This window comes from Pseudoalteromonas apostichopi (genome assembly GCF_030297135.1).
Classification (GTDB): Bacteria; Pseudomonadota; Gammaproteobacteria; order Enterobacterales; family Alteromonadaceae; genus Pseudoalteromonas; species Pseudoalteromonas apostichopi.
On record NZ_AP028065.1, the window covers coordinates 403700 to 461370 of the forward strand.

The window sequence follows — 57671 nt, forward strand, 5'->3', positions numbered from 1 at the left end:
TTTGCCTTATATCGTATAGCATACAAAGATACTAAACCACTTATCGCATCTGTGGCTCTTTTAGCAGGCTTATATACGATTGCAAACAGCAATCAGCTTCACTACCAAGACAAAACTATTAAAACTGTACTGGTGCAGGGTAATATTAAACAGCATCTTCGCTTTGAGCCGTCTGAGTTTTGGACGACGATGAGCAAATACCAAGATATGACTCGCCTACATTGGAATGCAGATTTAATTGTCTGGCCAGAGGCAGCAGTCCCCGAGCTTGAAGCATTATCAACCGAGTATTTAACAGGCCTCAATAGTGCTGCAACGTTTAATAACACTGCACTTATTACCGGCATCGTCGATTACCAATACGACACGCGTAACATTTTTAATACTTTGATTGTGCTGGGTAAAAAAGAACAAGAAGACAGTGAGGGTGATTATCAGTATTTAGGTAAAAACCGCTACCAAAAGCATCAGTTATTACCCATTGGTGAGTTTGTGCCGTTTCAAGATTTTCTGCGCCCAATCGCACCACTGTTTGACTTGCCGATGTCATCTTTCACCCGTGGTGATGAAGTGCAAAACAATTTACGCGCAAATGGTTTAAACATTTTACCTGCTATATGCTATGAAATTGCTTTTTCTGAGTTGGTTCGTGGTAATTATCGCAGCGATTCTGATATCTTATTTACGGTTAGTAATGATGCGTGGTTTGGAGACTCTCATGGCCCACATCAGCATATGCAAATAGCGCGTATGCGCGCCCTAGAATTACAGCGCCCGTTAATTCGAGTTACTAACAATGGTATTAGCGCCGTTTACGACCCTATCGCTAAATCACAATTAGCTATGCCGCAATTTAAAGCGGATGTACTCGAAGCCAATATTACTTTAATTAAAGGCGATAGTATTTACAGCCAATATGGTAATTGGCCAGTGTGGATTGTAGTGATATTACTCAGTACTGTTGGTGTACTTGTAAGAGTTAAGAAATAATAATTTTAAGTTTTAACGACAGTTAAAAGAGTGGCAACTCCACTCTTTTAACTTATAATCCTAGCATTGATAAGTATATATCTTGTTATTTGCCATCGTTTTAGTTCCCACAACTCGGCAGCTAACTCCTCCGTCTAGTGAACTGGTGTATCTTTCAAACTTAGCTTGCTCATTACTTTCGCTCTCATTTTTATCTTCGCTCTTAGCAGTTGCGAATATAAAATCATGACCACTAATTTCGTCGTGGTTCAAAGGAATTGAGTTTTTAAATCCATCTCGCCCACCTAAAATATTAAATGACTTAATTACTGGATTTAGTGTTACGCTAATAAAACCATTTTGGCTTTTAGCCAAATCATCACTATAAAAGTTTATACGAACATATAGCTTTAACTTATTAATATTCGGAAATTTAATTGTTCCCTTAGTTGGTAATAATATTTTTGTTAAAGCTGATGTCTCACCCGCAAAATAAAAGTCATAAACATCATTTCTAAAATAACTGGCAAGCAAAAAGTCATAGGGACTTCCCTTGACTTCAATCTCCTTTCCAAACGGGGAATTATCATTTGCATTGGTATTAGTTTGCTTAGGGGTTGATATATTACGTTGAGTACTTTGCCCATTTTTGAGCATACTCTTTTCAGAAGCGCGCGTTATTACACGTACTAACTCTTTGCGGTATTCATAGAGGAGGTCTAAATCAAAAAGTTCATCATTACTAAGCTCAGACAAAGAAACATTAACTACTGGCTCACCATAACGATCTTCAATGTAGTGAGTATCGTATTTTAATGCTGTTTCATTAATCATATCGACTACAATGACAGCTTTAGTATCAGAGTTAACGCTTAGCCTTGCAATCTTGTCTGTTTGATTTTGAGAGCAATTATTGCAGATTTCAACTTCTGCCAGACCAAAAGCAGACAAAGATATTCCCGAAAAAATAATAAATAATAATATTTGTTTGTACATTCAAAAAATCCTTTTATTAATGCAACTTTAAAATAACCAAATAAAAGAAATAACCTCATTTTCAGAAGGTTTTCTAAGGGCTATAGGAGTTCATTTTAAAAAATGAGATTAGGCTTTACTACTTCAACAAAAACGAAAGACCTAAAAAGGGTACTGCAGAATTTGTACAGCGATTGAGCAATTTTGTCAACGCAAGATTAGCTAGTTATTACCCTGCAACGTGCATGTTCGAAAGAGCAAATTACTTTAAAAGTCTCAGCTACTTTACATTCAATAATGTTTGCGTTGAGGTTAATCTGTTCAACTACTTTAGCAGGCAATTAAAAAGGCTTCATTATGAAGCCTTTTTTGTGTTTTATACTCATTCGCTTAACTAGGTGAACAAGTACTATTGCAGATTAAATTTAAGATTCTATCTTTATCAACTCTACGTCAAATATCAGCAATGAACCTGCTGGAATACTGCCTACGCGTTTACGGCCGTACGCAAGCTGCGGCGGGATATAAAAGGTAAACTTATCCCCTTCACTCATGAGTTGTAAGCCTTCAGTCCAGCCAGCAATCACTTGATTTAAGCCAAAGCTGATTGGCGAATTTCTTACCACTGAGCTGTCAAAAACACTGCCATCCATAAGCGTACCATGATAATGAACCTTTACTTTACTGGTTGCATTTGGCTTTGTGTCATTCCCTGAACTTTGCTCAATTTTGTATTGCAACCCAGATGCTGTTTCATGAACATCGTCGGCTTTACTATTGTTCGCTAAAAAGTCCGCTGCTAGTTTTTCATTTTCAAGGGCTTGTAGCTTCGCCTTTTTACTATTTTTAAAAATTAAAAAGCAAAAAATACCAATGATCAGTAAAAGTATTAAATTAATCATTCTGCGTCCTTCTCATCATCATTATCGCCATTAACGATATCAGCAATATTGGCAAGCCTTGCTAATGCTAGGGCATTTATTGAGCCATCAGGATAACCTTGTGGTGTCATTTCGCCTGCGTCTTTATCCATTAATAAACTCAGTGCTTGATCAACTGTTTCAACGGCATAAATGTTAAAGCGTCCTTTTTCTACCGCATCGAGCACTTCGTCATCAAGCACTAAATTGACTTGATTTGATTTAGGAATAATCACCCCTTGCTCACCAGTTAAGCCACGCATTTTACAAAGCTTAAAGAAGCCTTCTATTTTCTCGTTGACGCCACCGATTGATTGCACGTCTCCATGCTGGTTAATTGAGCCTGTAAGCGCGATAGATTGGCTAATAGGTAAATTAGTAATTGCCGATATTAGCGCGCAAAGCTCTGCTAATGAGGCGCTATCACCATCAATGTAACCATAGCTTTGCTCGATTGCGATATTGGCACTGAGCGTTAGGCTAAATTGCTGAGCATATTTATTACCTAAGTAACCGGTTAATAGCATCACCCCTTTTGAGTGAATTGCTTTACCCAGCTCGGCTTCACGTTCAACGTCAATAACGCCATCTGCACCTGCGTACACAGTGGCGGTAATACGTGCAGGGGTACCAAATGAAGTATCACCAATGTGCAGCACGGTTAAGCCATTCACTTTGCCCACGGCGTGACCTTCAGTAGCAATTAAAATTTGCCCCTCTTTGATATCACTCAACATGGTTTCTGAAATTTGCCCGGTGCGATATTGCTTACCTACAATAGCTTCATCGATGTGATGAGCATCAATCACAGTTTGCCCATCTTGCTTGGCATAAAAACTGGCTTCTGCCACTAATTCTAATACATCAGCAAAACGAGCTGAGAGCTTGTTATGATGTTCAGCTTGACGATAACTAAATTTTAATAACCTCGCCATCGCTGCTTCATTTACTGTGCAATTAAGTGTCTGCTGACAATATTCAGTGACCTTGGTAATGAACTGATATTGCAGTTTGTCACTGCTTGGCAAATAGTAATCAAAATCAGCGAGTACACGAAATAACTCAGCAAACTCTTCGTCATATTCACCTATTGTGTAATAGAGCTCCCGTGAGCCTAGCAGCACTATTTTTACATCAAGGGGAATAAGCTGCGGACGTAATGTAAAGCTACTCCCCACAGAGCTGTCTTGATAAGGTAAGTCGTTTTTGATTTGATGCGTTTTTAAAGATAACTTAAGGCCATCCCACACTTGTGGGTTAGACATAACTTTCTCTGCATCCATAATCAAATAACCACCATTAGCACGGTGCAATGCACCTGGTTGTATTGAACGGTAACTGGTGATTAAAGAGCCTTGCGAAGTCGCATATTCAATTTTTCCGAAGATATTACCAAACGTTGGATTTGGCTCATACACCACAGGCGCTGCATCATCTTCTTTGTATTCTACTAAGATATTTGGCGCAAAGAAGTCTGTGAGCATCCCTTTACGGTCAAAGTCTTCTTTATTTTCGTCGTTTTCATCGTCGTCGAGCCACTCAAGCACTGCATCAATGATTTCTTCACGAATGTCTTTTAAGTAACGTAACACACCAATATGCGTGGCATATTTGTGTTCAAGGGCTTTAATTAGTGGTTTAGTGGCAAGCTCTGCAGTTGATTTTTTAAGGTTACGCAGTTTCTCAGATGACTCACGCTTCCAGCGTGGCAGCTCAATCAGAGCTTCGATTAATGCATCTTCAAGTTTTTCAATGACCTCATAAAACTCAATACGCAATGGCTCTTCAAGGGCTGCAAATTCACTGTCACTCAGTTGTTTACCGTTAACCAAAGGCGCAAAGCCAACGACGCCATTTTCTTCAATCAGAGCCACACTTTGCTCAAGAGCAGCAATTTCGACTGATGTAATTGCCGCATCGTAAGTATCGGTAAACTCACGGTCGATTGATTTTTTCTTACGTTGATAACCAGGATTATCAAAAGCAGCGGGGAATGTATCGAGTACTTCATCAATGAAAGAATCAATATCGTCTGCTAACTGTTTTGATTGACCAGCTTGCATAAATAACGCAATAGGCTCGCGGTGGTCTTCATAGTTATTAACGTACAACCACTCATTAGGCGTTGGGCGGTCTTTTGAATGGGCTGTGAGCTTGTCTTTTACTAAGGTGTAACGTCCGTGCGCCGCTTCACCCATTACATAAACATTATATCCAGGTAATTCCATCCCCAATGAAAAGTCGAGGGCACTTTGTGCACGTTGCTGGCCAATAAATGGTAAGGCTTCTGGATATGGGTTTTGCATGCAAGTGGCAACATGGCTTGCAGCAATCTCAGGTGCTAACGCAGAAACAGGTAGAGGGATTAGTTTTTTTGTCATTCTAACTTCTTATTTCCCAGTTTTGACTGGGCATTATAGGTAACGCCCAGCACAAGCCTGCGTCACTGATTAAGGTTGTAATGCCTTACGGCGAAAATAAATACCGCCACATTCAGTACAAGGAGTAATTTGCGTAGCATGGTAAACATCGTAACTATGCTGACAATTTTTACATACTAATGTGCCCATGGCTATCCATTCTCCTTCTTGATACACACCATTGTGTTTAAAATCTTGGTTTAATGCTTGCCATTCAAGCTGGGTTTTATCTTCGATATGCGACAATTCGTACCAAAGAGACTCTTTGAGCTCTAGCCAAGCGAGTGAGTCATAATGACTGTCGTTTTCTTTGATATGGTCAATATCGCGCTTTAAATAGTCACGATACTGATATAGCTTTTCTTGACCTAAATCTTTAAGTGCCTGCTCTGACTCAACAAATTTCTCCATTGCATCTTTTAGCTCATTCTCTTTTACGTCTTTAAGCCAAGCACTCAAATCACTAAGCCAAGATTTATAATCTGCCATCGTTTACTCCTTCAAAAGTGATGAAAAATCAATCGTTATACTAGTTGAGTATAGGTTAACCTGTCCTGAAAATATATTTCATTGGAAAATTAATAAAAGCGCCTATTTGCCGCTGTGATTAGCATGTATTTTGGGTTATCCTTATCGACAATTTTTTATTAATTTGCAAGAAGTCTGGAATCGTAGATGCAAGAGCAATATAACCCGCAAGACATAGAGTCAAAAGTACAAGCCTACTGGGAAGAAAACCAAGTATTTAAAGTCACTGAAGATGAGAGCAAAGAAAAGTATTACTGCCTATCGATGTTCCCATACCCAAGCGGCCGACTCCACATGGGTCACGTTCGTAACTACACCATTGGTGACGTAGTATCTCGCTTCCAACGCTTGCAAGGCAAAAACGTAATGCAACCAATGGGTTGGGATGCGTTTGGTCTTCCTGCTGAAAACGCGGCAATCAAAAACAACACCGCACCTGCTAAGTGGACTTACGAAAACATCGATTACATGCGCGATCAGTTAAAGCAACTTGGCTTTGGTTATGATTGGGATCGTGAAATCGCAACATGTCATCCAGAATATTATAAGTGGGAACAGTGGTTCTTCACTAAGCTTTACGAAAAAGGCTTAGTATACAAAAAGATGTCAACAGTAAACTGGGATCCAGTTGACCAAACAGTACTAGCGAACGAGCAAGTAATTGATGGTCGTGGTTGGCGTTCAGGTGCCATTGTTGAGCAAAAAGAAATTCCACAATGGTTTATCAAAATCACTGATTACGCACAAGAATTATTAGATGATTTAGACAAACTAGATCACTGGCCTGAGCAAGTTAAAACCATGCAACGCAACTGGATTGGTCGTTCTGAAGGCTTAGAAATCGAATTCAAGCGTGCTGATAACGACGATACATTCAGTGTTTATACAACTCGCCCTGATACCTTCATGGGTGTGACGTATGTTGCTGTTGCAGCAGGTCACCCAATTGCACAAGAAGCAGCTAAAAACAGCGATGCTGTGGCAATGTTTGTTGATGAGTGTAAAAACACGAAAATCGCAGAAGCAGACATGGCAACCATGGACAAAAAAGGCATTGCTACTGGCTTTTATGCGATTCACCCATTAACAGGTAAGCAAGTACCAATTTGGGTTGCTAACTTTGTATTAATGGATTACGGCTCAGGCGCTGTAATGGCTGTTCCTGCACATGACCAACGTGACTACGAGTTTGCATCAGCTTATGGCCTTGAGATTGCCCAAGTTATCGCACCAGCTGCAGGTTCTGAAGAAACGGTTGATTTAGACAACCAAGCTTACACAGAAAAAGGCGTGTTAGTTAACTCAGGTGAGTTCGATGGTCTTGAGTTTGAAGCAGCGTTTAATGCGGTTGCAGATAAACTAGAAGCACTTGGTGTCGGTGAGCGTAAAGTTAACTTCCGTTTACGTGACTGGGGTGTTAGCCGTCAGCGTTACTGGGGTTCTCCAATCCCAATGCTTAGCGACGAAAATGGTGATGAGCTTGCAGCAACTGAAGACATGTTACCAGTTCGCTTACCTGAAGACGTAGTAATGAATGGTGTTACTTCGCCAATCAAAGCTGACCCTGAGTGGGCTAAAACAACTGTAAATGGCGCACCTGCATTCCACGAAACTGATACCTTCGATACCTTTATGGAGTCATCATGGTATTACGCACGTTACTGTAGCCCTCGTTTTGACGAAGGTATGATTGAGCCAGGTGCCGCAAATTACTGGTTACCAGTAAACCAATACATTGGTGGTATTGAGCATGCGATCTTGCACTTACTTTACTCGCGCTTCTTCCACAAACTATTACGTGACTTCGGTTTAGTTAACTCAGATGAGCCATTTGAGCGCTTACTATGTCAAGGCATGGTATTAGCAGATACTTTCTATCGTAAAGATGAGAAAGGCGGTGATATTTGGATTTCCCCAACAGACGTACAAACTGAAACAGACGACAAAGGTCGTGTTGTTAAGGCTTGGCACAAAGAAGATGGCGAGCCAGTATTCTCTGCAGGCATGAGCAAAATGTCGAAATCGAAAAACAACGGTATCGACCCACAACAAGTTATTGCCGAGTACGGTGCAGATACAGTTCGTTTATTCATGATGTTTACAGCACCACCAGAGCAAACTCTTGAATGGTCTGATTCAGGTGTTGAAGGTGCAATGCGTTTCTTAAAACGTATTTGGAAATACGCTGTTGATGTAGAAACAGTAGGCTACCAAGCGCTTGATAAGTCAGCATTAAACAACGACCAAAAAGTACTACGTCGTGAGCTTCATAAAGCAATTGCAAAAGTAACTGATGACGTTGAACGTCGTCAAACATTCAACACCGCGATTGCAGCAATCATGGAAATCTCTAACAAATTATTAAAAGCACCACTTGCAGATAAGCAAGATGTAGCTATTGCTAACGAAGCTCTTGAAGCATTGCTTATCATGCTTGCGCCTATCACGCCGCATATGTGTCACCAGTTATGGCAAGACCTTGGCAAAGAAGGCGACATCTTAGATGCAGCATGGCCAAAGGTTGATGAATCAGCGCTTGTTGAAGATGAGAAGCTAATCATTGTACAGGTTAACGGTAAGCTACGTGCTAAGTTAACAGTGCCTGCAGATGCAACGAAAGAGCAAGTTGAAACGCTAGCATTTGCTGAAGAAAACGTGACTAAGTTCACTGATGGCGTAACCATCCGTAAAGTGATTTACGTACCTGGCAAACTACTTAACGTGGTTGCTAATTAAGATGGCAGCGCTTCAAGCACTGAAAAACGGACTAGCCCTTGCGCTAGTCTGTTTACTACTAACAAGTTGTGGCTTTCACTTAAAGAAAGCCTCTAATTTGCCTGAAGACTTGAAAGTGATCACCCTTGCTGGTGATGATGAAAAATCAGCGCTATTCGAATTAGTTGAGAAAGAGCTTATTGCTAGTCAAGTAAAGCTAAACGAAAGTGACAGCCTATACCCTGAGTTAATCATCCACAAAGACCGTCTAGAGCGTCAAATATTGTCATTATTTGATAATGGTCAGGTTGCTGAATATGAACTTGCCTATAGTGTAAGCTATACCCTAAAGCGACCAGGTCAAAAAGCCATAAATCAAAGCTTTGAGCTGTATCGTAACTACCAAGACGACCCTGACAATGCTCTTGCAAAGGCAAAAGAACTTGATTTACTATTAAACGAAATTCGTAAACAAGCGAGTCGCCGTATCGTTCGTGAGTTATCAAAACTCTAATGCGTTGTTATGCAAACCAACTTCCGAGCCAGTTAAAAAAAGGCCTAGCGCCTTTTTACATGGTCTTTGGTGAAGAGCCTTTTCAAATTGAACAGTGTGTCATGCAAATTCGCCAAGCTGCTAAACAGCAAGGCTTTGACGAGGTCATTAAATTTACCTTAATGCCAGGTTTTGATTGGCAAGAAATTGTTGCTCAATACCAGAGTATGTCGCTGTTTAGTGCTCGTACCTTAATTGAGTTTGATTTAAACGAGCAAAAACCAGGTACTCAAGGCAGCCAAATCTTTAAACAACTTGTTGAGCTTGCTAATCCCGATACTATTTTGGTTTTAAAAGGTGCCAAAGCCAGCCAAGATATTCAACGCAGTGCTTGGTTTAAGGCCTTAGATAAACAAGGCTTATTCGTTCCTTGTTATCCCCTCACAGGTAATCACCTAAGTCGTTGGTTGGATGAGCAATGTTACCGTTTAAACTTGAACCTTCATAACAATGCTAAACAAAGCTTGATTGATGCCTCAGAAGGTAATTTACTTGCCTGTCATCAAGAGCTAGAAAAACTGTCTTTACTCTACGGCAGTGAGCTAATTGACCAACAAGCCGTAATGCAAGGACTGCTTAACCAGTCTAAGTTTGATATTTTTGACTTAAGTGATGCTCTATTAAATGGCCAAGCCAAGCAAGCCGTTAAAGTAATGACTAAACTTGCCGCTGATAATACCGAAGCAATGAGTATTTTTTGGGCTATTAACAAAGAAGCTGCAAATTTACTGGCGATGCAACATGGGCGCTTAAATGGTGCCAACATGGCTGATTTATACAAGCAATTTAATATTTGGAAAAATCAACAAGCGATTGTTCAACAAGCCTTAAACCGCTTAAATATTAAAGTACTCGAACAAATTACAGTTCAGTTAGCTCAGTTTGATGCAGCTTATAAACAAGGGAACCTCGTAGCTCCCTACCAAGCATTAATGCACATATGCTTAATGTTTTGCCAACCAGTGGCAATACCTTTACCTTGCCACCCAGTCTTCGACTAAGAGTGACAATTCATGATTGCTATTTTCGGTGGCACCTTTGACCCGATTCACTTAGGTCATATTAATATGGCCCAGCAATGCGTTCAGCAGTGTCAACTTGATACCCTTTACTTCATGCCTTGCGCTATTCCCGCTCACAAAGCTAAGCCAGGAATAAGTGATGAGCATCGAATTAACATGCTGAAACTCGCGATTGAAAACAACCCACATTTTGCTATTGATTATCGAGAGTTAAATAGAGAAGGTGCATCTTATTCGCTACTGAGCTTAAAAGAGCTTCGTGCAGAAAATCCGTCTTCACCGATTATGTTTTTAATCGGCATGGACTCATTCAATAGCCTAGACAAGTGGTTTAAATGGCAAGAAATTGTCGAACTATGCCATATCGTTGTTTATCAACGTCCGAGTCAACACTGTCAAGTAAGTGGTGAGTTAGCGGTTTATAAAGAAAATGCTTTTACTGAGCAGCTCAGCCAACTGCAACAAACCCATGCAGGTAAGTTATTCTTTTTAGATGGCTTACAAGTTAATGCTGCCTCAAGCGAAATCAGAAAAAAGCTGCATTTAAATGATAATATAGCGGAACTTTTACCTACCACGGTAAGTCAATACATTGCGCAGCATCATCTTTACCAAACAGATGAATAAATACTGTCTGCGTGATAAAATAACAAATTAAGATTATTTATTTTTGAGATAACACTTTGGATTCTAAACAACTACTCGCATTTGCCCTTGATAAAGTCGACGATATGAAAGCCCGTGATGTGGTGCAACTTGATGTTCGTGGTAAGTCTGATATTACTGATTATTTATTAGTATGCTCAGGAAACTCTAAACGCCACGTACAATCTATTGCGGATCACGTTGCTAAAGAAGCACGCCATGCTGGAGAAGAGCCTCTCGGTTACGAAGGCCAAAACGAAGGCGAATGGGTGCTGGTTGATCTAGGTGATGTGGTTGTGCACGTAATGCAAGACCAAACTCGCGACTTCTATGATCTAGAAAAACTTTGGGGCTAACCCTTAGCAAGGACATAGGTAACCATTTTGAAAATACAATTGATTGCTGTTGGCACCAAAATGCCAGCATGGGTTGAAACCGGATTCACAGAATACCAACGTCGCTTTCCGCGTGATATGCCGCTTGAGCTTATTGAAATCCCCGCTGGTAAACGTGGTAAAAATGCTGATATCAAACGTATTTTACAACTTGAAGGTGAAAAGACCCTTGCAGCTATTCCTAAAGGTAACCGTATTGTTACTCTTGAAGTAACGGGTAAACCCATGGATACCCACCAGTTGGCGAAAAGCATGGAAAAATGGCAGCTTGATGGTCGTGATGTCAGCTTGTTGATTGGTGGACCCGAAGGTTTAGCACCAGAGTGTATCGCAGCCTCTGAGCAAAAGTGGTCATTATCAAACCTTACACTACCGCACCCATTGGTGCGCATTATTGTTGCAGAAAGCCTATACCGAGGCTGGAGCTTGAATAACAACCACCCTTATCATCGCGAGTAGTAAAACCAATGCGAAAACACAGACCCACGATTAGAGACCACTCGGCTGAGGCAAACTTATTTGCTCGCCGTGCCTTTGTGGGCTTTGTGTTTGTTACATTGTTAATTGGTGTGTTGCTATCTAACCTGTACAACATCCAAGTTATTGATCATCAAGATTATCAAACACGTTCGAACGATAACCGAATCAAGGTCATTCCTATTGCTCCTAACCGAGGGCTCATTTACGACAGAAATGGCGTATTATTGGCTGAGAACAAACCTGTTTACAATCTTGAAGTGATCCCTGAAGAAGTTGACGATCTTGATAAAGCTCTAACAGAAGTAAAACAGATCATCGAAATTAGTGAGCAACAAAAGGCCGACTTTTTAGATGATATTAAGCACAATCGCCGTTTCAAAAGCCAAGTATTAAAGGCCCGTCTAGACGAGACTGAGGTAGCAAAGTTCTCTGTTAATCAGCATAAATTCCCTGGTTTTAGCATCGAAGCTCGGTTAGCTCGTTTTTACCCCTATGGTGATACCCTCACCCATGCCTTAGGTTATGTTGCCAAACTCAACAAAAAAGAACTCATTAAGCTTGAAGCAGAAGATCAAGCTACTAATTACCGTGCAACTCACGACATTGGGAAGCTTGGTATTGAGAAATATTATGAAGAGCTCCTGCATGGCATGGTGGGTTCACAGCGTGTTGAAGTGAATAACCGTGGCCGAGTTATTCGTACATTGAGCCTTACTCCACCTGAACCAGGTCATGATTTAGTACTCACCCTGGATATTGGCCTGCAACAAATAGCCCAGCATGCTCTAAAAGATATGCGTGGTGCCGTTGTCGTACTTGATGCAAAAGATGGCGGCGTATTAGCTCTGTATTCAAACCCCAGTTATGATCCGAACTTATTTGTACATGGGATCAGTAGTACCGACTACAAAAAGCTGCTCAACCCGGACCGGCCACTTATAAACCGAACTACACAGGGTCGTTACGCACCAGCATCGACAGTAAAACCTCTCATGGCTATTTTAGCGCTTGAGGAAGGCCTCGTTACCGAGCAAACACAAATGTGGGATCCGGGCTTTTTTCAGATTCCAAATGTCGATCACAAATGGCGTGACTGGAGGCGTTGGGGTCATGGTCATGTTGATGTTTACAAAGCCATTGAAGAGTCTTGCGATACCTACTTTTACGACGTTGCGTATCGTTTAGGCATTACTAAAATCAGTGATTTTATGTATCAATTTGGATTTGGTGAGTTATCTGGTATTGATATCCATGAAGAAACTTCTGCAATAATGCCATCTAAAGAGTGGAAAGAAGGTCGCTTTAGAGAGTCTTGGTGGCGTGGCGATACAATTTCAGTGGGGATCGGGCAAGGTTACTGGACTGCCACACCAATGCAAATTGCTAACGCAACCAATATATTGGTAAACCGTGGACTCGATCATCCACCACATCTTGTGCAAGTAGCCAAAAAAGAAAATGAAGTAACGCAAATAAACAATGACGAAAAGCCCCCAGTGGAACTAAAAAATCCTCATCATTGGCAAATTGCTCTCGATGCTATGCATAATACAGTGCACAAAGTCACTGGTACTGCACATAAAGCATTTAGAGGGGCAAGTTACGATCCTGCTGGCAAAACAGGTACTGCGCAGGTGGTAAGTATCGCACAAGGTGAACGTTACGACGCTAAGTCGCTAAAAGAGCGTCAACGAGATAACGCTATCTATGTTGGTTTTGCACCTTATAACGACCCGCAGATTGTTGTCTCTGTAGTTGTAGAAAACACTGGGGGTGGTAGTACGGTTGGAGCTCCTATTGCTCGTCAATTAATGGATTACTACTTCTCAGCTAACCCAATTCAAATTACCCAAAGTGACGCGCCATGATCCCATTAAATAAAAAGCGCTCAATTTGGCAGCGTCTACACCTCGATTTACCGCTACTTGTAGCCCTTTTGGCTATGATGGTTGCAAGTTTAGCGATTGTATACAGCGCCAGTGGCCAAGACTCTGCAATGATGATACGCCATGCAACGCGTATGTTTGGCGCTATTCTCGGTATGTTCATTCTCGCTCAGTTTTCGCCTAATACTTTAAAAAGCATGGTAATTCCGCTTTACTGTGTGGGGCTACTAATGCTGGTAGGAGTGTTATTATTTGGGGTTAGCTCAAAAGGAGCGCAGCGCTGGCTTGACCTAGGTGTAACCCGTTTCCAACCATCAGAATTAATGAAAATTGCTGTGCCTATGATGGTTGCTTGGTATATTGGTCGCAATCATCTTCCCCCTCGTCCACTGCATTTAATTATTGGTTTTGCCATAGTGATGGTGCCAACCATTTTAATTAAAGAACAACCCGATCTCGGTACCTCTATTTTGATAGCTAGTTCAGGTATATTTGTATTGTTTTTATCTGGGCTTAGTTGGCGCTTAATTGGCTTTTTATCAGCCTCAGTGGCATTAGCAGCTTGGCCATTTTGGCATTATGTTATGCTTGATTATCAAAAGCAGCGAGTACTTACCTTTTTGGACCCAGAAAGTGATCCTCTTGGCTCTGGGTATCACATTATTCAATCGAAAATTGCTATAGGCTCCGGAGGAATTGAAGGTAAAGGCTGGTTACAAGGAACTCAATCGCAATTAGAGTTTTTACCCGAACGTCACACCGATTTTATCTTTTCTGTTCTAAGCGAAGAGTTTGGCCTTTTTGGGGTTTGTTTATTGCTGTGTATGTACTTGTTTATTATTGGTCGTGGCTTGTATATTGCGGTAAACGCGCAAGATGCTTTTGGTAAACTTCTTGCCGGTGCATTAACCCTTACCTTCTTTGTTTATGTATTTGTAAATATTGGTATGGTATCTGGGTTACTGCCTGTTGTAGGCGTTCCGTTACCTCTGATAAGTTATGGTGGCACCTCAATGGTGACCTTAATGGCTGGGTTTGGCATTATTATGTCGATCGCCACCGATAAAAGGATGCTTTTAAAATAATGACACAGCGAGTCAATTTCTTATTAATAGCGTTATTCTCAATGCTGCTAGCAGCATGTAGTTCTTCGCAGCAAGGTCGCTATGCTATGGAGCATGATGCTGCGCCGCTTCGTAAACCGACCGAACTTGAAATGCAAGATGCGATAGTTACCCCTGTTGTTAAAAGTGCCAGCGCCAGTCGCCCTTACGAAGTTCGTGGTAAACGCTACACGCCAATGCTTGATGAAACAGGCTATGCAGAAGAAGGCATCGCTTCATGGTATGGCCGAAAATTTCATAATTATCACACCTCAAACGGTGAAGTCTACGATATGTTTGCAATGACAGCAGCTCATAAAACACTCCCTCTACCAAGCTTTGCCAGAGTAACAAATTTAGATAACGGTAAATCAGTGATTGTTCGTGTTAATGACCGAGGACCGTTTCATGAAGATCGGATTATCGATTTATCTTATTCTGCGGCCTATAAATTGGGTTATTACCGACAAGGTACAGCCCGTGTTAAGGTTGAGGCTGTTACCCTTGCAAATTCTGCCCCTCGTTTAAGCTACATTCAGGTTGCAGCGGGAAGTACTCTTGCTAATGTTGAGGCGCTCGCGTTTCAACTTCGTCAGCAATATCATGTGCCAACAAACATTGTTGAAAAAGATGGAATCTATCGATTACGTCTTGGTCCAATAAAAGATGCCGCAGAAGCACAGGCTGTTTTAGAAAAGCTAAAACAAAACCAATTTCAGAACGCGTTCTTGCTTTACAGTGAGTAAGACCTTTAGAATAGGTCAACGCAACATGTTTAACTTTAACCATTAATGAGTACGATGAAATCTATAAAATATAAAATCTTAAGTGGCGTTTGTGGCCTTGTTTGCACTGCTAGCGTATTTTCTGCAACAGCCCAAATTATCCCTGCCCCACCTCAAGTTAATGCGAAAGGTTATTTCTTGGTTGATTTCACCACAGGTAAAGTAATTGCCGAAGGCGAAGCTGATACAAAGCTAGCACCTGCTAGTTTAACCAAAATGATGACCAGTTATGTTATTGGTACTGAAATCAAAGCAGGTAATATTGCTCCAACCGATATGGTTACAGTGAGTGAAAAAGCTTGGGCAAAGAATTTTCCTGAGTCATCAAAAATGTTTATTGAAGTAGGTAAGCAGATCAGTGTTGATGACCTTAATCACGGTATCATTATTCAATCTGGTAACGATGCCTGTGTAGCTATGGCAGAACACATTGCTGGTAGTGAAAGTGCATTTGCTGATTTAATGAATGCGCATGCTGAAAAACTTGGCATGACTAACAGCCACTTTGTAAATAGCCACGGTTTAGATACTAACGAACACTTCACAACACCACGCGATATGGCAACATTAGGTGCAGCTCTTATTCGTGATGTACCAGATGAATACGAAGTATACGCTAAAAAATCATTTACCTTTAATGGTATCAAGCAGTACAACCGCAACTCACTGTTGTGGGATGAAAGCATGAATGTTGACGGTATTAAAACTGGCCATACGTCTGAAGCTGGCTATAGCTTAGTCACTTCAGCAACTAAAGACGACATGCGTTTAATCGCGGTGGTTATGGGCACTGAAAGCGAGCGTGCACGAAAAGTTGAAAGCAAAAAGTTACTTAACTATGGTTTCCGCTTTTTCGAAACAATTACCCCATACAAAGCAGGCGATAGCTTTGCAGAACAACGTATTTGGATGGGTAACAAAGAAAACGTATCGCTAGGTATCTTAGAAGACACGCCAATTACTATCCCGCGTGGTCAGCGTAAAAACTTAAAAGCAAACTTCGAGCTTGATAAAACGTTAGAAGCACCACTGGCTAAAGGAACTAAAGTAGGCACGCTTTTCTTACAGCTTGAAGGTGAAGAAATTGCTCAATACCCACTAGTTACACTAGAAGAAGTGGAAGAAGGTAGCTTCTTTAGCAAGATCTACGATTACCTGCGTTTACAAATTCAGTAATCTGCTAGTAAAGTTTATAAACGCCTTGCACCGCAAGGCGTTTTTTTTTGTCTGAAAAATGATAGAATGCGCCCCATATAAGTCGCGCTGGGTCGAGTGCGTCGTAATCTAAGTTTGCTTAACGCCAAGAAATGGCAGAGAACACCTCTATTAAGCATACTCACTGTTTGAGGAGTCACCGTCGTGGTTCAACCTGTAAAAAATACTAAGTTTGACGAGTATTTAGATTTTCCTTGCCCATTCACATTTAAAATCATGGGTTTAGCTAATGTAAATCTAACAGATCAGATCCTAGAAAAGCTGCAACCAATTGCACCTGGCGATTATGCGCCAAAGGTAAAACCAAGCAGCAAAGGTAATTACGAATCTGTAACGCTTGTAGCTACCGTTACAAGTAAAGAGCATATTGAAGAAATTTATAACGTGATCAGCAACATCGATGACGTACGTCACATGCTATAGACCGATTACGGAGTAAATCGTGAGCGAAAGAGAATTAATCGTTCGTCAATTAGGTCGTCAGCGTTACATGCCAATTTGGCAAAAAATGCAATCTTTTACCGACACCCGTGATGAGCACACAGCCGATGAAATTTGGCTCGTTGAGCACGAGCCTGTATTTACTCAAGGCCAAGCTGGTAAAGCTGAGCATTTATTAAATACCGGTGATATCGAAGTGATCCAAGTGGACCGTGGTGGCCAAGTTACATACCACGGACCAGGCCAGCAAATGATGTATGTGCTGTTCAACTTACGTCGTTTAAAAATAGGTGTAAGAGAGCTAGTTACATGGCTTGAAGAGTGTATTATTGACACGCTAAAAGAATATGACATTGATGCCTACGCCAAAGCAGATGCACCTGGTGTCTACGTAAACGATAGTAAAATCGCCTCATTAGGCCTTCGTGTTCGCCGCGGTTGCTCTTTCCACGGTTTAGCACTTAATGTAAACATGGATCTAGCGCCATTTTTGCGTATAAATCCATGTGGCTATGCTGGCATGAACATGGTGCAAACAACCGACCTTAACGGTCCGCAAAACCTCGAGCAAGCAGGTGCAGGGCTTGTAAAACACATGATTAAAAAGCTTAATGCTACTGTGGTTAAGCATACTGAAGGGTTTGAAAACGAATGAATAAACCAGTCAAAATGGAACCAGGCGTAAAACTGCGTGATGCAGAAAAAATGGCGCTGATACCAGTTAAAGTTTTACCGACTGAAAAAAACGAAATGTTACGTAAGCCAGAGTGGCTGAAAATTCGCTTACCTAAATCAACCGAACGTATTGATGGTATTAAACAAGCGATGCGTAAACATGGTTTGCACTCAGTTTGTGAAGAGGCATCATGCCCTAACCTATCTGAATGTTTCAACCATGGTACAGCTACCTTTATGATTTTAGGTGCTATTTGTACTCGTCGTTGTCCATTCTGTGATGTTGCACACGGCCGTCCATTAAAGCCAGATGCAGCAGAGCCTGAAAAGCTAGCGCTGACCATTAAAGACATGAAGCTAAGCTATGTTGTTATTACCTCGGTAGACCGTGATGATTTACGTGATGGTGGTGCACAGCACTTTGCTGACTGTATACGTGAAATTCGTAAGCACAACCCAGAAATCACCATTGAAATTTTAGTGCCAGATTTTCGTGGTCGTATGGACAGAGCCCTTGATATCTTAATCGAGACGCCGCCAGATGTATTTAACCACAACCTAGAAACTGCACCGCGTTTATACAAATTAGCGCGTCCTGGTGCTGATTATAAGTGGTCACTTGAGCTTCTACGTCGTTTTAAAGAAGCGCACCCTAATGTGAAAACTAAATCAGGTTTGATGGTAGGTTTAGGTGAAGAGATTAGCGAAATCGAAGAAGTGTTACGTGACTTACGCGAGCATAACGTTGATATGCTAACAGTAGGCCAATACTTACAACCTTCTAAGCACCACTTACCTGTTAAACGCTATGTGCCGCCAGCAGAGTTTGATGCATTAAAAGACTATGCAGACGAAATTGGCTTTACTCATGCGGCCTGTGGTCCATTTGTTCGCTCAAGCTACCATGCTGACCAACAAGCAGCTGGTAAAGAAGTGAAGTAAGACTTCTTATAAATATAAAAAGCCCGCATCAAGCGGGCTTTTTTTATGAAACAGACAATCAGCGCCCATATCGCGCTAAGAACAATTTCACGGTTTCACTAATCACTTTACTATCAGAGTCGCCAGCTTGACGTTCAAAGCCATACAGCAATGGATAAAAAATTAAGGACTTTAATTGATATACAAATTGTTTTGCAGCGAACTCAACATCATCAATATTTAAAGCCTGCGCTTGGTTTCCAGCTTCTAAAAACGACACGAGATCTTGCATGCAGCCCATGTTGTTACTAGCTAATGATTTAGCTAAATCAGGCTGTTTTAACATTTGCATGAAGGCTACTTTCGCCACTTTTAAAAACTCTTCAGAGGTTAGTAGCGCTACTTCTTGCTCGGCAATACAGGTTAACTGCTCTGCTATTGGCAAAGAAGCATCAAACACAACAGCTTGCTCTTGGCGTACTTTTTCAAACATAAACACAAGAATAGCCTGGAACAACACATCTTTATTTTCGAAGTGGTTATATACCGTACGCTTAGAGGCGCCCGCCAAGCTTGCAACCTGATCCATACTTGTATGCTCAACACCCTGCTGAAAAAATAATGTCTCTGCTGCATTCAAAATATCTAATCGCTTTCTTTGTGATAGTTTCATGTGCCCCTCCAATCAAGTTACTAGTGTACCGTAAAAACAAAAAATGCACTAGACAGTTTACTTTTACAACAAGCCACAAAAAACTACACAGGACATTTACTTATAATAAAAATTGAGATTTCAAAAATGGTTAGCAATCGCCACTCTATCTTGATATAACCCAATTAACCCCTCAACAAAAAGCATACCAAGCGCAAGTATCATTCAGTACCCAGTCGTTGCCGAGGTTTTAGAACTCAAGATACCAAGATTAATAACACTTAATAGTTCACTTGATAGAGTAATACCAATTCGCTCAATTAAGTGGTCTATTTTGAGGCAATAAACCCTCGTTGATAACAAGGCAAAAATTTCGTTATTTAGTTGTGATCGACAATTGCTCCTGCATGCTACCTTCTGCATCCATGCCGTCGTAAATAAGAAATTTTAACGCAGGTAGCGACAGGTTTAATCCCTCAAAATGATTAAGTATTATTGCGGACTGGCATAAAAGTGCATTATTACCCTTTCATCCTGAATAATTAGTTATTTGCAGACTCTTTCTGGACAGCCCCCCTTCTCGTCCCATATAGTGAAACCTTGTGCAATCAACCAGAAAAACTATGACAACTCACCTTAAATATGCAAGCTTGGCACTTGCAGTTGGTTTATTCGGCTGCTCTGAGCAACCAATATCTAGCGCTAATAAGCCAAGTGCTGAAAACCATGAAGCCGTTAACATTGCCAATGTGCGCTCACATATTAAAACACTTGCCTCTGATGAATTCTTAGGCCGTGGCCCTTTGACTGAAGGAGAAACGCTGACCATTAACTATTTAGCTGACGAGTATAAAAAACTCGGCTTAACAGGTAGTTATAATGGCGAGTTTTTACAGCCAGTTACTATGGCAAAACTCACCCCAGATCAAAACATGACCCTAAAAGTGGGTGATTTAAGCTTTAATGCTGGCAGTGATTTTACCGCCCGCACTCAGCAAATTAACCCTGAGATTAATATTGATGGTTCTGATGTAGTGTTTGTTGGCTATGGCATTAATGCACCAGAATATAACTGGGATGATTTTGCTGATATTGATGTCAAAGGCAAAACCATTATCGTACTTGTTAATGATCCAGGTTTTGCGACCCAAGACGAAGCACTTTTCACAGGTAATGCCATGACCTACTACGGCCGTTGGACTTACAAATATGAAGAAGGTGCACGACAAGGCGCAAAAGCGGTATTCATCGTTCACGAAACAGCTCCTGCGGCATACCCTTGGAGCGTAGTTGAAAGCTCGAACACTGGCAGTAAATATACCTTAATCGACCAAGAGAAAAATGTTTCCGACATTCCTGTTATGGGTTGGATTGATGAGCAAGCTGCAAATGAAATCTTTGCTCAAGCCGGCCTTGATTATCAAACTGAAAAAGCCAATGCATTAAAAGCAGATTTTAAACCCGTAGATTTAAACGCTAAGGCAGAGCTGACACTGCAAAGTGATATCTCTCAAGCTCAGTCGCATAACGTTGTTGCAACCCTAAAAGGCAGCGAAACTCCTGATGAGTACATTGTAATTGGCGCACACTGGGACCACTTTGGTACGAAGCAAACTGATGACGGCGTAAAAATCTATAATGGTGCTGTAGATAATGCATCAGGTAGTGCAGCAACAGTGGAAATAGCCCGAATTCTTACCGAAATGCATAAGCACAAGCCATTCAAGCGCTCTATTATCTTTGCCAACTTTACGGCTGAAGAAACGGGGCTTATTGGTTCTCAGCAATTTGCGACTGGCGAAATTGTACCAACCAAACAAATGGTCGCGTTGCTTAATATTGATGGTATGAACGTGCTAGACGGCGTTGACTACATATTACAATACGGTAAAGGCATGTCTGAGATGGAAGACTACCTTGCAGATGCAGCTAAAGCACAAGGTCGTCATGTAAAAATGGACCCTCGTCCTCAAAATGGTTTGTTCTTCCGCTCTGATCACTTCTCTCTAGCTAAACAAGGCGTTCCAAGCTTACTATTTATGAGCCTAGGCGATACAGATCCTGATTATATTGCTCATAAATATCATAAAGAAGCTGACGACTATTCAGCCGAGTGGTCTATGGGTGGTGTTGAGCAAGATATTGAACTGATCGTTGATATTGCAGCCAAGCTTGCTAATAACGGTGATTGGCCAAAATGGAAAGCCGAGTCTGACTTCAAAGCTCGCCGCTTACAAGACAAGCAATAGCCTTCGCTTAGATATAAAAAACCGAGCTATTAGCTCGGTTTTTTATTGATTAATATTACTCACTTATCTTAGCTTTTAATGACTGTGCTTCTTCTTGCACTTCATCAGGGCCATTCGCTATCACATCTTCAATAGCTTGCAGTGCTGCATCAAAGTCGTCTATTTCGATATATGCCCTTGCTAGGTCCAGTTTAGCTGAGTAACCACCACTTTCGGCATCAACATCAGTTGGATTATCACCTGCAAGTAAGTCATTAAAATCACTCAATCCTACATCCATATCAACCTCGTCATAAGGTTCATGGTCTAGAGCTTCATCATCACTTTGTTCAAGTAATGAATCAATATCTACAAACTCATCAGCTGTAGCTTGTTGCGCTTGTTCATCTTGATCCTCTAAGGCCGCTACTTCAGGTTCAACTGTCTGTTGACTTTCACCCTGTAAGTCTTCATTTAATAGGGCATTAAAATCAACATCAAATTCACTGGCATCAGCAATATCAGCTTCATCTGGCTCTGCTAATTCATTTAACAGCGCATCAAAGTCTGTTTGAGTGAGATCAGCCATAAAATCATCATCGATTTCATCATCTGACAGCTCACTTAAATCAGCCTCGTCAGCTAAATTAGACTCGATATCAGCTAATGTTTGCTCAGCTTCTGCAGCATCATCAAGTTCAATATCGTCTAATTCGAATTCAGGGAAATCCTCTAATTCGTCTTGGCTTTCAGCAACCTCATCATCAATTGGCTCTTCGCTAGTTAACTCTGTTGTGCCTTCGTTTTCTGATTGTTCCGGCAAGTCGCCCTCAGAATCAAGAACATCATCTTCTGTGAATTCATTATCAAGCAAGATGTCATCATCAAAATCATCGTCTAACTGACCAAGCTCATTACCCGTTGCTAATGAGTTAGCAAGGTCTTGCTCTGCCTGACTTAACTGTAATGGCTCATCTTCGTCTAACTGATTAGAAGTGTCTTCATCAGATTCATCTAATTCAAAACCTGCTTCATCTAGCTCAAGTTCTGGATACTCTTCCAACTCTTGGCTAGGAGTCACCGTATCTTGCTGTAATGGCTCTTCATCGGCAGTTAAATCAAATTCATCGGTTAGGTCTTCATCTGCAAGTGGATCATCGCCTAAATCAATTTCAACTTCTTCAATGTCTTGCTCTGGTTCATCTATTGACCAATCTGGTGCTTCGACATAATCATCTTCTTCACCAATTTCATTTAATAACTCATCAACGCTTTTCAGTGATGAATCATCAAATTCATCTAGACTATCATCTTCATCTAATAGCCCATCGCTATCTTCATTAAACTCTTGATTTAACGCCTCATCAATATCAACTTCGTCACTATCATCCGCGCCATCAACCAACTCAGAGGCAATCGATTCAACATTCATGTCATCAACAGCTTGATCTGCATCGGCTAAATCTTCTAGCGACTCTTGTAGATTCTCATCATGCTCTGCACTGTCACTCTGTTCATGGCTTAAATCTGAGATCTGCGCTTCGGTGTCTTGCTTCAGCTCATTTGTTTGCTGAATAAGCTCTTCTAGCTCATCATCAACGTCAGAGTCCTGCTCATCACTGCTCTCTTCATCAAGCAAAGAGTCGATATCTGCTACATCTAGTTCATCATCTTGCGCAGCATTGTCATCAATATCTGAATCACTATCATCTATTAACTCAGGTTCTTCTGACTCTGCATCAACTTCATCGAGTAATGAGTCGATGTCATCAGTATCAAACTCATCGCTTAAATCATCTGTAATAGGCTCTTCGGTAGGCTCTTCAGCGGATTCTTGTTCTGGCTCTTGTACTTCATCTAATAATGAATCAATGTCGTCAACATCAAGAGCATCATCAAGCTCGTTTTCATCGATTAAATCGTCTGCACTAGGTTCTTCGATTAGCTCTTCAACAAGCTCTGCTTCAGGTTCTTGCTCTTCTTGTGCCTCATCTAATAATGAATCAATGTCGTCAACATCAAGAGCATCATCAAGCTCGTTTTCATCGATTAAATCGTCTGCACTAGGTTCTTCGGTTAGCTCTTCAACAAGCTCTGCTTCAGGTTCTTGCTCTTCTTGTGGCTCTAGATCGTCTTGTGCTTCATCTAATAACGCGTCAATATCGTCAACATCAAGAGCATCATCAAGAGCATCATCAAGCTCATTTTCATCGATTAAATCGTCTGCACTAGGTTCTTCGATTAGCTCTTCAACAAGCTCTGCTTCAGGTTCTTGCTCTTCTTGTGGCTCTAGATCGTCTTGTGCTTCATCTAATAACGAGTCAATATCGTCAACATCAAGAGCATCATCAAGCTCGTTTTCATCGATTAAATCGTCTGCACTAGGTTCTTCGCTTAGCTCTTCAACAAGCTCTGCTTCAGGTTCTTGCTCTTCTTGTGGCTCTAGATCGTCTTGTGCTTCATCTAATAACGCGTCAATGTCATCAACATCCAGTGCATCATCATGGTCATCGTTTTCTACTGCATCATTCGCTTCAGCTGTTGGCTCTTCTGTTTGCGCTTCATCAATTAAGCTGTCGATATCAAGATCATCTTCATCAATGAGTTCATCTGCACTTGCCTCTTCGACAGGCGCTTGTTCTTCATGAACTTCATCTAATAGCGAGTCAATGTCATCAACATCCAGCGCATCATCAAGGTCATCGTTTTCTGATGCATCATTCGCTTCAGCTGTTGGATCTTCTGTTTGCGCTTCATCAATTAAGCTGTCGATATCAAGATCATCTTCATCAATGAGTTCATCTGCACCTGCCTCTTCGACAGGCGCTTGTTCTTCATGAACTTCATCTAATAGCGAGTCAATGTCATCAACATCCAGTGCATCATCAAGATCATCGTTTTCTAATGCATCATTCGCTTCAGCTGTTGGTTCTTCTGTTTGCGCTTCATCAATTAAGCTGTCGATATCAAGATCATCTTCATCAATGAGTTCATCGGCACTTGTCTCTTCGACAGGAGCTTGTTCCTCTTGAACTTCATCTAATAGCGAGTCAATGTCATCAACATCCAGCGCATCATCAAGATCGTCGTTTTCTATTGCATCATTCGCTTCGGCTGCTGGCTCTTCTGTTTGCGCTTCATCAATTAGGCTGTCGATATCAAAATCATCTTCATCAATAAGTTCTGCTTCAACGTTAGTTGTTGAAGCATCATTATTTTCATCGAGTAAATCATCAATATCGTCTAGGTTTACTTCTTGATTAGAATCTGTGTTATTTTGCTCATCAATTAAGCTATCAATGTCAAAATCATCTTCAGCGTCATCTTCTGCGAGCTCTTCACTAAGCGCTGCCATTTCATCATTCGCGTTATCTAACGAGTCATCTTCATCAGTATCAAATAAGTCGTCAATATCGTCAGCACTTAAAATATCACCAGATGAATCAGCTTGAGGCTGCCCACTATCAAGGTCAATTTCATCACCCAAACTGTCGTCATCGGTTTGATCGAAATCTTGCTGCAAAAATGCATCTAAATCATCATCGTCAGCATTACTTGAAGATTCATCATTAAACTCGATGTCATCACTTAATAGCCCTTCTAGCTCATCTTGATTTAGAACACTGTCGTCTTCATCAAAGCTATCATCAATGCTGTCGTCAAAAATGATGTCATCATCTGGCAACATGTCTTGGTCTAAGTCATCATCTAAACGAACACTCAAGTCGTCATTTTCTTCAACCGGATCTGGAACTAGTGGATCATTTTCTACTATCGACTCTAACTCATCATCAGGATTATAACTTGGACTTTGTGGTAAAAATTCATCGTCGTCACTGGCATCAGTGTCATCACTAGAGTTGTTACGTTTTTTCAAAAACATCACAACGGCAGCAATGACTAGCAATGCAGGAATAAACATTAATGCACCGAGAACAAATGGGTTACTCAGTAAATCCGAAAAGTTGAACCCACTGTCCTCTTCAATCTTTTTTGCTTTTTGCTGCTCTATGATTTCATTTTGTTTAGTGATCAGTTCTTTCAGCTGCTTTTGAATTTCACTGTCTTGGCCAAGTTGATCTCGAACGGTTTCAAGCTCTTTAGAGATACCTGTAAGTTGTTTTTTGAGCTTATTGTTCTCTGCTAAGATTTCTTCAACATTTTCAACCGACGATTTAAACTGCTTTTGTAACTCGACAAGCTGCGTGCCCTGTTCTGTTTTAATGGTGTTGATTTCTTGCTTAAGCTCTTGCTTTGCTTCGTCTACATCAACTTTACGGGCTTGGGTGACTTTCTTTTGTGATTCATTGATTTCAGCGGTAGTCAAAGTACCGTTTTTCTTCTTTTCCCATAGTTCATCATCTTGTTCAGAACGCGCTTTTGCTAGCGTCGGATTGACCGCACGCATTTCAGCAATAGTTGGGATTTTTAGATATGCGCCATCACGCATATGATTAAGGTTTTGGTCTAAAAATGATGATGGGTTTTTGTCATACAAAGCTTGCATGACCTGATAAATACTTACAGAGTTGTCAGGGCGAATTTTAGCGGCAATGCGCCATAATGTATCGGTCGGCTTAATTGGACCAATAGAGCGCCCCTGCGCACCGTAATCGACACCTTTAGGGCCTTTAAGTGTGGTGCCTTCATCAGAGTATGTCGGTGTTACCACCAATGCAGACGCTAATATGAAGAGTGTTGCTAAACCGCGCATGCTGATCCTTTATGTTTTAAATGTTAACACAGCAACCTTAGTTGCTTAAACATCAAGTAATTCTTGCAGAATTGATTCTTAATTATGTTTTCTTGCAAGCTCTATTCCAGCTGCAAACTATAACTTAGTTGCCTTGCAATATCTATTGCAACACCTTGATAGTAAATAGCTTAAATAATAGCGGCTGAGAGGCTTTTTTATTGTTATCGTTAAGTTTATACGCTTTTACAACGTATGCGGCAATAATTTGGCAGTGAATTCACAAAAAAAGCGGCAAATTGCCGCTTTTTCTCAAATTTAGCTCAGCCTAAATCATCAGTTTACAAGTAATTTGCGATTAGCTCTTCAGCAATCTGCACACTATTTGTTGCTGCACCTTTACGCGTGTTATCACTAACAACCCACATATTTAAACCATGAGGATGCGAAATATCAGCACGTAAACGACCCACGTAAACCGTGTCATTACCACTGGCGTCTGACACCGCTGTTGGAAAATCGGCTAAGTCTTCAATAAACTCTACACCTGGTGCATCGTTTAATAGCTGCTTAACATGTTCGATATCTACCGGCATACGCGTTTCAATATTAATCGCTTCACTGTGACCAAAGAACACGGGTACACGAACACAAGTAGGGTTAACCACAACACTGTTATCACCTAAGATTTTTTGTGTTTCGTTGACCATTTTCATTTCTTCGCGGGTATAACCGTTATCTTCAAAACTGTCGATTTGTGGGATCACGTTAAAGGCGATTTGTTTAGGGAAAACGGCATTATCCATTGGGCGTGCATTCATTAAGTTCGCTGTTTGTTTAGCTAGTTCATCAACCGCTTCTTTGCCCGCACCTGATACTGCTTGATAAGTTGATACGTTAATGCGGTCAATACCATAAGCGTCATAAATAGGCTTTAACGCCACCAACATTTGAATAGTTGAGCAGTTAGGGTTTGCAATGATGTTGCGGTTTCTGAAATCAGCTAAGCTTGATGCATTCACTTCAGGAATAATTAATGGTACGTCAAAGTCATTACGAAAGTGTGATGTATTATCAATCACCACACAGCCTGCGTCTGCCGCAATGGGTGCGTATTTTTCAGAGACACTACCGCCTGCTGAAAATAAACCAATGTGAGCTTGGCTAAAATCAAACTCTTCAACATCGATTACTTCAAGGCTTTCACCGCGAAATTGAATTTCTTCACCGGCACTACGGCTACTTGCGAGTAAAAATAATTGGTCTACCGGAAACTTACGATCTTCCAAAGTTTCGATAATTTGACGACCCACTAAACCTGTGGCACCTAATACGGCTACATTAAATTTTTGCGACATGTGTTTTCCTCTTTTGAATAAAGCAAATGACTTTATTCGTTAATTCTAAATCCCAGTGCAGCTAATGCGCCTTCACATGCACTGTTAGCAGCCACCGACAAAGTACTAAACTCTCGTCGTGGCGGGTAATTCTTACGCAAACTATCAAAGCCTTCGCTTGCTAATTTACTTCGTAAAATGCCATCGTCACGACGCACATCATAAATTAAGTGCACCAAGCGGCCGATATCGTCTTGGTTAAAGGTTTCACCTAATGTGACAGAATGACTAATTGGCTCTGGTAAAAAGTCGTCCAGAGATTTAAGTGCTGCGATACCTTCAAGCTCACATACTTTCTGATACAGCATTTGTGTACCGCGGGCCTTACCTTCGAGTGTATGCCCTGCAATATGCACGCTGGCATAACGCACATAATCAAGCAGAGGAGTCAGTATATTGGGTTCGTTTTCCCAAACATCAAGCACGCAATCTAATTTTGCGCCTTGTTTAAACAGTGCAAGCAATGCTTTGTTATCAATCACATCACCACGGCTTGCATTGATAATAGTCATTCCAGGCTTAAGTGCCTTTAAGCGCGTTTCGTCTAGCATGTGCAAGGTTTTATGTGGCCCTTGCTTAACCAGCGGCACATGAAAAGTTACGATATCAGCTTGAGCTAATAATGCGTCTAACTCAATATGCTCTGCCAACTCACCGGCTTCATGTTTTGGTGGATCGCATAGCAGCACATTCATACCAAGCAGGCTTAGCTTATCACGTAAACAGCTGCCTATGCTGCCAACGCCAACTATACCTATAGTTTTACCTTGTAATGAGCTGGAATTTTCTTGGCTCAAAGAATATAAACTGCTAATAACATATTCAGCGACTGCAACTGCATTACAACCTGGTGCGCTACTAAATGCTATATTTCGCTCAGCGAGTAGTTCAATATCAATGTGATCAACACCTATAGTTGCTGTGCCCACAAATTTTAATTTACCTGCTTGAGTTAATAAGCTTTTATCTACATTCGTAACAGAGCGAGTTAACAAAATATCGACCCCGACAAGCTGCTCTGGCTGTAGACTACGACCATCAAATCGCTCAACATCACCAAAATCGGCAAAGTACTGCTCAACCAATGGCATATTTTGATCTGCAAGAATTTTCATTTGTGTGTCCGAAAGGCAGAAAGTGGCGCTATTGTAGCGAATTTATCAGTATTCGGATAGGTAACAACTAAGACGATTTTGGGGTTATTTATGTGAAAAAGCCGAGCAATTGCTCGGCTTTAAGCAAATACTGGAGAGGTTTAACCTTTATATTTGCTCATTACTAGTGTGGCGTTAGTGCCACCGAAACCAAAGCTGTTAGACATTACATTGTTAAGTTCAACGTCTTTACGCTCAGTTACGATATTTAGACCTGCAGCTTGCTCATCTAGTTCATCAATGTTGATAGATGGAGCAACAAAGTTATGCTCAAGCATTAATAACGAGAAGATTGCTTCGTGAACACCTGCTGCACCTAAAGCGTGACCTGTCATCGCTTTGGTTGCACTGATCATTGGTGAATTACCACCAAATACTTCTTGAATAGCACCAAGCTCTTTAACGTCGCCAACAGGTGTTGAAGTACCGTGGGTATTTAAGTAATCAATACCGCCTTCAAGACCTTGCATTGCTTGTTTCATACAACGAACTGCGCCTTCACCTGATGGAGCTACCATATCGTAGCCGTCAGATGTTGCACCGTAGCCTGTGATTTCTGCGTAAATATGCGCGCCACGAGCAAGTGCATGCTCAAGTTCTTCAACAACAACGATACCGCCACCGCCAGAGATAACAAAACCGTCACGGTTTGCATCGTATGTACGTGATGCTTTCTCTGGTGTTTCATTGTACTTAGTAGACAATGCACCCATTGCATCGAATTCCATAGCGAGTGTCCAGTGAAGCTCTTCACCACCACCTGCAAAAATTACGTCTTGCTTACCTAGTTGAATTTGCTCAACCGCATGACCAATACAGTGTGCTGATGTCGCACACGCAGAACTTATTGAATAGTTAACACCTTTAATTTTGAATGGTGTTGCAAGACACGCTGAAGTCGTACTCGCCATAGTACGCGGTACCATGTATGGACCAACACGTTTTACGCCTTTTTCACGTAAAATATCAGCCGCTTCAACTTGCCATTTAGATGAACCACCACCTGAACCCACTAATAAACCAGTGCGCTCGTTTGAAACTTGCTCTTCACTAAGGCCTGCATCTGCAATTGCTTGAGACATTGAAATATAAGCGTATGCAGCAGCATCGCCCATAAAACGCATTGCTTTACGATCAACAAACTCTTTAACATCAATATCGATTTTGCCAGATACATTACTACGTAGGTTGTAGTCAGCAAATTCTTGGTTGAACGCAATACCACTACGGCCTTGTTTTAATGATTCTAATACTTCTTCTTTGTTGTTACCGATGCTTGAAACAACACCGATGCCCGTAATAACGGCTCTTCTCATGGGTAATTACCTTAGCTCTATACTAAATTGTGTTCTATTTTACGCTGAAATTACTTTCGAAGTGGTCAGCTTTCTAGCGTACACATGTACTCTGAATGTCTAGCTTATAAATAACGCCAGACTATTTCAAAGAAAACACGTAAAATAATGAAAAAAGTTTGTAGTTAATTAGTTAAACCATGATCAAAAACGCACATATTCATTTTAATCACCTTGGTACCCCTGTCGCCGATCAGTTTGACGATGTTTATTTCTCTAATGACGATGGCTTAGCCGAATCACATTATGTGTTCTATCAACAAAACCATATCCCGCAACGATTACAAAATCATGACCGTAACCACTTTACGATTGCTGAAACAGGCTTTGGTACGGGGCTTAACTTTTTAAATACTTGGCAACACTTTGCTGCTTACCTTGATAGGCAGCATGCAGAGCTAGAAGTTCAAAATCAACACGACCTTAGTGGTAAAAAAGCTGACAAAAAAAGTGTTAACCGCCTGCACTTTATCTCTTTTGAAAAGTTTCCTATTAAGCGTGATGATCTCGCCCAAGCACTCAAAGCCTGGCCTAATTTAAATGAATATAGTGAGCAACTGATTGCTCAATACCCTATTAATCTGGCAGGTTGTCATCGCCTTGAATTTGCAGGCGGCAAACTAATACTCGATCTTTATTTTGGTGACGTGCAAGACAGTATTGATACCATGAGCTACCCAAGCGAAGGGGTTGTTGATGCGTGGTATTTAGATGGCTTTGCACCAAGTAAAAACCCAGATATGTGGCAGCAAAGCTTATTCAACAAGATGCGAGCTATCTCAAGAGCAAACGCCACACTCGCCACTTTCACGGCCGCAGGCTTTGTAAGAAGAGGACTCATCGAAGCGGGCTTTAGCATGAGTAAAGCAAAAGGCTATGGCAAAAAGCGCGAAATGCTGATTGGCGAGCTCACCGAACCTAATGAGCAACAATCAGGGCCTGCGTATTTTGCTCATCAGCAAAGTGAACTGAGTAATGTAGCTGTTATCGGCGGCGGTATTGCCAGTAGCAGTGTACTGTATTCACTGGCAAAAAGAGGCCTAAAAGCCACGCTTTTTTGCCAAGATGAAGCGCTTGCCATGGGCGCTTCACATAATGTGCAAGGAGCTGTTTATCCGCATCTACAAGCGAAGAATTCACCGCACAGTGAAATGTTTGCCCATAGCTTTTTATATGCGATGCGTCTTTACCAGCAATTACTTGATGATGGTTTTGACTACCCTCACCAGTGGTGTGGTGTATTGCAACATGCAGTTAAACAAGGTCTAGCAGATAAACATCAAAACCTTGCCGATAAAGCGCTTTGGCCAGCTGAATTAATGCGTAATGTAAGCGCTGAAGAAGGTGACGAAATTGCCGGCGTGGATACGGGTTATTCAGGTGTATTCTTTGCAAAAGGCGGCTGGGTAAATCCACCAGCTCTGGTTAAAGCACTATTTAATGCCGCAAATTCTTTAAGTGCGACTACCAATAATAAAATGGACAGTCACTTTAATTGCCATATTGAAAAGTTAGAAAAAACCGCTGATGGCTGGTTATTACACTCTAAAGAGCAAACATTCGGACCATTTAGCGATGTAATTAACTGTGCTGGTGAACACAGCGATCAGTTCAGTCAAACTCGCGCTCTGCCCGTTGTGGGTGTGCGCGGCCAAGTCTCGCATGTGCAAGCAAGCGAGCAGTCAAAACGCCTAAAGACCGTGCTTTGCCATAAGGGCTATTTTACCCCTGAATATCAGGGTCATCATTGTATGGGCGCGACCTTTGAAAAAAACTCAAAAAGCCGTGAAGTTAAAGAGCAAGACAACCACACCAATCGCGAACAACTATTAAGTTTTTACACAGACAGCGAGTTTGCAACGACCTTAGGTGAGATAACAGCGGCAAAAGCAGCAGTAAGATGCACCTTCATCGACCATCTACCCATGGCTGGTGAGTGGGCTGAACAAAGTGATTATGTAAGCGCGTTTGCTAATCTTCGCTTAGGTAAGCGATATCAGTACCAAACTTTAACGAAACCTCTGCAAGGCTTGCATGTACTCACTGGCTTTGGTGCAAGAGGCCTGTGCAGTGCCCCTTTATGTGCAGAGCATTTAATTGCTTGTTTAAGCAATGAACCAAGACCATTTAGCGAACGCGTGAGTCAAGCTATTCACCCCGCCCGCTTTATTGTACGCGACCTAATTCGTAATAAAATTTAAAGGGGCTAAAAAGCCCCTTTAAATTAATTACCTAATCGCTCAACTAGCTCTACGCGCCGGTTTAGCTGACGACCCAAATCATTTTTATTATTGGCAGCTGGCGCATAAGGGCCTACACCATAACCAATTAAACGCGACTCTTTAATGCCGTATTGACTCACGAGCGCTTTAACAACCGCTTTAGCTCGCTTAGATGACAACCCTAAATTATATTCTGGGCTCCCTTTATCATCAGTATGACCAACAACGTACAAATTTAAACTGTTATTTTTATTTAAAACATCCGCAATCACTTTTAATGACTCTGCTGACTCTGGCTTAATGTCTGATTTATCATGATCAAAGTAAATACCATAAATGGCTGCTTTACCTTTTTGTTCTAGCTGCTTTAACACCTGGTCCGGATTGGTTTTAACTAAATCTCCTTGTAAAGGCTCTGTTCGAATTATAACAAGCTGCACTCGCGTAGTGCCTTGGTAATTACCCACAAAAAATGCAACATAGGTTGTTTGATTTTCTGTGGTGCTTTTCATTAACTGATAGCGCGGCTGACGATAATAGTTATAAACTTGTTTTACCGACAAGTGATCACCAAGTGCTTGTATTGCCTTACGGTCGTCACCACATGCTTGACGTTCGCAACTAAATACCGTTTCAAAGCCTTCTTTTGTTAAGGCAGACACATAGTTATGAAAAACCTTAAGGGTTGATACTTTTCTAATTTCATAAGTAATACGAGTGATATCGCCTGTCACATCTTCAGCAGGTAGCGCTTTGTTTTTACGTTTAAATATTCCTGTTGGTAGTGAAAATTCTTCGTAATCAATTTGCTCGTAGTCTTCAATAAAACTACCAGGATAACGGCTAAGTAATGGATGATCGCTTGAGCCTCTAATATCGTCTTTAGGTGCTTTGGTAACGGGGTTTGATTGCTGTTTTGCAAAAGCAGCTGTATTGGCTTTTATCAGACCTGTTTCAAGCTTTTTAATCGCAATTGAGCTACTCATAACACGCGTTTTACTGTTGTACTGGCCAACAAATAACGACACAGCAAACTCAGGCTTTTCACCTTTAGTGGCAAGTAGATAATATGGCTTACGATGATAATTATAGAGCTGAAAGTAACCGACTTCCACTGCAAAATCACTGCTGTCACCGCAAGCGTCTAGCTGACAAGAATAAACAATATTAAAACCATCGGTGAGTAAAGCGTGTTTATAGTTTTCAAATACTTTGAGAGTGGCAACATTGTTTATTTCGTACAATGTGTGGTTTACATCGCCAATAAAGTCTTTGTAACTAAATCGCTCTGATGACTTTTTACTGCCATCAAACTGACTCAGTAATTGTGTCTGTTCGCCACTGAGTTTAACCGACTTTTCAACGTTACTATTTGGATAAGGTGATAGCCATTGATTAGCAGATACCGCATTGCAAAATGCTAATGTTACCACCACCAAAAGATTAAAATATATTTTCACTTTAAGTCCTTTTAATTGATTTTGTACCCAATTAAATACTATGCCAAATAATACTTTTTTATTCAAAGTTTGCTTGTACCCCTTTAAAAATAAATTCACACCCCAAGGTCTTTACTTACAAAGCAATTAGAAGGAGTTTGATATGAAGACCTTAATCATTGGTGCAACGGGTCAAATAGGTAAAATGACCACCGAAAAAATGCTGGCAAGTGGTCATGACGTGGTGGCTTTGGTTCGAGATAAAAGCAAGCTGAGCACGCTTGAAAGTAGTCATTTAACGATTGTCGAGCAAGACCTCGAAAACGATTTTAGTCGCGCCTTCGAAGGCGTTGAACAAGTTATTTTTAGTGCTGGCTCTGGTGGGTCAACGGGTGCAGATAAAACCTTACTGATTGATTTATGGGCTGCAGTAAAAGCGATTAATTATGCGGTCGATGCCAAAGTTAAGCACTTTATTATAGTCAGTTCAATTGGCGCTGACGCCCCAGATAATATCGAAAGCAGTATAAAACCGTATTTAGTTGCAAAACACATGGCTGATCAACATTTGATCAATAGCGAATTAAACTACAGCATAGTCAGACCCGGCACACTGAAAAATGATGCAGCAACGGGATTATTGACAACTACGCGACCTGCAACCCGCCAAGATGCGGTGATCAACCGTGAAGATGTAGCAGATACCCTGCTATACCTTGCTGAACATACACCGAAAAAACCACAAGTGTTTGAATTATTTAATGGTGATAAGTCAATCGACAGTCTACTGAACGATTGATACCAATTTGCTTAATTAAGTGGTCTATTTTGAGGCAAGAAAACCTTGTTGATAGCAAGGCAAAAATTTCGTTATTTAGTTGTTTAAATCAGAAATTTTTAACGCAGATAGCGACAGGTTTAATCCCTCAAAATGATTAAGTATTATTGCGGATTGGTATGAATACGTATGCATAAGAAATAAGATTGAGAAAGCGCGTAAAGCACTTTAGTTTATTGTTTACATAATAATAACAAAGGTGCTTTATGCGTCATTTTGCTTTTCTTTTTTGCTTTGCTTTTACATCGGCTTGTTATGCCGCACCGGTAAAAGTACAGAGCTACAGTGGCGATACCTCCCTTCCCCACAAATTATTGATCAGCGCCATTGAACGGGCTGGCTTAGATTATGTTCACCCTTACGAAACCAATAAAGATATCTCTAACGCGCGTATCCTAAACGATGTAAAAAACAACCAGCTTGATGTGATGTGGAGCATGACATCAACTCAGTTAGAGCAAGATTATCAGGCCGTTTATATTCCTTTGTTTCGTGGCTTACTTGGCATGCGAGTAGCAATTGTAAAAGCTCAAAACCGCGAGCTGTTTAGCTCGGTAAATAGCTTGCAAGATTTAAAACGCTTCACCGCTGGGCAAGGTAAAACTTGGCCAGATACTAAAATATTAAAAGCGAACCAATTGCCCGTTGTTACCACATTAAAATACCCTAACTTATTCCCTATGCTTGAAGGCGAGCGTTTTGATTACTTCCCACGTGGTGTGAATGAGCCTTGGGATGAAATTGCCAACCACTCAGAACTTAACCTTACGGTTGAACCAAACTTGGTAATTAAATACACCGCCCCTCTTTACTTTTTCGTCAACAAAAACAATCACACACTACACAAGCAATTAAATGATGCCCTAAAAGAGATGATTGAAGATGGCACATTTAACGCGATGTTTTTGGCAGACAGCCAAGTACAAATGGTTTTATCAAAAGCCAACTTAAGCTCGCGTCGCGTTATTGAGCTAGATAACCCAACGTTATCGTCGAACACACCCAATAAAAATAGCCCTTTGTGGTTTAACCCATTTCAATGAGCGCACAATGAAATCATTAAAATATAAAATGACCTTGGCACTGTCTTTGTGCCTTTTACTTAGCGTGATCTTCGTGATCAGCGCAAACTACCTACTTGCAAAATCGAATCAAACACAACAATGGCAAGAAGACATCACTGCCCTTAATGAGCAAATGCAGGTTATTTTAGCTGAACCGGTATTCTCTTATGACGAGCCGTTAATCAATCAGATTATTAAAGCCTTTTCGCAAAACAAACATGTACATAGCATTTCTGTGACAGATCATCGTAATAAGCCACTTGCCGCTATCACTAAGCAAAGCAATAACGCATCAGTTAGCAAAACTATTGATTTACACTATTTAGATAATTTAATTGGCCATATAAAAATTGGTTACTCACAACAAGCACTGCATAGCACCATTGCTGAGTCGACACGCACCATGTTTATTACCTTACTGGTCTCTTTTATCGCCTTGGGTGCGGTGATTATTTATATCGTGCGACTGTTAGTGATAAAACCTATCGATAGCGTAAACAGCCTTGTTGATGAAATTGTCAAAGGTGAAGGCGACCTTACAAAACGCATTAGCTATCAATCTAGTGATGAAATTGGCTATTTAGTTGATGGTTTCAATCGATTTATAGCGCAGGTGCAAGAAATCATCACTGAGTTAGGCAGCACAGCCAGCGAGCTTGAAATGATTGCCAGCACAGTAAACGAAGCCTCAGTGCGCTCTAAAAACGAAGCCGAGCTTGAATATAACCGCACAGATTCTGCAACCAATGCGCTTAGTCAGTTAAGTGAGGCAACCAAAGAAATTGCGCAAGGGGCTAATCAAACCGCGCAGCAAACAACCGACGTTCATCGCTTATGCCAACAAGGCGAACAAAACATGAATGCCAATGGCAACATGGTTGACGAATTAGCTGCACAGCTCGACCATACATCAAACGTAGTTAAACAGCTAAACGCCAGCAGTAATGAAATTAGCCAAGTGCTCGATGTTATAAAAAGTATTGCTGAGCAAACCAATTTACTGGCTCTAAATGCTGCTATTGAAGCGGCTCGTGCTGGTGAATCTGGTCGTGGTTTTGCCGTGGTGGCCGATGAAGTAAGAGCGCTTGCTAGTAAAACCTATGATTCAACGTCTGAGATTGAGTCGATTATTATATCGCTACACAATAATACCTCTGACTGCGTAACAGCAACAGAGCAAAGTAAGTCACTCAGCGATAAAGTGAGTCAAGCGAATCAAAAAAGCCAAGCGGTATTTAAAGATATTGCTAAACAAATCAATACCATTAATCAAATGAACGAGAGCGTTGCAGCAAGTTCTGAAGAGCAAACCAGTGTTACCGCTGATATCTTAAATACTATGCAGCTTATTAACCAAGGCGCTAAGAGCCTATCGCAAGAAGCTCAGCACCTTGATAACACCATAGGCCAACTCAATGAATTAGAACATGGCATCGTTGCTAAACTGGGTTTGTTTAAATATTAAAAGCCATGATCCCCTGCCACGCGAGTTGCAGGGAAAGCACTGTTAACACTAAACGAAAAATCTTTTTAAATTTGTCTGACGAAATGCGGTGCAATAACTTAAGGCCAAGCCAAGTGCCTAATGCACCGCTCATTATCATGAGCATAACCAAAGGCAACCACTGCCAAAATGCAAACCCCACAGCCCCATATAAAATCGCTTTTAAGGTATGTTGCACTGTCATACAGCTTGAAAATGTGGCGGTAAATTTAAGCTTATTATAATTATTTACATATAAGCAGCTGCCAACCAAAGGCCCACTTGCTCCTACAAACATCGAGATAAACGTGGTCCAAAGCCCTGCAAGAACGCGCCATAACTTTGAGGTTTCTCTGAGCTTTGGCGTCACACCCCACAGTAAATAAAGCACAAAGGCAGCGACCACTATTTTCATTAATTCAAGCGGTATTGATGTGACAATCGTTGAGGCAACCAACGCCCCGATGACTCCCCCTAAAGAGAAGTACACAAACATCGACGTATCAATATGTTTAAACGTGAATAAAAAGCGATTTGCGTTCGAGCCTAATTGCACTAAACCATGCACAGGAATAACCAAACTCATAGGTAGTATTGATGCCATGATCACCAGCAGCATTAACCCACCACCTGCACCAAAAGCCGCTGAAATCATTGAAGTAAAGCCCGCAACTACAATGAGCATTATTGTGCTGATCGGACTTAATAAATCTCCACCCAAAAACTGCCAACTGATCAAATCCATTGTTCTGCTTTAAATAATGTGTTTAACCTAAAGCTACCATGACTAATCACTATTAGCGACAAATTGGAAAACCCTTTCGACTAAAAGACCATATCAACCAAAAGAGAAGTGCCCCTAAATTCACGACTGGTCAGACTTGTTGTTTATTTTGTCAAGGCGATGGTATATAACTATGCCCACGACACAATAAAATAAAGGCGTAGCATGACACTGATGAATGTAAGTACACAAGGATCTGTTGCTATTTTAACGATGACAACAGCTGAAAATCGCCACAACCCTGCTTTTGCAGAGGCTTTTTTAACTAGCCTTGACGAAATCGAAAGTAACCCTGAGCACAAAGCACTAGTGATCACTTCAAGCAGCGAAAAATCATGGAGTTTGGGCATAGATACTGATTGGCTTATGCCCGCATTAAAAACACAAAAATTTGCAGAAGTAAGTGGCTTTATGTATTCAATGGATGCTGTATTTAAACGCTTATTACTCTTCCCAATGCCAGTTATTGCAGCGATCAATGGCCACGCTTTTGGTAACGGCGCAATTTTATCGTGCGCTTGTGATTTTAGATTTATGCAAAGCGATCGTGGTTTTTTCTGCTTCCCCGAAGTTGACTTATCAATCCCGTTTTTACCGGGCATGCTCGCCTTTATTAAAAAAGCCATTCCAGACTATCGCTTTAACGAGATGATGCTAACAGGGCGCCGCGTTACCGCAGGCGAACTTGCCACTGATCATGTAATCGAACAAGCCTGCCCAGACAACGAAACTTTATTTAATACCGCCCTCGAATTTGCCAGCCAGTTCGATAAAAAACGTGCTATTTTCGCAGAGCACAAAAAGCGCCTACACAAACATATTATCGACACCATTGATATAGAAAACAAACCGATTATTGATGCTGTTCAGTTGGTTGTTTAGAAAACAATCGCTGTAACTGGACAAAGGTGTCTTCGAGTTGAAGGCACCTAAAACCAAATCATTAAAAATAAAATAAAAAACAACCCAATTAACCCAGATAAAACTCAAAAGCGGTTTTAACAAACCTAATAAAAAGAAACTAGAATTTTTTATAGAAAGCTCCAACCCCACCATAAATATTACTTATTTTTATAATAAAACACCCAAAAAACTTGATTAAAAAACAAACGATGACAACTTTTATATTTACCAATATAAAAGGAGTTATAATCATGCTTTCGAATTTAATCATATGTACTAGAGATACCAAAAAGAAAGGTAAAAAAGAGTTTTTCATTTCAGAACCAGGTGCTACTAGATATCTAGAAGTAAACGATGGAAATTTTAATCCCCACCCTACTGAAACAGCTTTAAATAGAGGTGACTGGCTTGAAAAAGTAATTAACAGAGCAACTAATAATAGGAAAAGAGTTCACCCCAAGGGACACCCACTTGAAGGGTATACCTACGGTGACATCCTAATATTTGTACATGGATATAATAATAGTATTAAAGATATTATGATTCGCCATGACTTATTACAAAAGAACTTAAACAAGCTAGGGTTTAAAGGTGCGATAGTTAGTTTCGATTGGCCCAGCGCTAACGCGGCACTAAACTACTTAGAAGACCGAAGCGATGCTCTAAAAACAGCTGAGAGTTTAGTAAAAGACGGCATTATGCTTTTAGCTATGAATCAAGCTAATGAGAATAATCTGAAGTGCGATGTAGATATCCATTTAATTGGCCATAGTACTGGTGCTTATGTAATCCGGGAAGCATTCTACAAAGCAGACCAAAACAGAAAGCTAGAGCGTATAAATTGGAATGTCAGCCAAGTAGCTATTATTGGTGGCGATATTTCAAGAAAATCAATGCAAGGCGATGATAAAAAATCCAGTTCTTTATTCGCTCATGCGACAAGAATTACTAATTACCAAAACCCAAGAGACTCTGCTTTAAAGCTTTCAAATGTTAAACGCTTTGGCACGCAACCACGAGTTGGCCGTGTTGGAGTACCTGATAACAGCCCTTCCAATGTAGTAAATGTCAATGTAGAGAAGCACTGGTTAACATTGGAAAAAGTTAAAAGTAATGCTAACTGGTCACACTCTTGGCATTTCTATGATGATTATTTTTGCGAAGATCTACTTTTTACAATTAATGGTGACTTAGATAGACACTCAATACCAACAAGAGTTGTTGAAAACGGGAAGCTTTATCTTAGAAAAAATTAAAATTCACTTATTTTTAAGTTACTTCACAACATAAGTTGCAAACTTCTTACTATTTAAAGGAGTATATAGTGGACAAGAAAAATAAAGTTTGGAATAGCCTCGAAATAGCAAAACTAATTGTCGGAATTGCCATGCCAATTTCCATAGCTTCTTTTGGAGTAATAACTAATATGACATTACAGGAAAGTAATCATAACTTTAGCTTGAATAAAATTATAATAACCAAGAGAGCAGAAATATACGAAAAAATCGGAAAAAAGCTAAACAATATATATTGCTATATTGAAGAAGTGGGCGAATATAAAGATATGACTCCAGAAACAATCTTAAAAGATCGCAGAGACTTAAATAGTAAAATGCATTCACATAGAGCTTTTTGGTCACCTGAAACATTTGACTTATACTTAAACTATATGGACAGGGAAGCTTTTGCTCTATGGCAAGGAGAAGTAACAGATGCTCGTATAAAAGATGACCCAGGACAAAAAAGGTCTCTGCCCTCTTGGCAAGAAGATTGGAATAATAGATTTACAGGGATGGAAAGTCCGACTCACAAACAATCTTATGAGTTACTTTTAAACTCCATAGCAAGTGATTTAGGAATAAATAACTCTCGTTAAAATAGTCCAACGAATCTGGCCCTGAATTTAAACACCTTAATGGGTAATTTAATTTCTAAAGACAATAAAAAAGGCCGCTCTGAGAGCAGCCTTTTTCATATTTGGTGGAGCTGGGGGGATTTGAACCCCCGTCCGAAAAGCCTCGACCTTTGGTACTACATGCTTAGTATCGTCTTTTAGTTAACCTTATACAGCTCGGACGAACACGATCTGCAAAGGCGAGGCCGCTTAGTTTTAGCCCTTCAACCCCGGCCAGGGTTTCCGTAGCGAGTCCGTGTAGGGTGACACTTCAGAACCGGGTCCACAGACATACACCGGAGAAGTGCTAGCGGGCTATTATGCCGCTAGAGCGTAGTTATCGTCGTTTGCGATTACTTTAAATTGCGGCTTTTTTACGAGGCCAACCGCACCTCGACATGCACCTCGGGCGTCTTGAATTCCGTCGAATCCTAATCAGCCCCTGAATTTGGTATCTCATTCAGAGTGTTCACGCAGTATAACTGAGTAGCCTATTCATACTCAAGGTATTAATCGGGAAATTTTTGCTAAGTGCCTTTAGATGCTGAATTTTTAAGCAAGAAAAGTCTCTTTTTATACATATTTTTACATTTAATGCATACATTATCTTAACATAGTACAAAAGTTGTGCTGAAATAGGAAACGTTGTTACCCTTCTCTAAAATAACCTGTAACAACACATAACTATAATAACAGGCAGTTTTTTACAGGGCTTTTCAGATGTCGATGTTTTCATTCGATGAACAAAGCGGCTATGTCTCTTTGTGTGAGCATCCTCGAGATGCGGGTTTTCCAACTACCAGTACTCAGTTAATTGAATTACTTGAGCAGTCTCCTTATGCCAGCTACGAATATATTGATGCTAATATTGGCAAGTTGTTTACACCGAGCAGCCAATATCAAACCCAATCTTTGGTAGTTGCTAAAGCGGTTGATGCTCATCTTGAAGTTAAAGTCGATGCTAAAAACATGGTGGTTGAAGCAAATCTAACAACGGCGCGTGGCGGTCAAATTGTAAGTATGGATATGGCTCAAGAGGTACTTGCAGAAGCAGGTGTTATTAAAGGCATTAGTATGCGCGCCCTCGATACATTCTTAGGCCAACAATTTAAACAACCACCAGGCGCGCATTACAGCGCAATAGTAGCCCATGGCAGAATGCCCAAAGAAGGCACTGATGCTAAATTCGTTCGTTTATGCTCAACAGCACAAGACCGCGTACTGAGCCCACAAGCTACCTCTGGCGGTAAAGTCGATATGCGTAATTTGGGTGCCATTATTACCGTTAAACCTGGCACACCATTGATGCAAAGAGTTGCTGCAACACCCGGTGAAGATGGCTTTACGGTATTTGGTGATGTAATGCCTGCAAAACCCGGTAAAGACTTCCCTCTTGAGCCATTCGAAGGGACGCGTATTGATCCAAATAATAGTGATATGCTGATTGCCGATGCTAAGGGTGTGCCTGTTGCCCTACCCCGCGGTATGCGAGTTGATGATGTATTGTGTTTTCATCATGTTGATGTAAGTACTGGTCATGTGGAGTTTGATGGCAGTGTCATTATCAGTGGTGATGTAAAAGATGGAATGCGAGTTAAAGCCACGGGTGATATCACCGTATTAGGTTTTGTTGAATCAGCCACAATTGAGAGTAAAAGTGAAGTCACCGTTATGCTAGGGGCTGTTGGTAGAAAACGTGAGAACGTCGAAAATTTTACTTGCAACATAACGGCTTCGCGCACTATTTCTGTTGGTTATGCTCAGTACTGCCATATAAAAACAGAGCAAGATTTATTCATCGAGCGCCAAGCCTTACATTGTGATTTAAGCGCTCGCCGCCTAATTCGTGTTGGCAAAGCCAACAATCCGCGAGGCAAAATTATTGGGGGTAATATTTTAGATGCCATGCGAATTGAAACTGGCGAGCTCGGGGCACCATCTGGTACTAAAACAAGAGTATTCATTGCTCAGTACTGGCATGATTTACGCCAGAAGCAGCAACAAATTAATGATTTTGAAAAGTTATTAGCAACGAAAGCAGCTGCTTTACAACAAGCGCGAAAAAAAGCCAATAAAATATCAGACCCAGCCCAGCGTGCTCATTATATTAATAAGATCACAGCCAGCGAGCAGCAGATTAAAATAAAATCGGCAAATACAAAGAAAAAGAAACACTTAGTCAAAACTAAGATTGCCCGCTTATTAGCAACAAGTCGTTTAAAAGTGAATGAATTAATGCATCCTGGGGTGGAACTTAAGATTGCGCAAGAGAGTAAACAGTTTTCACGTATTTACCCTCCTAACATGGTGCGGTTTTTTGAAGGAAAGATCACTCAGTCGTTTTAGCGGCTGAGTCTTGCTCTTCTTCTGTTGCTTCAGTTTCAGGCAATGGCCAACCACCTAGTTGTTGCCAGCGGTTTACAATTAAACAAAACAATTCTGCTGTGCGCTCGGTATCATAAAGTGCTGAGTGAGCTTGTTTATTGTCAAACTCAATACCGGCAGTTCTACACGCTTTGGCTAAAACAGTTTGACCTAATGCAAGCCCCGCAAGTGATGTGGTATCAAAGCTAACAAATGGATGAAATGGCGTACGTTTAATTTTACAACGCTCAATTGCTGCATTTAAAAAGCCATGATCAAACGCTGCATTATGGGCCACTACAACTGAACGCTGACAACCTGCTGCTTTTTGTGCCTTACGCACTACTTTGCAGATTTCTTTAATCGCCTCTTCCTCAGGTACAGCGCCACGAAGTGCAGAGAAAGGGTCAATACCATTAAACTCAATGGCTGCTTGTTCGATATTAGCGCCTTCAAATGGCTCAACATGAAAATGCACAGTATGATCAATACTTAACACGCCATCGTCATCCATTTTAAGTACAGATGCAGCAATTTCTAATAACGCATCGGTCTCTTTGTTAAAACCTGCGGTTTCAACATCAATCACAACAGGAAAAAAGCCACGAAAGCGTTTTGCGAAAAGAGTTTGTTCAGTATTTTCCATAGTCTTCTTGGTTTGCCAGTGTAAGCTGGCTATTATGTCAAAAACCACGGCTACTCTGCTAGAGTAAATAGTGTGAAATCGCAGATTCTTACTTAGCTTTTAGGCACATTACTTGCTTTAAAATAATCAGCTAGCCCAGTGTTTAGAGTTCTTATGCTATTAAACACAAAAATTGCCAATTATTTGGCATTGATGATTTGTTGGAGAATTACCGTGATGAAGCTTTCATTACTTCCTTTAAGCCTAGGCCTATTAACCTCAGTTGCAAGTATAAATGCACACGCAGCCATGCGTGAGTATACAGCTAATGCTGACATGTCGAACTGGCAAATGGTTAAAACATCTCGCTTAGAATGCCAATTAAATCATGAAGTTCCTTACTATGGTGAAGCAATTTTCAGCACCACTGCCAGTAAAAATAAAGACGTAAACTTTAACCTTGATATGGTCGTACGCCCAGACAACTACAGTATTGCAGGTCTAAAAGCTGTACCTCCTAGTTGGCGTGCAGGAATGCCTGCTCGCGACTTGGCGAATATGAAGCTATTACGTAAGTTTGATGGCGAGCTTGGCAATAAAACCGCTTGGGAAATGCTTACCGAACTTGAAAAAGGTTATCAACCTACATTTTATTACCAAGACTGGCAAAACAGTGCCGATAAAATTGCCGTTGGCTTATCGAGTGTTAACTTTAAACAAGCATATTGGGCGTTTTTACAATGCCGAGATGCTATGCTGCCATACAGCTTTGAGGATATTTCGTTCACAATCATGAATTATGAACCTAATACCAGCAAGCTAACTAAATCATCGCAAAAACGCTTGGATAAAATTGGCGAGTACTTAAAGTACGACACCAACATTGAATCTATTTCAATATCATCTTACACCGATAGCTACGGTGGTCGCTGGAACAACCTAGAGTTATCGAAAAAACGCGCGAAGGCCATTAAAGATTACATTGTTAGTTTAGGGATTGATGAAAGCAAAGTAGATACCGATGGTTACGGTGAAAAGCGCCATGTCGCCAGCAATGACAACATTTTAGACCGAAACAAAAACCGTCGTTTAGTCATTCAAATTGCAAAAATGTAGTAGCCGCCGTAGCGGCTACTTGCCTTAACTCATTTCTACCGACTTCACGCGTTTAAAGCGCTTTAGCCACTTATCGCCAAACTGAAAAAACGCTAGGCTAACCATAATGATTGTCGCGCCAACAATCAGTGCTTGGTCAATTGGTTCAGCGTTAAGCAAACCACCAATCGCGATTGCAAAACTTGGCGTGATCAAAGTTGTTAACGCTACTGTGCTGGCGTTCAACTTTTGCAAGACATGAAAATAAGCCAGCGCACCTATTAATGAACCAAACACGCCTAAGTAAACAATTGAGTACAGTGACTTTGCACTCCATACTTGGCTATTTAGTTGACCATCGACAAGCAACCAAGTAATAAAAAACAGTGGGGTTACAAATACCAAAGCACCAAATGTTGTAGCCATTGGGTGAATAGCTATTCTTACTCGCTTGATCATCACACCACTTAAGCTAAAAAAGCACACTGCCATAAACACATATAACAGGCCACTTAACTGCTCTACTCCACCTTGAATATGGCGTTGGCTCACTAAAAACAAACCAATTAAGGCACAGCCAAGTGCGCTAAGCTTAATGGCACTAAACTTAGGCTCGTTCAGAATCTTTTGCGCAAGTAAGCCCGATAAAATCGGTGCAAGGCCAAACATCAATGATATTAAGCCTGAAGGCACAGTTTTAGCAGCCATGTAGCTTAATAACATACCACCAAAAATACCTATGCTTGAATAGCCATAAAGGAATAAAGCACGCCGATGCCAAGGTACTCGAATATTGGCTACTGCAACGACAAACGAAGCCAACACCAGCCCCACCAGCATGCGTAAAAACACAGCCAGGGTTGGTGCTACTGTTTCACTACTCCAAACAATACCCAGTGGTGTTGTTGACCAAATCACCACCATTAAAAAATATGAGGCTTTAACAGGCACAAGCTTATTCCTTTAAAAAGGCGAAAAAAGCGGAAGAGAATTTAAAAGGGAAATAACCAACCGCTTAGAACGCGGTTAGTAATACTTACTTAATTAACCGCAGCACATAACAGACCACACGACTGACGAAGTCAGGCGCATACAATTGTTTGTTGGTCGTTGGTTTAGCTGCATCATGGTATTTAAAAAGTAAGTTGAAGAAGTTTAAGAATCCGCCTAAATGGTGATTTTGTCAACAGTAATACTCATGCTATTTGGCAAAAAGTGCTTTGCTGATTTCAACAGCCTGTTTGCACATGTAAATCATAGGTTACATTTAATTTCTTTGATTTATAACAAAACTATTTAAGTTTTGTTAAACAAGTTATATCTTGCTTGCCTCTCACGAAGTTTAAGGGTCATAAAGTGCTTAAAAATAAAACAATAGGTAGCATGTTAATTGTTGCTGGCACCACCATAGGTGCAGGGATGCTGGCATTGCCTATAGCCTCTGCAGGGCTTGGTTTCACAACAGCGTTATCACTCATCTTTTTAACTTGGGTTTTAATGACCTACACAGCATTACTGATGCTAGAGCTACATCAATATGCCGACAGAGACGCAACCCTCAATACATTAGCTAAATCATGGTTAGGTAAACGAGGGCAATGGGTGGCAAACTTTTCAGTAATGTTTTTGTTTTACGCATTATGCGCTGCGTATATCGCAGGTGGAGGCGCGCAATTACAAGAAAAGCTCAACAATGGTTTATCGCTTTCTTTAGCGCCACAAGTTGGTTCAGTTATTCTGGCTATTGTGATTGGCACGGTGGTGACACTCGGTACCAGCAAAGTTGATAAGCTTAACCGCGTACTGTTCACGATTAAAGTGTGTGTATTAGCCAGCTTATTTTACATGCTGACGCCTTATGTGCATGGTCAACACTTACTTGAAATGCCGATTGAACAAGGTCTGATTTTATCTGCAATCCCGGTGGTGTTTACCTCGTTTGGTTTTCATGGCTCTATTCCGTCGATTGTGAAATACGTGGGTTTAGATATTAAAACACTTCGTAAAGTGATGGTGGCAGGCGCAGCACTGCCTTTAGTGATTTATATTTTTTGGCAATTACTAAGCCAAGGTATGATGAGTCAAAGCGATTTACTTCAAAGCCAAGGTTTACCTGGGTTTGTTAGCAGTGTCGCTAGCATTGCTCACAGCCCACATGTTGCCACTGCTGTGAACATTTTTGCTGATTTAGCATTAGCTACGTCTTTCTTAGGGGTAAGTTTAGGTTTATTCGACTTTTTTGCTGATGCATTTAAAAAAGGTAATGGCAGTAAAGATCGAATCAAAACCGCCTTGATCACCTTTATTCCACCACTAGGCTTTGCGCTATTCTATCCACAAGGGTTTATCATGGCACTTGGCTACGCCGCCATTGCACTGGTTATCTTAGCGGTGTTTTTACCGGTTGCTATGGTCTATAAGCAACGAAGCAGCAAACCTGATGCGGGTTACCAAGTTAAAGGCGGTAATATTGGTTTAGCACTCGCCGCCCTGTTTGGTGTGCTTATTATTAGTGCTCAAGGTTTACAAATGGCGGGGCTTATTCCAGCTATTGGTTAAACAGCTCATCAAATCGAAAAAAGCACCCTCGGGTGCTTTTTTTGTGTCTGGTTTAAAGTTTAAAGTTTAATTAAAACACCATCGCCTTACCACGGCCAGATGCTTCAGAGGCCGCATCTAATTTACCGTCTTTATTAATGATCACATGCATGTCACCAAAATGGCGCTCATCAAGTGTATAACCCATTTTCTCAAGCGCTTTAACAACCTTTGGTTCAAGACCTGTGTGGTATCTAATCACATTTTTAGGCCATAACTGGTGATGAAAGCGTGGGCTGTCTACCACTTGCTCTGCAGTCATATCAAATTCAACCGCATTTAAAATAGACTCATACACAGAGCTAATAATCGTGGTGCCACCCGGAGAGCCAGTTACCATTTTAACTTTATTATCTTGAAGTAGAATGGTCGGTGTCATTGAGCTTAACATACGTTTATGAGGTTGAATTTCGTTAGCTTTGCCTCCAATTGCACCAAATACATTCATCACACCTGGTTTGGCACTGAAGTCGTCCATTTCATCATTCAAAATAAAACCAGCGCCCGATACAACCACACCACTACCAAAGCTAAGGTTTATCGTCGTGGTATTAGCGACTGCATTGCCCCATTTATCAATAATGGAAAAATGCGTTGTTTGCTCGCTTTCATACAAACCTGGTTTGATATTCTCGGTTGTTGAAATGACATCTGGGCGAATTGTACTTGCTCGTTTAGCAAGGTAATCATCTGCAAGTAGAGCTGTTTTTGGCACTTCATAAAAATCTGGGTCACCTAAATATTCAGCTCTATCAGCAAACACGCGTTTACCTACTTCAGCCAAAATATGTACATACGCTGTAGAGTTGTGTTCAAGATTTTCCTTTGGTTTTGCAAGGTCATACATTTTTAGCCACTGTAAAATAGCAATACCACCAGAACTTGGCGGTGGCGATGTGAGCACTTCGTAACCGCGCCAATTGCCTTTGATTGGTGTACGTGATTTAGCTTGATAGGCTTTTAAGTCTTGCTCGTTAATAATACCGCCATGTTGCTTCATAAAATCAGCAATGATCTTTGCAGTCTCACCTTCATAAAAGCCAGCCTTACCTTGATCACGAATACGTTTCAGTGTGGCGGCAAGTTCCGGCTGCTTGAATACCTTGTTTGCTTTGGCATCAGCAAAGTAATCTGCAAAGTTAATGTTGACCGACTTGTTCGCCATGCGCTTAATGTAACGCTCAATGCTGGCGGCTAATTTGGGATGTACCACAAAACCTTGTTCTGCTAACTTAACTGCAGGCTCTAGCAAAGTTTTCCACTCTAAACTGCCGTGCTTTTGATGTGCAAGCCACATACCAGCAACGCTTCCCGGAACACCGCTTGCGTGAATACCATATACCGACATGTTGTCAATAACATCGCCTTTATCATCAAGGTACATATCGCGATGAGCTGCAGCAGGGGCTGTTTCGCGGTAATCTATAAAATCACCTTTGCCATCTTTTTGGATCAGCATAAAGCCACCACCACCAATGTTACCGGCTTCAGGTAAAGTAACCGCTAATACAAACTGTGCCGCAATTGCCGCATCAACAGCGTTACCGCCCTGCTCTAAAATAGCGCGTGCAGTATCACTGCTGTAACTATCTGGCATAGCGACAGCCGCTTGCTTTGCAAAGCTTAACGGATGAAAGAATATCGCGGTAACGATGAATAGATGTGCCGCGTATTTGACTAAATTTGCCATGGTACTTCCTTTTTCTTGATGTTATTTTGACCATTTAGACATGTGTAACCCTTAAGGTCAATTAGTTACGATTAACTTGCCCAAGCTGCTCTTTAAAACACGAATAAAGTACAGCTGGTATGTCGCCATGCTCATCATTATGCATATAATCCTTTACATGAGTTAGACCCAACTTTTCCATCACTTTTATAGACCCTACATTTTCTTTCAATGCAGTCGCTGAAAGCGATTTAACTACAGGGTCCTGACACACCGTATGCGCAACAGCTAGTGCTGCCTCAGATGCATATCCCTTGCCCCAGCTCATTTGCTTAAAGCGCCAACCAATTTCTAAATCACTGAAATCAGGCTGTTCAAAGAAACCCATAGGCCTTACCAATACCCAACCGATAAAGGTATCGCTGTCGTTGATATTTACTTGCCATAGCCCCCACCCTTTTTGCTCATTTCGATAAGCATTCATACGAGGTATAAATACCTCTTTGATTGTCTCCATACTGCTTACTTTGCCACGAGTTAAATATTTCATTACCTCAGGGTCGTTATCGAGTTCATAAAGTAGATCGGCATCATTTTCATCCATTAACCGAAAACTTAATCGTGCTGTTCTAGCTATATTCATTTTTTATTGCTTATACTGCTTAATAGTTGATTAACCATTAGAGAAAAATATGAACAAATTAGCAAGCTTAGTTTTATTTGGCTGTATTGCCTTAACGGGTTGTGATGATGCAGAGCAAGCCAAAAAAGATGCCAACGAAGCAAAAGATGAAGTAAAGCAGGCGCTAACCGATGCTTGGAGCGATGTAAAAGACGCCACCAATGAGTTTAACGACGACTCGCTGCAAGAGTTACTCGAAGAGAGTAAAAAGATGGGCTTGAGCATGTATGACGACGGTAAAGAAATTGCCTTAGATGCATGGATTGAAAGCAAAGAAGCTGCTGGTGAGCTTTCTGAAAAAACCAAGCAAAAAGCAAAGGAACTTGCTGAAGAATTGAGAGAAGCACGCGAAAAACGCGAGCAAGAGAAAAATAATTAAAAAGAAGGGCAAGTATTTACTTGCCCTTTTTTGTATCAATTAAAGCTCAAATTCTTTTTTGAATTTTAAGCCAAATTCACTGCGGTCATTGCTGCGCATTACACCAACAAAACCAGATTGTTGTAAACGACCCACATCGTATACTTCGTTTAACACGTTCTCACCGTAAAGAGTTACTTCAAAGTCACCATTCGGGTTTAAGTAAGAGATATTAAAACCTACTAATTCACGAGAATCAATGTGTTCACTTTGGTTGTAAACTGATTGGCCTTGCATATCGCTACGGTATGAGTAGTTAGCGTTTACAGCAACTGTGCCACCGTTACTTAAATCAATGAAATAAGAAGGTGCGACCATAACAGTCCAGCGTGGTGTGAGTGCTGGTGAATCACCTTTACCAATACCTAATACACCGTCATCAACTTCTGTAATTTCTGAATCTAGGTAACCAATTGCGCTGCGTAGAGTAAAGTCATCAGTGAATGCGATAGTTGTCTCAAGCTCAATACCTTGTGCTTTAGACTCTCCGGCATTTTCTACGATAGTAACAAAGCCGCCACCTGCAGTTGGATCTGAGAATGGTAATGCAAGGTCTGTGTAGTCAGTAACAAACACAGCAAGCATCATAGATACGTCTTCATGTATCTGACCTTTAAGACCTAGCTCATAGTTAATCGCTTTTGTTTCATCGAAAGAAACAAATTGATCAGGGCCACCAAATGGACGCGGTGGGAAACCACCTGTTTGATAACCTTTTTGGATTTGGCCATACACGTTCATGTTATTGCTAAGCTGGTACGATGCATTTAAATCCCATGTTACTGAATCAAAATCTGCACTTACATATTTACGTGCCGCAAAGGTTGGGAACAAAGCATCGGCTTCTTTTTTATCTTTCGAATAACGTAGACCACCACCTACAGTTAAATCGTCGCTTAGATCATAACTTGCATTAATATAAGCCGCGTATGAGTTAGTCTCTTGATTAATATCAAAGTAACCGTAATCACCAAACGACGCTGTAGTACCATCATTCAGAAAGCCATCTGGTGTATTAAACGGGCTAAATACAAACGGACCAGAGCTTGTGAAACCATCTTCATTAAAGAAGTATAAGCCAGATACAAAATCCATATTATCAAAACTACCGTTTAATTGGATTTCGAATGAATATTGATCTGCGCCGCCTTCTTCAGGGAATTCAGATAAGTTAAGAGCAACAGCGTCATCATCCAGACCACCTTCATACTCTGAGCTACGGTAGCTGGTAATGAACTTAGCTGTGTAAGTATTATTTATGTCCCAATCAGCAGTTAAAGATGACCCCCAGCCTGAGTAAGCTGTCGATTCAATACCTGCTACCGTTGATGCTAAGTCATCAGGATCGCTTGGTAACATATCTTCTGTTAGCAATGGGAAATCACCATTGAACGGGTCATTCGGATCCAGTGGCGCGGTTAATTCAATTGTATATGGCGATTGGCCTGATTCGTTATCAACACCATCAATTGAGAACACAAAAGATAAATCGCTGCTTGCTTGCCATTTAAGCGCCATACGACCGCTTAGTTCTTGCTCTTCACCGATTTCTTTTTCTGGGTTAGCAAGGTTAATCGCTTCACCTACACCATCGCGTTGCTTATAAGACACGCTTGCAGACATGCTTACAGTGTCGGTAAGGCTGTTATTAAAGTAAACGTCACCGGCTAAACGACCACGGCTACCTACTTTTGCCGTTGTCGTTACAATGCCTTCGTCACCAGGTTGCTTAGTAATAATATTTACTGCACCACCTAACGTGTTACGACCATACAAGGTACCTTGTGGACCACGTAATACCTCTACACGCTCAACATTTGGTAATGATAAGTTTGAGCCCATTTGACGGCCTAGGTAAACACCATCTAAGTAAACACCTACACCCGGATCAGTTGTGATCACGTGGTCTTGTAAACCAATACCACGAATAAATACAGATGCATGGGCCGCATTACCTACACCATAACGAGTGATGTTTAGGTTAGGTACGTATTTACCAATGTCTTCTAGGTTGCTCATGTTCGCTTTATCAATCAGGTTTTCGCCGATTGATGTCACTGCAGTTGGCGACTCAAAAATGCTTTCTGTACGCTTACGCGCTGTTACTTCGATTTTTTCGAAAGCATCTTGTTTAGCAGTGGTTTTTTCTTGCTCAGCAAAAGCTGAAGTAGATAATGCAGCAACAATAGCTACAGTTAACTGTGAGAGGTGACGTAATTTCAATTAAAACTCCAAAGGATACCGTGTGTGTGTATTTTTACCCGTAAATTTCAGGCATAAAAAAAGACGCTTAGGTATAAGCATCTTTCCTCTGGAGGGGTATTATATGTCAGTTTTGTGAAAATATGTATATTTTTTTTAATTTTTATCAAAAATTGTATAAATAAACCACATTAACATCTCATTTCAGAATTATAAGTCATCGCAGTCTTTGCAAATAGTAAATAAAAATAAATGTTTAGTTTTGTTTTAGTTCAAGAACCTAACTCCGTAACACAATTTAAATGAACAAACATGAAGCAACCTTTACTAATATTCATATAAATAACGACAATTTTCAGAAATTTCTCGCCTTGTAGGAGGTACTTTCTTCAGCTAATGTTTAATTAAATACTCCTAAGCAATCAAAAGCTAACTAAACATTAATTTGCTCAACATTTTCCTATGTTGGCATTCCATTATTTAAAAGTAATAATCAGGAACACAAATTACTTGTTATCATTTAGCGGTAGTTATTGACGTGAATATGGATTTTCTAATTAATAAAAACGCGGATGATTCTGTATCATCTGTTTTAATTCATCCTTACTGTGTTGCAAGCGATGATAAAACTCTACTACTCAATTACGACTCTTTAGACACTTTGACTAATCGTGAATTAATAAGTGAGTTTATGAAAGCTCATGGATATCATCATCTAGTTATTTTTAACATGCCCCATAGAGCTGACGTTCTATCTCTTAAAGACTGGCCAAAATTGAAAGGGCTATTTTATAAAAACACCAAAACAGATATTTTTGAACAAGGACTGCAAGAAATTAAAAAGGGTTCGCTGTGGTTTCCAAGAACAGTCAGTGATAAATGGATGAGAGAAATGCTGGAAACTGAGCAAAAAAATCAAATCCGATCAAATAACTTAACGTTTAAAGAATCTAAAGTACTTCATTTGCTCTCCTCTGGCGCAACATGCCATCAAATAGCTGATACGTTGTTCATTAGTGAAGCAACTGTTCGAGTTCACCTGCACAAGATATACCAAAAGATTAATGTTAAAAATAAACAAAAAGCTCTACAGTGGTGCAAGAGGAATATTAATAAGATCAATAAGCTTGCAGGCTAATCTGCAGGCGAATTGTACCCCTGTACTGCCGATGAACCACCTTCAACATCCTGACCATTTTGATTAGATGGTAACTGGCACTTAAGCTATGACTGGGTGGTTAATTTTCAAAATCAATATTAACTCGCTAACACAGATAATAATTAACTTATTGCTTTTATGATGAATTCTTATTAAGAGGCTAAATACATTCAAACGATGACTTTCAACTGATTTATACAAAACAGTTAATAAGACTAAAAACACAATTATAAAAATAGTGGCAAAGCATCAAAATGAGGTCATTAAACAACTGTTTTTTGATTGAATAACAAACAAATAATGGTCTATGCTTTTATTTGACCCTATTTTGCAAGGAGCAAATTTTGAAATTACCCACTCCCTTACGAACTGCGATTTTATTGGCTGTTTCAGCGGTTTCATTGGTAGGTTGCCAGCTTACCTCAAGCGAACTTCCCGCAATCAGTGATTCAGGAACAAAAAACTCAGGTCACGTTGTCTGGCACGATTTAATCACCCCCAATTTGGCTCAATCTCAAGCATTTTACGCCAGCGTGTTTGGTTGGCAGTTTAAAGAAGTTAACGACAACTATACACTAGCATCACTTGAGGGTAAGTTAATTGCAGGCATTGCTGAGCTCGATAATAAGCAAAATGCCAGCCATTGGCTGAGCCTTATCAGTAGCAAAGATATAGCTGCTGTCAGTGAAAAAACTATCAAAGCCGGAGGTAAAGTCTTAGTAAGCAGTACCGAAATTAAAGGTCGTGGCACTATTGCTGTATTAGAAGACCCACAAGGGGCTGTATTTTCGCTGATCAATACAGTTAATGGTGACCCAGAAACTCAGCAAACTGATAACGGCTGGATTTGGCAAGAAGTATGGAGTGATAACCCAGATCAAAGCAAAGCCTTTTATCAATCACTTGACAGTTATTCAGCACAAAGTAAACCACTTAACAATGGCAATTACAGTTACTTAGCTTTAAATGGCACACCTGCTATTGGCTTTGTAAAAAAACCAGATGCCGAGATTGGTAACACATGGGTAAATTACATCAAAGTAGCTGATGTTGATGCGACCCTATTAAAAGTAACCGCCGCAGGCGGCATAGTTCTGATGGCACCAAATGACAAAGTCCGTAATGGCAGCGTCGCAATTATTCGTGATCCAGCGGGTGCTGGTATTGTAATTCAGGAGCAAATGTAATGAATAAAAAAATGATTCGCTTAGCTGCTCTTGCGGCTGCACTGTTAGCTTTAAACGCCTGCACCCCCTATGCAAGCCTAGATATTAATGCGCCGTTTAAAGTAGGCCCTGTATATGTTAATCCGAGCATTGGTATTGGCGGTACACTTTAATAAATTATAGGGCTCTGCGTTTTAAACAAAGCGCCCTATTCATTAATGTTTTACTTTTAAGCGCTGAACCTGTGTAAGCACATCTTCAGCCTTAGCGCCTAAGTAAACGTAAATAGCAAGAGCAATCAAAAGTCCAACTACAGCAAACATCATCAAAACAGCGGGTATAACATACTCTGTTTGCCCTAGTGCTGCTTTAAACATGGTAAGCAAAGCTTCTATTGATACCGCAATCAGTATTGTTGAGATAAAGCGCGTAATCGTGCGTCTTGTCGAGCTGTGACGAAAAATATCCTTATGCATAAGAATTTCTTCTTCCAGTATAGTTTTCCCTAAATCGAAAATAACCAAAGCTAAAGTAACAAAGATAATAATAGTAAATGGCTTAAGAGGATCTGACTGTATATCTTCATTCAAGACTAAATCCACCATACCAGCAAACACCTTATATAACAGATAAATTACCAAGCAAAACAAACAGCCAACAATCAGACCATAACCAACCCTGAAGTAAGGTGTCATTCTTGCTCTCTTAATATCTCCCATAATAAATTCGATTAACTCAGTTAAGCACACATCAATTACCAAAAATTGCTGCTTACCTTTTTCGGAAGGAATCATTTTAATAACTGAAATACATAAATGCTTTGTTGCTGTCGAAATATACGGCGAAGTAAAATGGGGATCAGGCGAAGCTGAAGCAAGTAAGAAATAAGGCCGAGCACTTAAGTCCTGACCAGCCCCTACATGCGCGAGTTTTTTCTTATATTGACGTTTAAAACAAACATTATAACCCTGCTGAATACCTTGCTCATTCAAGCAATATTGTAATTCTAGAAATGGATATTGATTGACTAGCTGCTGATATTCTTGCTTGTTAGTTAAAGATGCCTGAACGCTTGCCAGTATTGAGAGCAGTAAATTATGAATAAGCACTTGTTGCTCTTCATAGCGTTCTATAGCACTTAAATAACTCATTCTTGCCATTTTGCTTCCTTAGAGTAATAGACACACTAAGCTAAGCAAGGAAGGCTCCAAATTTGTAACGCCTTGATAATCAGTTGATTGGAGGATTTGAAGATTTAAAAACAATGATCAAGGCACTATAAAAGTGCAGAGTATAATTAAAAAGCACTAAAACGAAAAAAGCCGTAACTTATTAAGTTACGGCTTTTTAATTTTGGTGCGGATGGGGGGACTTGAACCCCCACGGCCGAAGCCACCACCCCCTCAAGATGGCGTGTCTACCAATTCCACCACATCCGCATACAATTCTGTATGTTGTTAAGCTTGTTGTTTACTTGAGGAATGAAAACTACTTAACAATAATTAGTAAAAACTAATTAGTTAGGTACGTCAGACGCTTTTTCTTCTGTCACAGGCACATCAGTTTGTGCTGGTGTTACAGTTTCAACAGCTGGCGCAGCCTCTAGGTTTTCCCACTCATCAGTCTTTTTAATTTGACCTGCAGTAAGGTTGCCCAGAACAATACTTAGTACGAAGAAGATCGTCGCTAAGATTGTTGTTGTTTTAGTCATGAAGTTACCAGCACCTGATGAGCCAAACACAGTTGCAGAAGCACCTGCACCAAATGATGAACCCATATCAGCGCCTTTACCTTGTTGGATTAAAACCATACCAACTAATGCTAAAGCAACGATTAAATAAACTACTAATAAAATTTCGTACATCTTATACGGTCCCTTTTGCACTTTCACAGATAGCAGTAAACGAATCTGCTTTAAGACTCGCGCCGCCAATAAGGCCACCGTCTATATCTGGTTGTGCAAATAATAATTCGCTATTTTTTTCATTCACGCTACCACCATATAAGATGGTTAGTTGCTGTGCTATTTCGCTATCCGAAGAAGCAATTTTCTCACGAATAAACTTATGTACAGCTTGCGCTTGCTCAGGAGAGGCAGTCTTACCTGTGCCAATGGCCCAAACGGGCTCGTATGCTACCACAGAATTCTTCAGTGCTGCTACACCTAATTTGCTAATTACAGCATCAATTTGTGCTGCAACCACTAATTCAGTTTCATTTGCTTCACGTTGCTGTTCACTTTCACCAACACACAGAATAGGTGTTAAGCCAACTTGCTGCGCTCGTGCAAACTTATCTGCAACAACGTCATCTGACTCACCGTATATGCTACGACGTTCAGAGTGACCAACAAGTGTAAAAGTTGCGCCTAAGTCTTTTACTAACTGGGCATCTACTTCACCAGTAAACGCACCAGCATGATTTTCAGAGACTGTTTGCGAACCAAAAGTTACGTTTTGTTGCTGCAAAGAACTCAACAATGGGAATGGTGGAAACACCACTATATCCAGTTCATCCGATTGAACATTTTTGATAGCAGTTGATAACTGTTCAACAAGCTCTAAAGAGCCGTTCATTTTCCAATTACCTGCGACCATCGGCTTACGTGTTGCCATTATTCCACTCCACATTAGAAAGCGGGCAAGATACTAACTCGACTTGCCCAAAGTTACAAGAGGTTATTGTTATGCCTCGGTTTGTTTGCTCACAGTTTCGACAACTTCGGCAATTTTGCGTGCGCTATCAAGAACAACCTTTTCCTGTTCAGCTTCAACCATTACGCGTACAACTGGCTCAGTCCCTGATTTACGCAGTAATACACGACCTGTATCACCTAACTGTTCTTCAACCAGTGCTACCATATCAACGACAGCTTGATCTTGCGTTGGATCAGTGCCTTGTGGGTAACGCACATTGATCATTTTCATTGGGTACTTTGT

General features: G+C 40.7%; 49 protein-coding genes, 1 tRNA gene and 1 other RNA gene (2 of these 51 running past the window's edge). 29 read left to right on the forward strand and 22 right to left on the reverse strand.

Annotation, left to right across the window (positions count from 1 at the left end; all coding sequences use genetic code 11):
- A protein-coding gene (gene lnt / locus QUE86_RS01815) for an apolipoprotein N-acyltransferase (protein WP_286258829.1) crosses the window boundary here: on the forward strand, positions 1-990 show its 3' portion. It extends 558 nt beyond the left edge of the window; only the last 990 of its 1548 coding nucleotides appear in the window; its start codon lies beyond the left edge, outside the window; the stop codon is at positions 988-990.
- A 60-nt stretch (positions 991-1050) separates the two neighbouring features.
- Here the strand turns inward: lnt and QUE86_RS01820 are convergent, their stop codons facing one another.
- The 4 genes from QUE86_RS01820 to QUE86_RS01835 form a co-directional block, all read right to left on the reverse strand.
- Complete coding sequence (locus tag QUE86_RS01820) at positions 1051-1965, reverse strand: hypothetical protein (protein ID WP_286258832.1); 915 nt, start codon at positions 1963-1965, stop codon at positions 1051-1053.
- A gap of 404 nt (positions 1966-2369) precedes the next feature.
- The gene (bamJ, locus tag QUE86_RS01825) at positions 2370-2846 is read right to left on the reverse strand and encodes a BamJ family beta-barrel-assembly machinery protein (protein ID WP_178927164.1); all 477 of its coding nucleotides are present in this window, start codon (positions 2844-2846) and stop codon (positions 2370-2372) included.
- The gene (locus QUE86_RS01830; protein ID WP_130051168.1) at positions 2843-5245 is read right to left on the reverse strand and encodes a Lon protease family protein; all 2403 of its coding nucleotides are present in this window, start codon (positions 5243-5245) and stop codon (positions 2843-2845) included. Before QUE86_RS01830 ends, bamJ begins: the two co-directional genes overlap by 4 nt.
- A gap of 69 nt (positions 5246-5314) precedes the next feature.
- Entirely contained in the window at positions 5315-5773 is a 459-nt protein-coding gene (locus QUE86_RS01835) for a zinc ribbon-containing protein (RefSeq protein WP_130051167.1), read from the reverse strand.
- 186 nt (positions 5774-5959) lie between these two features.
- Here QUE86_RS01835 and leuS point away from each other — a divergent pair, with 186 nt between their 5' ends.
- The 13 genes from leuS (at position 5960) to lipA (ending at position 18669) form a co-directional block, all read left to right on the forward strand.
- The gene (gene leuS / locus QUE86_RS01840) at positions 5960-8548 is read left to right on the forward strand and encodes a leucine--tRNA ligase (RefSeq protein ID WP_286258836.1); all 2589 of its coding nucleotides are present in this window, start codon (positions 5960-5962) and stop codon (positions 8546-8548) included.
- A 1-nt stretch (position 8549) separates the two neighbouring features.
- Complete coding sequence (locus QUE86_RS01845) at positions 8550-9041, forward strand: LPS-assembly lipoprotein LptE (RefSeq protein WP_286258838.1); 492 nt, start codon at positions 8550-8552, stop codon at positions 9039-9041.
- Positions 9041-10081, forward strand: coding sequence for a DNA polymerase III subunit delta (holA, locus tag QUE86_RS01850; RefSeq protein ID WP_286258840.1), 1041 nt, complete (start codon positions 9041-9043; stop codon positions 10079-10081). Before QUE86_RS01845 ends, holA begins: the two co-directional genes overlap by 1 nt.
- Before the next feature lie 12 nt (positions 10082-10093).
- Positions 10094-10729 carry a nicotinate-nucleotide adenylyltransferase gene (gene nadD, locus QUE86_RS01855; RefSeq protein WP_286258842.1) on the forward strand — a complete coding sequence of 212 codons (636 nt, stop codon included), beginning with the start codon at positions 10094-10096 and terminating at the stop codon, positions 10727-10729.
- A gap of 56 nt (positions 10730-10785) precedes the next feature.
- Positions 10786-11103, forward strand: coding sequence for a ribosome silencing factor (gene rsfS, locus QUE86_RS01860; RefSeq protein ID WP_130051162.1), 318 nt, complete (start codon positions 10786-10788; stop codon positions 11101-11103).
- A gap of 27 nt (positions 11104-11130) precedes the next feature.
- Positions 11131-11601 carry a 23S rRNA (pseudouridine(1915)-N(3))-methyltransferase RlmH gene (rlmH, locus tag QUE86_RS01865; protein WP_036967350.1) on the forward strand — a complete coding sequence of 157 codons (471 nt, stop codon included), beginning with the start codon at positions 11131-11133 and terminating at the stop codon, positions 11599-11601.
- Between the two features lie 8 nt (positions 11602-11609).
- Positions 11610-13490 carry a penicillin-binding protein 2 gene (mrdA, locus tag QUE86_RS01870; protein ID WP_130051161.1) on the forward strand — a complete coding sequence of 627 codons (1881 nt, stop codon included), beginning with the start codon at positions 11610-11612 and terminating at the stop codon, positions 13488-13490.
- Complete coding sequence (gene rodA, locus QUE86_RS01875; protein ID WP_167658325.1) at positions 13487-14593, forward strand: rod shape-determining protein RodA; 1107 nt, start codon at positions 13487-13489, stop codon at positions 14591-14593. The genes mrdA and rodA overlap by 4 nt, the downstream gene beginning before the upstream one ends.
- The gene (locus tag QUE86_RS01880) at positions 14593-15357 is read left to right on the forward strand and encodes a septal ring lytic transglycosylase RlpA family protein (RefSeq protein ID WP_130051159.1); all 765 of its coding nucleotides are present in this window, start codon (positions 14593-14595) and stop codon (positions 15355-15357) included. Before rodA ends, QUE86_RS01880 begins: the two co-directional genes overlap by 1 nt.
- Positions 15358-15411: 54 nt before the next feature.
- Positions 15412-16572: a serine hydrolase gene (locus QUE86_RS01885; RefSeq protein ID WP_054551673.1), complete on the forward strand. Its 1161-nt coding sequence runs from the start codon at positions 15412-15414 to the stop codon at positions 16570-16572.
- 183 nt (positions 16573-16755) lie between these two features.
- Entirely contained in the window at positions 16756-17034 is a 279-nt protein-coding gene (gene ybeD, locus QUE86_RS01890; RefSeq protein WP_054551674.1) for a DUF493 family protein YbeD, read from the forward strand.
- A 19-nt stretch (positions 17035-17053) separates the two neighbouring features.
- A complete protein-coding gene (gene lipB / locus QUE86_RS01895; RefSeq protein ID WP_167658326.1) occupies positions 17054-17707 on the forward strand; it encodes a lipoyl(octanoyl) transferase LipB in 654 nt (217 codons plus the stop codon).
- Positions 17704-18669, forward strand: coding sequence for a lipoyl synthase (lipA, locus tag QUE86_RS01900; RefSeq protein WP_130051157.1), 966 nt, complete (start codon positions 17704-17706; stop codon positions 18667-18669). The genes lipB and lipA overlap by 4 nt, the downstream gene beginning before the upstream one ends.
- Before the next feature lie 58 nt (positions 18670-18727).
- On the opposite strand, the gene QUE86_RS01905 is transcribed toward lipA, so the two are convergent.
- Complete coding sequence (locus tag QUE86_RS01905; protein WP_178927169.1) at positions 18728-19321, reverse strand: TetR/AcrR family transcriptional regulator; 594 nt, start codon at positions 19319-19321, stop codon at positions 18728-18730.
- 602 nt (positions 19322-19923) lie between these two features.
- Here QUE86_RS01905 and QUE86_RS01910 point away from each other — a divergent pair.
- Positions 19924-21549 (forward strand): M28 family metallopeptidase, encoded by a 1626-nt coding sequence (locus QUE86_RS01910; RefSeq protein ID WP_130051154.1) that lies wholly within the window; start codon positions 19924-19926, stop codon positions 21547-21549.
- Positions 21550-21604: 55 nt separating this feature from the next.
- Here the strand turns inward: QUE86_RS01910 and QUE86_RS01915 are convergent, their stop codons facing one another.
- The 4 genes from QUE86_RS01915 to fabB all read right to left on the reverse strand — a co-directional run bounded on the left by QUE86_RS01915 (position 21605) and on the right by fabB (position 30088).
- The gene (locus QUE86_RS01915; protein ID WP_286258856.1) at positions 21605-26242 is read right to left on the reverse strand and encodes a FimV/HubP family polar landmark protein; all 4638 of its coding nucleotides are present in this window, start codon (positions 26240-26242) and stop codon (positions 21605-21607) included.
- 320 nt (positions 26243-26562) lie between these two features.
- Positions 26563-27579 carry an aspartate-semialdehyde dehydrogenase gene (locus tag QUE86_RS01920; protein WP_130051152.1) on the reverse strand — a complete coding sequence of 339 codons (1017 nt, stop codon included), beginning with the start codon at positions 27577-27579 and terminating at the stop codon, positions 26563-26565.
- A gap of 32 nt (positions 27580-27611) precedes the next feature.
- Complete coding sequence (locus tag QUE86_RS01925) at positions 27612-28733, reverse strand: 4-phosphoerythronate dehydrogenase (RefSeq protein WP_286258860.1); 1122 nt, start codon at positions 28731-28733, stop codon at positions 27612-27614.
- Between the two features lie 140 nt (positions 28734-28873).
- A complete protein-coding gene (gene fabB / locus QUE86_RS01930; RefSeq protein ID WP_130051150.1) occupies positions 28874-30088 on the reverse strand; it encodes a beta-ketoacyl-ACP synthase I in 1215 nt (404 codons plus the stop codon).
- Between the two features lie 179 nt (positions 30089-30267).
- Between fabB and mnmC the strand changes: the two genes are divergently transcribed.
- Positions 30268-32328 carry a bifunctional tRNA (5-methylaminomethyl-2-thiouridine)(34)-methyltransferase MnmC2/FAD-dependent 5-carboxymethylaminomethyl-2-thiouridine(34) oxidoreductase MnmC1 gene (gene mnmC, locus QUE86_RS01935; protein WP_286258863.1) on the forward strand — a complete coding sequence of 687 codons (2061 nt, stop codon included), beginning with the start codon at positions 30268-30270 and terminating at the stop codon, positions 32326-32328.
- A gap of 23 nt (positions 32329-32351) precedes the next feature.
- Here mnmC and QUE86_RS01940 read toward each other — a convergent pair whose 3' ends face one another.
- Positions 32352-33809, reverse strand: a complete 1458-nt coding sequence (locus QUE86_RS01940; protein WP_286258865.1) for an OmpA family protein — start codon at positions 33807-33809, stop codon at positions 32352-32354.
- A 142-nt stretch (positions 33810-33951) separates the two neighbouring features.
- Between QUE86_RS01940 and QUE86_RS01945 the strand changes: the two genes are divergently transcribed.
- The 3 genes from QUE86_RS01945 (at position 33952) to QUE86_RS01955 (ending at position 37155) form a co-directional block, all read left to right on the forward strand.
- Positions 33952-34587: an SDR family oxidoreductase gene (locus QUE86_RS01945; protein ID WP_256854570.1), complete on the forward strand. Its 636-nt coding sequence runs from the start codon at positions 33952-33954 to the stop codon at positions 34585-34587.
- Between the two features lie 245 nt (positions 34588-34832).
- On the forward strand, positions 34833-35669 hold the full coding sequence (locus tag QUE86_RS01950; protein WP_286258869.1) for a substrate-binding periplasmic protein: 837 nt from the start codon (positions 34833-34835) through the stop codon (positions 35667-35669).
- A 7-nt stretch (positions 35670-35676) separates the two neighbouring features.
- Entirely contained in the window at positions 35677-37155 is a 1479-nt protein-coding gene (locus QUE86_RS01955; protein ID WP_256854571.1) for a methyl-accepting chemotaxis protein, read from the forward strand.
- On the opposite strand, the gene QUE86_RS01960 is transcribed toward QUE86_RS01955, so the two are convergent.
- The gene (locus tag QUE86_RS01960) at positions 37145-37918 is read right to left on the reverse strand and encodes a sulfite exporter TauE/SafE family protein (RefSeq protein WP_130051145.1); all 774 of its coding nucleotides are present in this window, start codon (positions 37916-37918) and stop codon (positions 37145-37147) included. The genes QUE86_RS01955 and QUE86_RS01960 overlap by 11 nt on opposite strands.
- Before the next feature lie 204 nt (positions 37919-38122).
- Between QUE86_RS01960 and QUE86_RS01965 the strand changes: the two genes are divergently transcribed.
- The 3 genes from QUE86_RS01965 to QUE86_RS01975 all read left to right on the forward strand — a co-directional run bounded on the left by QUE86_RS01965 (position 38123) and on the right by QUE86_RS01975 (position 40736).
- Positions 38123-38839: an enoyl-CoA hydratase/isomerase family protein gene (locus tag QUE86_RS01965; protein ID WP_286258872.1), complete on the forward strand. Its 717-nt coding sequence runs from the start codon at positions 38123-38125 to the stop codon at positions 38837-38839.
- 272 nt (positions 38840-39111) lie between these two features.
- The gene (locus tag QUE86_RS01970) at positions 39112-40116 is read left to right on the forward strand and encodes an alpha/beta hydrolase (RefSeq protein WP_286258874.1); all 1005 of its coding nucleotides are present in this window, start codon (positions 39112-39114) and stop codon (positions 40114-40116) included.
- Positions 40117-40184: 68 nt separating this feature from the next.
- Positions 40185-40736: a hypothetical protein gene (locus QUE86_RS01975; protein ID WP_167658337.1), complete on the forward strand. Its 552-nt coding sequence runs from the start codon at positions 40185-40187 to the stop codon at positions 40734-40736.
- 102 nt (positions 40737-40838) lie between these two features.
- Here the strand turns inward: QUE86_RS01975 and ssrA are convergent.
- Positions 40839-41197: a transfer-messenger RNA gene (ssrA, locus tag QUE86_RS01980) on the reverse strand.
- Positions 41198-41474: 277 nt separating this feature from the next.
- Here ssrA and QUE86_RS01985 point away from each other — a divergent pair.
- Entirely contained in the window at positions 41475-43100 is a 1626-nt protein-coding gene (locus QUE86_RS01985; RefSeq protein ID WP_178927181.1) for a flagellar assembly protein A, read from the forward strand.
- Here the strand turns inward: QUE86_RS01985 and rnt are convergent.
- Positions 43084-43764, reverse strand: coding sequence for a ribonuclease T (gene rnt / locus QUE86_RS01990; protein WP_130051102.1), 681 nt, complete (start codon positions 43762-43764; stop codon positions 43084-43086). The genes QUE86_RS01985 and rnt overlap by 17 nt on opposite strands.
- Positions 43765-43980: 216 nt before the next feature.
- Between rnt and QUE86_RS01995 the strand changes: the two genes are divergently transcribed.
- The gene (locus QUE86_RS01995; protein ID WP_178927490.1) at positions 43981-44859 is read left to right on the forward strand and encodes a flagellar protein MotY; all 879 of its coding nucleotides are present in this window, start codon (positions 43981-43983) and stop codon (positions 44857-44859) included.
- A 24-nt stretch (positions 44860-44883) separates the two neighbouring features.
- Here the strand turns inward: QUE86_RS01995 and QUE86_RS02000 are convergent, their stop codons facing one another.
- Positions 44884-45789: a DMT family transporter gene (locus QUE86_RS02000; protein ID WP_178927182.1), complete on the reverse strand. Its 906-nt coding sequence runs from the start codon at positions 45787-45789 to the stop codon at positions 44884-44886.
- A gap of 405 nt (positions 45790-46194) precedes the next feature.
- Between QUE86_RS02000 and QUE86_RS02005 the strand changes: the two genes are divergently transcribed.
- Positions 46195-47397 carry an aromatic amino acid transport family protein gene (locus QUE86_RS02005; protein WP_167658340.1) on the forward strand — a complete coding sequence of 401 codons (1203 nt, stop codon included), beginning with the start codon at positions 46195-46197 and terminating at the stop codon, positions 47395-47397.
- 70 nt (positions 47398-47467) lie between these two features.
- Here QUE86_RS02005 and ggt read toward each other — a convergent pair whose 3' ends face one another.
- Both ggt and QUE86_RS02015 read right to left on the reverse strand, forming a co-directional pair.
- Entirely contained in the window at positions 47468-49126 is a 1659-nt protein-coding gene (gene ggt, locus QUE86_RS02010) for a gamma-glutamyltransferase (protein ID WP_286258880.1), read from the reverse strand.
- A 61-nt stretch (positions 49127-49187) separates the two neighbouring features.
- Positions 49188-49748, reverse strand: a complete 561-nt coding sequence (locus QUE86_RS02015) for a GNAT family N-acetyltransferase (RefSeq protein WP_130051098.1) — start codon at positions 49746-49748, stop codon at positions 49188-49190.
- 49 nt (positions 49749-49797) lie between these two features.
- On the opposite strand from QUE86_RS02015, the gene QUE86_RS02020 reads away from it, so the two are divergent.
- Entirely contained in the window at positions 49798-50166 is a 369-nt protein-coding gene (locus QUE86_RS02020) for a hypothetical protein (RefSeq protein ID WP_130051097.1), read from the forward strand.
- A gap of 39 nt (positions 50167-50205) precedes the next feature.
- Here the strand turns inward: QUE86_RS02020 and QUE86_RS02025 are convergent, their stop codons facing one another.
- Entirely contained in the window at positions 50206-52428 is a 2223-nt protein-coding gene (locus QUE86_RS02025) for a TonB-dependent receptor (protein ID WP_286258883.1), read from the reverse strand.
- Positions 52429-52951: 523 nt separating this feature from the next.
- Here QUE86_RS02025 and QUE86_RS02030 point away from each other — a divergent pair.
- From QUE86_RS02030 to QUE86_RS02040, 3 genes are all read left to right on the forward strand, one after another.
- The gene (locus tag QUE86_RS02030) at positions 52952-53545 is read left to right on the forward strand and encodes a helix-turn-helix transcriptional regulator (protein WP_205987928.1); all 594 of its coding nucleotides are present in this window, start codon (positions 52952-52954) and stop codon (positions 53543-53545) included.
- Between the two features lie 365 nt (positions 53546-53910).
- The gene (locus QUE86_RS02035) at positions 53911-54753 is read left to right on the forward strand and encodes a VOC family protein (protein ID WP_130051095.1); all 843 of its coding nucleotides are present in this window, start codon (positions 53911-53913) and stop codon (positions 54751-54753) included.
- Positions 54753-54905 (forward strand): hypothetical protein, encoded by a 153-nt coding sequence (locus QUE86_RS02040; RefSeq protein ID WP_167658344.1) that lies wholly within the window; start codon positions 54753-54755, stop codon positions 54903-54905. The genes QUE86_RS02035 and QUE86_RS02040 overlap by 1 nt, the downstream gene beginning before the upstream one ends.
- A 42-nt stretch (positions 54906-54947) precedes the next feature.
- On the opposite strand, the gene QUE86_RS02045 is transcribed toward QUE86_RS02040, so the two are convergent.
- The 5 genes from QUE86_RS02045 to glmM form a co-directional block, all read right to left on the reverse strand.
- Positions 54948-55892: a general glycosylation pathway protein gene (locus QUE86_RS02045; protein WP_286258885.1), complete on the reverse strand. Its 945-nt coding sequence runs from the start codon at positions 55890-55892 to the stop codon at positions 54948-54950.
- Positions 55893-56086: 194 nt separating this feature from the next.
- Positions 56087-56171, reverse strand: a tRNA-Leu gene (locus QUE86_RS02050).
- 77 nt (positions 56172-56248) lie between these two features.
- Positions 56249-56596 carry a preprotein translocase subunit SecG gene (secG, locus tag QUE86_RS02055; RefSeq protein ID WP_130051093.1) on the reverse strand — a complete coding sequence of 116 codons (348 nt, stop codon included), beginning with the start codon at positions 56594-56596 and terminating at the stop codon, positions 56249-56251.
- A gap of 1 nt (position 56597) precedes the next feature.
- On the reverse strand, positions 56598-57347 hold the full coding sequence (gene tpiA / locus QUE86_RS02060; protein ID WP_130051092.1) for a triose-phosphate isomerase: 750 nt from the start codon (positions 57345-57347) through the stop codon (positions 56598-56600).
- Positions 57348-57416: 69 nt separating this feature from the next.
- A protein-coding gene (glmM, locus tag QUE86_RS02065) for a phosphoglucosamine mutase (RefSeq protein ID WP_130051091.1) crosses the window boundary here: on the reverse strand, positions 57417-57671 show its final stretch. The gene runs 1101 nt beyond the window's last position; only the last 255 of its 1356 coding nucleotides appear in the window; the start codon falls outside the window, past its right edge; its stop codon occupies positions 57417-57419.

Bases quoted from the DNA above. Each gene is read 5' to 3' on its own strand.
- QUE86_RS01835 (WP_130051167.1), bottom strand. From the start codon at position 5,773: ATGGCAGATTATAAATCTTGGCTTAGTGATTTGAGTGCTTGGCTTAAA.
- fabB (WP_130051150.1), bottom strand. From the start codon at position 30,088: ATGAGAAGAGCCGTTATTACGGGCATCGGTGTTGTTTCAAGCATCGGT.
- QUE86_RS01885 (WP_054551673.1), top strand. From the start codon at position 15,412: ATGAAATCTATAAAATATAAAATCTTAAGTGGCGTTTGTGGCCTTGTT.
- QUE86_RS02015 (WP_130051098.1), bottom strand. From the start codon at position 49,748: ATGAATATAGCTAGAACAGCACGATTAAGTTTTCGGTTAATGGATGAA.
- QUE86_RS01915 (WP_286258856.1), bottom strand. From the start codon at position 26,242: ATGCGCGGTTTAGCAACACTCTTCATATTAGCGTCTGCATTGGTGGTA.
- QUE86_RS01920 (WP_130051152.1), bottom strand. From the start codon at position 27,579: ATGTCGCAAAAATTTAATGTAGCCGTATTAGGTGCCACAGGTTTAGTG.
- rnt (WP_130051102.1), bottom strand. From the start codon at position 43,764: ATGGAAAATACTGAACAAACTCTTTTCGCAAAACGCTTTCGTGGCTTT.
- QUE86_RS01880 (WP_130051159.1), top strand. From the start codon at position 14,593: ATGACACAGCGAGTCAATTTCTTATTAATAGCGTTATTCTCAATGCTG.
- mrdA (WP_130051161.1), top strand. From the start codon at position 11,610: ATGCGAAAACACAGACCCACGATTAGAGACCACTCGGCTGAGGCAAAC.
- leuS (WP_286258836.1), top strand. From the start codon at position 5,960: ATGCAAGAGCAATATAACCCGCAAGACATAGAGTCAAAAGTACAAGCC.
- QUE86_RS01820 (WP_286258832.1), bottom strand. From the start codon at position 1,965: ATGTACAAACAAATATTATTATTTATTATTTTTTCGGGAATATCTTTG.
- QUE86_RS01985 (WP_178927181.1), top strand. From the start codon at position 41,475: ATGTCGATGTTTTCATTCGATGAACAAAGCGGCTATGTCTCTTTGTGT.
- QUE86_RS02045 (WP_286258885.1), bottom strand. From the start codon at position 55,892: ATGGCAAGAATGAGTTATTTAAGTGCTATAGAACGCTATGAAGAGCAA.
- QUE86_RS01910 (WP_130051154.1), top strand. From the start codon at position 19,924: ATGACAACTCACCTTAAATATGCAAGCTTGGCACTTGCAGTTGGTTTA.
- QUE86_RS01925 (WP_286258860.1), bottom strand. From the start codon at position 28,733: ATGAAAATTCTTGCAGATCAAAATATGCCATTGGTTGAGCAGTACTTT.
- QUE86_RS01845 (WP_286258838.1), top strand. From the start codon at position 8,550: ATGGCAGCGCTTCAAGCACTGAAAAACGGACTAGCCCTTGCGCTAGTC.
- QUE86_RS01950 (WP_286258869.1), top strand. From the start codon at position 34,833: ATGCGTCATTTTGCTTTTCTTTTTTGCTTTGCTTTTACATCGGCTTGT.
- QUE86_RS02030 (WP_205987928.1), top strand. From the start codon at position 52,952: ATGGATTTTCTAATTAATAAAAACGCGGATGATTCTGTATCATCTGTT.
- QUE86_RS01965 (WP_286258872.1), top strand. From the start codon at position 38,123: ATGACACTGATGAATGTAAGTACACAAGGATCTGTTGCTATTTTAACG.
- QUE86_RS01995 (WP_178927490.1), top strand. From the start codon at position 43,981: ATGAAGCTTTCATTACTTCCTTTAAGCCTAGGCCTATTAACCTCAGTT.
- bamJ (WP_178927164.1), bottom strand. From the start codon at position 2,846: ATGATTAATTTAATACTTTTACTGATCATTGGTATTTTTTGCTTTTTA.
- mnmC (WP_286258863.1), top strand. From the start codon at position 30,268: ATGATCAAAAACGCACATATTCATTTTAATCACCTTGGTACCCCTGTC.
- QUE86_RS01960 (WP_130051145.1), bottom strand. From the start codon at position 37,918: ATGGATTTGATCAGTTGGCAGTTTTTGGGTGGAGATTTATTAAGTCCG.
- QUE86_RS01830 (WP_130051168.1), bottom strand. From the start codon at position 5,245: ATGACAAAAAAACTAATCCCTCTACCTGTTTCTGCGTTAGCACCTGAG.
- holA (WP_286258840.1), top strand. From the start codon at position 9,041: ATGCGTTGTTATGCAAACCAACTTCCGAGCCAGTTAAAAAAAGGCCTA.
- QUE86_RS01905 (WP_178927169.1), bottom strand. From the start codon at position 19,321: ATGAAACTATCACAAAGAAAGCGATTAGATATTTTGAATGCAGCAGAG.
- rodA (WP_167658325.1), top strand. From the start codon at position 13,487: ATGATCCCATTAAATAAAAAGCGCTCAATTTGGCAGCGTCTACACCTC.
- secG (WP_130051093.1), bottom strand. From the start codon at position 56,596: ATGTACGAAATTTTATTAGTAGTTTATTTAATCGTTGCTTTAGCATTA.
- tpiA (WP_130051092.1), bottom strand. From the start codon at position 57,347: ATGGCAACACGTAAGCCGATGGTCGCAGGTAATTGGAAAATGAACGGC.
- ggt (WP_286258880.1), bottom strand. From the start codon at position 49,126: ATGGCAAATTTAGTCAAATACGCGGCACATCTATTCATCGTTACCGCG.
- lipA (WP_130051157.1), top strand. From the start codon at position 17,704: ATGAATAAACCAGTCAAAATGGAACCAGGCGTAAAACTGCGTGATGCA.
- QUE86_RS02020 (WP_130051097.1), top strand. From the start codon at position 49,798: ATGAACAAATTAGCAAGCTTAGTTTTATTTGGCTGTATTGCCTTAACG.
- QUE86_RS01955 (WP_256854571.1), top strand. From the start codon at position 35,677: ATGAAATCATTAAAATATAAAATGACCTTGGCACTGTCTTTGTGCCTT.
- nadD (WP_286258842.1), top strand. From the start codon at position 10,094: ATGATTGCTATTTTCGGTGGCACCTTTGACCCGATTCACTTAGGTCAT.
- QUE86_RS02040 (WP_167658344.1), top strand. From the start codon at position 54,753: ATGAATAAAAAAATGATTCGCTTAGCTGCTCTTGCGGCTGCACTGTTA.
- QUE86_RS01970 (WP_286258874.1), top strand. From the start codon at position 39,112: ATGCTTTCGAATTTAATCATATGTACTAGAGATACCAAAAAGAAAGGT.
- QUE86_RS01945 (WP_256854570.1), top strand. From the start codon at position 33,952: ATGAAGACCTTAATCATTGGTGCAACGGGTCAAATAGGTAAAATGACC.